A 57,671-nucleotide genomic window follows, 5' to 3' on the forward strand; every position below is an offset into this window, starting at 1 on the left:
TCACGGAGGGTCGCGCGCCGCGGCATCTCGTAGTAGCCCGCCTCGACCGCTAATTCCAACAACTCTCGCTGACGATCCGTCAGCAGCGACGCGAGCCGGCGCATATCCGGACGATACTCGCCAATCCCTTCGAGCGAAATCTGAATGCCGTCGGGGATTTCCGCGATTGCCTCTCGGAATTTCTTGTCCTCTCCGACCATGGTTACCCGAAGCCCACCCTGATCCGTGTACTCCATCGGCCAGTTCACAACGATCTCGTACCGTCGAAATATGCTGAGGAGGTCGGTCATAAGGGCATTCGCTCGAAAATGGAGATAGATGAGCCCTTCCGACGCCTCGGACTTTTCGCACGCCAGTACGTCCGGGTGGGCCTCCAGTAATTCCGCGCCCTCTTCGAAGTCGTCACGAAGTTGATACAGTCCGACGCCGGTTCCGTCGTCTAAGAGATTGATGTAGTGAATCGCTTCGACTTTCACCGCTCGATCGGTAGCGCACGCGCCGTTCGAACAGCGTTCATCGTCGATCTGAGGGATGACGAACGTAATGTATCTCATACTTCGGTTACTCTGTTCAGGAACGAGTCGACCGGATCGTATCCGTCGCCGCCGGTGCCGGGTCGAAGGGAGAATACGCATCGCGCATATATAAACCCGCCTCAGATGTGCGGCGCTATTGGCATGCACGGAGGGACCGTCTCTATCGCCATCTCATGCCGAACAGAGAAGCTGAAAGAGACGACAATCTCGGGAGCCGTACTGACGAATGAACCCGAAATCGATCGGATTGACCGTCCTCGGCGCCGTCGTGGCGCTTCTCGGGGTGTTATGGTTAGTTCAAGGTCTCGGGCTCGTCCAGATAGGTCCGATTCTGTGCGTCGCAGAGTGCGAACCGATAACCGGAAGATCAGTACAGTGGGCGGTCATCGGTACGATAGCCCTGTTCGTGGGAGCCGTCGCCGTCTGGGCGGGGCAGAGACGAATAAACCGATGAGCGTTCCGATCGGAGTCGTGACCACGATCGGACCGCTTCCTCACCGCGTCTATCCCGCGAACCGCAGTCCCGTGACTCCCGCGACGATGGCGGTGAGACAGGCGAGTCGGACCGGCGACGTGGACTCGCCGAACAGGACGATGCCGAGGACGACGGTGCCGACGGCGCCGACGCCGGTCCAGACGGCGTAGGCCGTCCCGACGGGCAACACTTCGACGGCCTTCGCGAGACCGGCCATGCTCACGACGAGGGCGACGACGACCACCGCCGTCGCGCGGAGGTTCGAGAAGCCGTCGGCGTACTCTAGTCCGACCGCCCACACCGTCTCGAAGCAGGCGGCCGCGAGGAGGACGAGCCACGCGGTCTGTTGGTTCACGCGCGTCGCTTCGGGGGACGCCGCCTTGACCGGTGCGGAATCGTCCCGGCGCGCACCGAGGGGTCAGCGAACCCCGCGACCCGCCTCCCAGGCGCGCAGGAGATCCGCGAGCGTCCGGTTCGTCGGCGCGTCGATTCCGTGCCGGTCGGCGCGTGCGACCACCTCGCCGTGGATGGCCTCGACTTCGGTCCGTCGGCCCGAGTCCACGTCCTGCAGCATCGACGACCGGTTGGCGGCGGTGTCCGACACCACCTCGTCCACCGCCGCGCGCGCGCCGCGGTAGGTGAGGCGGACGCCCTCGGCACGGGCGACGCGGACCGCCTCGCGCGCCGCGCGGTGGGCCACCTCCGACGCCGGTCCGTCGGCGAGAGCGCCGTTCTCGACGCGCGCGAGGGCGGTGACGGCGTTGATTCCCGCGTTGACGGCCAACTTCCGCCAGCGACGCCGCGGCATGTCCGTCGCCACGAGGGTCCGCAGGCCCGCGTCGCGGAACGCTTTGCCGACGCGTTCGGCGGCGGGGTCGGTGCCGCCGGCGCGCGCCCCCAAGACCACCCGCCCGACGCCGGTGCACTCGACGCGTCCGGGTTCGCGGAGGCGCGCGCCGTAGGTGGCCGTCCCCGCCAGGACCGTCGCGTCGAGCCTCGACGCGAGCGTCTCCTCGGTCAGGCCGTTCTGCAACGAGAGGACGGCGTCGTACGACCCGGTGGCGAGCGTTTCGGCGGCGGCGGCGGTGTCGAACGACTTCACCGTCACCACCGCCACGTCGGCGGCGCGCCCCTCGCCGTCGGTGACGGCGTCCGGGGCGGTGCGGGCCGTCTCCGCGCCGGTGACGGAGAGGCCGTCGACTCTGACCCGCGAGACGTGCGGGTCGCGCCCGACGAGCGTCACGTCGTGGACGCGTGCCAACAGACCGCCGACGAGCGACCCGAGGCTGCCAGCGCCGAAGACGAGAATCTCCATGCTCGCCTCGACTGCGAGCCTCCGGAAAAAGCAGTCGGATACCGTACGGCCGCGGTCAGTCCTCGGTCCAGTACATCAGGTCCTCTTTCTCCGTCCCGCAGTTGGGGCACTTCGGCGGCAGGTCGTCGTCTAACTCGCCCATCTCGCCGCAGTTCGTGCACCGCCACATCAACTCCGCCTCGCCGAACTCGTGGCCGGAGCGTTCGTGTTCGACGGACATCTTGTCGATTCCCTCCTCCGTCGTGACGAAGAAGCCGTCCGTGTCGAACCCGCGGATGTTTCCGAGGGGGCGTCCGTCTTCCGTGTACACTGTCATTCCGACTTTGGGTGCGGGGCTTTCTTCGGACATAGATGGGGGTTCGCTCGCCAGTCAGATAACTCTCCCCGCCGACACCTTCAGGGGGACGCGCCGCGATACGGGGCGAGAACCGAGAGCGGGGGACGTTCGGTGGCGGAGAACGCGAGATGTCGTACCGCGAGGCGAGCCCTCGCGGAATCTTTTTGGTGCAGATTTTCGCGAGGAGTGCGAGACAACGGAGTCGTCTCGCTTCTTCACGAGTGACCGTCAGTCACCCGTGAAGAGGGTTCCCACAGCGCACCGAAGGCGCGCGAGGAAACCCGACGAAGCAAAACGGTGCTACATGAAGTCCGAAATCTTCGAGGCTTTGTTCTTGTCGTTCTCGAAGACGGATTCGAGGCTCTTCTCTAAGACTTCGAGTCGCTGTTTCGTGTAGTCGCGGCAGCCGAACTCCTCGGCCACCTGAATCGCGGTGTCCATGTACTTGTTCACCGATCCGCGGTGGACGGTCAGGTTGACCCGGCCGCCGCACTCGCGGCAGTCGCCGGTGAGCGGCATCCGGCGGTACTTCTCGCCGCAGTCGAGACACCGCGTCTCCTGCCGGGCGAACGCGCGGAGGTTGCCGATGAGGTCCGGCAGGAAGTGGTACTCGATGACGCGTTCGGCCACGTCGGTTTCGTCCACGGCGCGGAGTTTCCGCGACAGTTCCAACTGCGCGTCCATCTTCTCCATCATCGACCCGAGCGTCTTGTACGCCGAGAGGTCCGGGCCGAGGGCGATGTCGGTGGTGTCGTGGGTGTGCTCGAACCCGCGGTACTCGTCGTCGGTGCCGAGGGTGTCCTCGCCGAGTTTGATGCGGTCCTCCATCTCGCCGGGGTCGGCCATCTCCAACGTCGCCTCGTAGAACTCCCGCGGGTACCGCCGGACGATATCCATGTTGTGCGCCTCGTCGTCTATCTCGGAGGGGTCGATGCGCGAGGACATCACGAGGGGCGCGTCCATCTGGCCCCCGCGCTTGTCGGGGAGGAACTGTTTCGAGAAGTTGAGAAGACCGTCCATCAGGAGCATCACGCAGTCCTCGTCTCCGTCGCACTGACCGACGAAGATGTCGTTCGCCACGAGCGAATGTGTGTCTTCGACGGTGAGACAGTAGGTGTGAGACGTGTCGGACTCGACGTACTCGACGGAGACGACTTCGTCGGTCCAGACGTCGCCTCCGTCACCGAGTAACCGTTGCGTCCGAGCGTCTGTCTCGGAGACGGCGGACCGAAGCGTCTCCTCTTTCCGGTCGAGATGGAAGCCGACACGCTCGGCAAATCGAACGGCGTTTTGAGAGGTTATCTTCAGCACCCACGTCCCGAACTCCGGTACGTCGTCGCCGTAGAACTCCGCTACTGCGCCGGTTTCCGGCGTCCGACGTTCCGTGTACGCCTTCGTGGCGATGCCGAACCGTTTCAACGCCGAGACGAGGTCCGTCTTGAGTTCGTCGCTGACTGTGTGGGCACGGATCTCGATGCGGTCCGTGGAAGCACTCCCGTCGCCGCTGAAGTACGCTGCGAGGAACGCACGGAGCACGCTATCCGAGGACGAGAACACGCAGTCGGGGATTCGCTTCGTCTCCGCACGTGAACCGGCACCGAGAACCTCGTCGAACAGTACGGCGACGAGTCGGCTAGAGACGGTGAGTTTCCACTCGTTCTCGTCGTACGCTTCGACGCCGAGACGGTCGGAGAGCGATTCGGTGATGACCTGACGGGCCGACTCGTCGGGGGTGCAAATCGTCGTCTGATAGTACTGACCGGATTCGCGTCGGGTGAATCCCTCTGCGGCGTAGTATCCGAGGACGGTTCCGAACCCTTCGTCTACCGTCAGATACCGATCGACCTCAGCCATGTCTCGTCTGATGGAGAGAGAAACGTCGTCCGGAACGATTTCGGGGAGTTCGTCGCTATCGAACAACTCACAGAGTACGTTCGTCGGGACGCTATCGCGTGATACCCAGTTGTAGACGGTCGAATCGCTGACGCCGAGGCGGTCAGCGACGGGCTTCAGATAGCCCGATTCGTCCGTGGCCTCGTCGAACAGCGTCCGAAGACCATCGGAGCCGATACCTCGTATCATCAACTCCTCGTTCGGAACCGAGTCGAGTTCGAGGAACGTCTCGAGGAGGTCGTACGAGCGAACTGCGCCGTCGAAGTCGAGCGCCTTCGGGGAGTACAGTTCGTCCCCGTCCGAGAGTTCGTTCGCCGGAACGCGTCCGACATCGCCGCCTTCGGAGCGAAGCATCGAGTGGTCGGGCGTCACCGTCAGTTCGCGGCCGCTCCGCGTCTCGATTCGGATCATGTGGTCCGGCGCGGGATGTTTCGACGCCGCTTCTACGGGTTTCAGAACCTCCTCGCCGGAGTCGTCTATCGACGGGACGAACACGTCGCCGTCGAGTTCCTGCACCAGCGTTCCGAAGTCGTCCGTCTCCGGGTCGGCGAGGCGTGCTTCGACGAACTCCTCGATTCGCTCGTGGTGCCACGCGTCGTCTTCGTCGCGGTACCACACCTTCGTCTCCGGGTGGAAACAGTTCCGACGTTTCGCGGCGTGAAAGTACGGATGAGCGTACCCGACCGCTGCTGACGTAAATCCGACAACTCTGCCGACGACGGCGGCGGAGGTGTGGGGTGCCATCCCGAAGACCAGTTCGCCGATGAGGTCGTCGCGTTCTTCGACCCCGTAGAACGGGTCGAGGCCGTAGAACTGGGTCAGAAGGTCGTCCACGAAGTCGGCCGTCTTCAGCATGTGCTCGGCCGCGCCGTCCGAGAGGACGATGTCTTGGACTTTGAGTTCGACCAGTTGGTCGTCGAACTGGAGGGGTTCGCCGTCGATGTCCGTCTCGTAGCCGAGTTCGCGGAAGTGGTCGGCCGTGACGTCGAGTTCCTCGGGGCGGACGGCGGTGACGGGCAGGTCCGTCATGTCGTAGCGGACGGTGCCGTCCTTGAACGAGGAGACGCCGTTCTTCGCCCGCAGGACGCCCTTCTCGATGGGTTCGGGCGTCTTGTTCGAGGAGGTGAGGCCCTTCACGCCCTTCAGGATGGGGAACGAAGACTCGCGTTCGCCGACGTTCTCCAACGCCTCGCGGAGTTCCGTCGAGAGGTCGATCTGGAACCAGTCGGGGCTCTCGACCTCCCGTTCGCACCGGTCGCAGTAGACGCGCCCCGACTCGTCGGGTTCGCGGACGGTGCCGCACTCCTCGCACTCGTAGTAGGGTTCGGTGTGGGCGTCGCAGTCGGGGCACTTCGATTTGAACGTGTGCGCGCCGCAGTCCGGGCACTCCCTGTCGCCGACGCGGACGTTCACCTCGCCGCGGACGCCCTCGTCGTTTCTGGCGCGGGCGGCCTCGCTCACGTCGCGTTGGTTGCCGCCCATCTCGCCGATGGGAAAGAGGGTGTGGACCGCCGGCGAGAGGTCCCTCGATTCGGACTTCTCCGGGCGGCCCATCCGGTTGCCGATGCGCGTCGGCGCCCGTTCTCGAATCTCGAACGGCGCAACCTCATTGACGGCTTTCACCGCGTTCTCGCCGCCGTCCCACTTTCGGGCCTCCGGCGAGAGGTCGTCCGCCTCCCACGTCCGTTCGAGGCCGGTCGTCAGTCCCAGCGAGCGAACGAGGGGACGCCACTCGGGGACGCGAATCGTCTCGTCGGACTGCGAGTGCTCGACGAGGAGGCGTTCGAGGACGCTCCGGACCGTCTCCGTGCGTTCGAGTTCGAGGACGCCGTCGCCGCCCTCGGGGCCTTCGGGGCGGACGACCACCCCGCCGTCGGGCTTCGCGTCCACGATTTGGCCGTCCGCGGCGGCGTCCGCCAGCGTCTCGAACTCCTCGACGCTCACGTCGTGCCAGAGGTACGTGTAGTCGGGGTGGAGGGGGCAGTCGTACTCGGCGGCCCACTCGAAGGCGTCCTCGGGCGAGGGGTGTTCGAGGTCGACGCTCGGGTCGTCCTCGAACGCCTGCACGGGCGCGCCCGCGGCGTCGAACTCCTGAATCCACCACTCGTAGACGTAGGAGGCGGGCGCGAGGGGGTGGTTGTTCTCGACGAACTCGCCGAAGTTGACGAGGTACTCGCCCAGATCGAGGATCTTCTCGACGCCGTTCCGGACTTCGAGGGCCTCTTCGGGGTCGTCGATGCGCCGCACGTCGCCGTTGGCGAGGCGAACCGTCGGCCCCTCGATGGAGTCGACGGGGACGACGCCGCCGGCCTTCCCGGGCCGTTCGGTCTTTATCTGCGTCCCGGTGGCGAGGAAGTCGTCCACGAGGTGCATCGTCGCGGGGTGGACGCCCGCCGTCGCGAACCCGTGGTTCCGTGATCGGCCGTAGCGGAGTCTGAACCCGCCCTCGGCGCTGGGGTGGCCGAAGACGGGGCGGCCGGCGATGAGGTCACGGAGGTACTTCGTCGCCGGTTCGACGCGGGCGGGACCGGCGGGTTCGGCGGGCGAGTCGTCCGCCTCCTCCCCCGCCGCGCCGTCCTCGCTCTCGTCGGCGGCGTCCTCGTCGGCGTCGGCCGCGTCTTCCGCCTCGTCCGTCCCGCCGTCCTTGCCGATGGTGCCGTCGATGAGGTCCTGCAGCCACGGCCAATCGACCTCGTCGAGTTGGCGGGTGTAGCGCTGAATCTTCGGGGCCTTGAGGGCGATACCCTCGGCCATGACGAGACACATGCCGCCGCGAGCGGAGTTGGTGTCCACGCGCTCTAAGTCGCGGAAGCCGGACACCTCCTCGTCGCCCGTCGCCTCGCCGTCGAGCATGATGGGCATGTGCTCCGCGATGAACTTCGTCTCCTTGTCCTTCGGCGAGTACTGGAGGCCGGTCTCCTTGTCGTAGAGGGCGATCTCCTCGGCGTAGCGCTCGACTTCGATGTCTCTGGCGTTGTACTCCTCGATACCGAGGAGGGAGCGAGCGTAGTCGGCGACGAGAACCGATAGCGCTTGGGCCGTCCCGCCGGCGGAGCGAATCGGGCCGGCGTAGTAGACGTTGACGAACTCGGTGCCGTCGTCGTTCTCCAGGATCTCGACGCGGTCGATGCCCTCGATGGGGGCGGCGACGACGCCCTCGGTGAGGAGGGCGACGGCCGTCCGAACCGCGCCCTCGACTTTGCCCTCGCGGGAGTCGTAGTCGCCGACGCTGCCCTCCACGAAGTCGGTGACGAGTTCGAGGGCGGCCTCCTCGCGGGACATCTGCCCTTCGAGTTCGCGGACGCGTTCCGCGACGCCCGGGATACCGAGGATGTTCTCCACCCGGTCGGCCATGTCCTTGGCGACCGGTATCTCCACGTCCGTCTCGGGGTCGTGCCCCTGCGCCTTCGCCGCGCGCGCGGTGTCGAACGCCTCGTCGAGGCGGTCTTCGATGCGCGCGAAGTACTGTTCGTCCTCTCGTCTCACGGCTTACAACCAGAGGTCGAGGTCGGTCACGTCGTCGTGTTCCCGTTCGAGGGGTTCGTCGAACGCGCGGATGTACATCTCGCCGGCGAAGACGGTGCCGGCGTTGAGGTGGCCCGCGAGCGACTGCCCGCTTCGGCGGGAGAGGACCGCGTGGGTGTGGGCGAACGGTTCGCCGTCGAGGAGGGCGACGTTGCCGACGCAGGCGGCGACTTCGAGGGGTTCGTCGAACGTCACCGAGCGGTACTCCTTCTCGTCTTGGTCGTAGAACCAGACGTCGGCGTCCTGCACCGCGCCCATCGCGTTGAACCACGCCGACTCGATGTCTTCGAGTTCGGCGAACTCCTCTATCTCCTCGCGCCAGTCCGCGCCGTTGTCCAGCGAGACGAGAAACTCGCGGCTGGACTCGACCTCCCGATAGTTCATGGGACCGACAACGGCGGACGCCACCAAAAACCTTCAGTCTCGTCGGGACGTGCGACCCTCGGGAGTCGGCTTCGGAGAAGGGTTCCGGCCCGTCGGCCGGGCCGTCGTGCGTCGTTCGTGGTACGTCGTACGTCGAAGCGGTCGGAACCGATCCGGGGACGTGCCCGCGCCCCCGGACCGACGGGCCCGAGCGTTCAGGCCCACTCCGGAAGCGACGGCGCGTCCTCTACCCGCATCGAAATCCACGCCTCGTCGCGGGAGATGTCCGCGATGATGAACTCCGAACGGGAGGGACTGGAGTCCACCGAGGCCATGACCTCGGCGCGCGTCGCACCGATATTCGCCGTCGCATTCGGCGTCATGTTTGATAGTGTGTAACACTCGTATATAAACCCGTCGGAATGACTGTTCTCTTCGTAGGCTTACTCGGAAATATGTTCCGACATGCGGGGAAAATTCCAGTGATGGTGGTGTATTTCGAGTCTCAGTGGAGGAGAGTTCGACGGACGACCACCGTAGGTCCGGGGAGTTTCCGGGCGCGGGTGCGGGTCGGGGGCGTCGGCGTCGCGTCCGCGGGAAATCGTCGCAGACGTTCGCAGACTACAAGAGGTGGCGGGCAGTATGGCGCGGTATGCACGTAGCCGACGCGATGACCCCCCGAGAGGACGTCGTTACGGTCGAACTCCCGGGGACGCGCGACGACGTTCTTGAGTATCTCCAAGAGCGCGGCTTCTCCTCCGTACCGGTCGTCAAGCGGGACGAGGACAGAGAGGAGTACCGCGGCCTGATATCGCGGGAGGACCTCATCGAACACCCCGACGAGGACCAACTCGCCGTCCTGATGAACGACGTTCCCACGACGACGCGGGACACGTCCGTCGAGGACGTGGCCCGCCTGATGGTCGAGGAGGGGTACCGGCGCATCCCCGTCGTGGACGGGGAACTGGAGGGTATCGTCACCGTCACCGACGTGGTTCGCGCCATCGCCCGCGGCGAAGTCGAGTGCGACGCGACGGCCGACGAGGTGGCCACGAGCGACGTGAACACGACGTGGGTCGAGACGCCGTTGACGGTGGCCGAGCGCGAGATATACTACGCGAACGTCCCCTACGCCGTCGCACTGGGCGAGGAGGGCGGGATGGCCGGCATCCTCACCGAGGTGGACATCATCGAAGTCGCCCGCGTCGTCGAGGGCGAGGACGGCACCGGCGACTCGGTGGCCGGACAGGAGGACGACTGGATGTGGGAGGGAATCCAAGGCGTCGGCAACCGCTACGTGCCGACCCGGAACGTGGAGATTCCCGTCGAACCCGTCTCGGAGTTCATGAGCACCGAGATGGTGACCGTCTCGAAGCGGAAGTCCGCCAAGGAGGCCGCGCAGGCGATGATAACCGAGGACATCGAACAGATTCCGCTCGTCGGCGGTGACCAACTCCTCGGCATCGTCCGCGACATCGACCTGCTGGAGGCGTTGTGAGATGCCGGAGCGAACCGAAGGCGAACGACTCGCGGAACTGGCCAAGCGCCGCGGTTACTTCTTCGGGTCGAACGCCGCCTACGGCGGCGCGGCGGGCTTCTACACGTTCGGTCCGCAGGGCGCGGCCCTGAAGAGCAACGTCGAAGAGGCGTGGCGCGACCGGTTCACGGTCAAGGAGGGGAACCTCGAAATCGAAGCGCCGACCATCATGCCCGAACCGGTCTTCGAGGCGTCGGGTCACCTCGACGGCTTCGACGACATGCTCGTGGAGTGCCCCGAGTGCGGTGAGTCCCACCGCGCGGACCACCTCATCGAGGACGAGACCGACATCGAGGACGCCGAGTCATACCCCGTCGAGGAAGTCGAGTCCCTCATCGCGGACAACGACCTGCGGTGCCCGAACTGCGGCGCGGAACTCGCGGGGGAGTCCGTCGAGGACTTCAATCTCATGTTCGAGACGAACATCGGTCCCGGCTCCTCGACGCCGGGCTACCTCCGCCCGGAGACGGCGCAGGGCATCTTCGTGGAGTTCCCGCGCATCAAGGAGTACGCCCGAAACAGCCTCCCGTTCGGCGTGACCCAGATCGGCCGGGCGTACCGCAACGAGATCTCGCCGCGGAAGAGCATCGTCCGCACCCGCGAGTTCACGCAGGCGGAGTTAGAGCAGTTCGTCGACCCCGAACGCGACGAACCCGACCTCTCGGCCGTCGAGGACGTGGACGTCGTCCTCTACCCCGCCGCGGAACAGCAGAAGGACGACGGCGAGTACGTCGAGACGACCATCGGCGAGGCAGTCGAGGAGGGAATTATCGGCAACGCGTGGGTCGGCTACTTCCTCGGCATCGCCCAAGGCTGGTACGAATGGGTCGGCGTGGACATGGACCGCTTCCGGTTCCGCCAACACCTCACCGGCGAACGCGCCCACTACGCCGCGGACTGCTGGGACGCCGAGAGCGAGGTGGACGGCGACTGGATCGAAATCGCGGGCTTCGCCTACCGCGGCGACTACGACCTCTCGAAGCACGGCGAGTACGGCGACGACGACTTCACCGTCTTCCGCCAGTACGACGAACCGAAGACGGTCGAACGCGCCGTCGTGGAACCCGACATGAGCGTTCTGGGGCCGGAGTTCGGCGGGAAGGCCGCCGACATCGCGGAGGCGTTGGAGACGCTGGCGGAACGGAACCCCGACGCCTTCGACGGCGACGAGGTGACGGTCGAAGTCGGCGGCGAGGAGTTCGCCGTCGAGACGGAGGTGACGAACTTCCGCGTCGAAGAGCAGACCATCGCGGGCAAGCACATCACGCCGCACGTGGTCGAACCGTCGTTCGGCGTCGATAGGACCGTCTACACCCTGCTGGCGCACGCCTACAGCGAGGACGAGGTGGACGGCGAGGAGCGGACGTACCTCTCCTTGGAACCGGGCGTCGCCCCCACCGACGTGGGCGTGTTCCCCCTCGTCAGCAACGTCGACGAACTGATAGCGCGCTCCGAGGACGTGGTCGAGCAACTGCGCGACGCTGGGTTCTCGGTCGTCTACGACGACTCCGGCAGCATCGGGCGGCGCTACCGCCGGCAGGACGAAGTCGGGACGCCGTTCTGCGTGACGGTGGACCGCGACGGCATCGAGGGCAACGGCCCCGACACCGTCACCGTCCGCGCGCGCGACTCCGGGCGGCAGGTTCGCGTTCCCGTCGCCGAACTCGTCGGCCAACTCCGCGCACTCCGCGACGGGGACCGGTCGTTCGACGAGGTGGCCCAGACGTACGAGGAAGTCACCGCGGGCGCGGACGCGTAACGAGCGTGAGTGCTCCCGCCCCCGCCCGTCCGAGCGAGAGCGAGGTGAAGCGCCGCCTCGTCCACGCCTGCGGCGTCGGACTGCCCCTCCCGTACCTGCTGGGCCTCCTGACGTGGCGGCAGCTCGGCTGGATGATGCTCGGCCTCTCCGCCGTCGTCGCCGGACTGGAGGTGATTCGGCTGGTCGTCGGCCTCGACTGGAAGGTGTTCGACGAACTCACCCGCTCCTACGAGGAGACGAACCCCGCGGGGTACGCGCTGTACATCTTCAGCACCACCGCCGTCGCACTCGTGTTTCGACCGGAAATCGCCGTGCCGGGGATGCTGATGCTCGCCATCGGCGACCCGGTGAGCGGTCTGCTCGGACGGACGCGGGAGGCGGGCGAACGGAAGCGCGTCTCGACGCTGGCGGCGATGTTCCTCGTCTGTCTCGGCGTCGGACTGCCGTTTCTCGTCCCCGCGGCGGGACCGGTCGTCGGGAGCGTCGCCGCCGTCGCGGGCGCGTTGGGCGCGACGCTGGCCGACGGGGTGAAGCCCGTCGTCGCGGGCTACGTCGTGGACGACAACCTGTCGATTCCGCCGACGGCCTGTCTCGCCATCGCGGGCGTCCTGTTCGCCGTCGGGTGAGGCGGCGGCGGCGTCCTCGGCGGACGGCCACGGGGTGTTTTTACCGGCCGCGACCTACGTCACGACATGACAGTCTACGAGAGCGACCTGCCCGGCGTGGGGAAGAAACACGAGGTGGACTTAGACGACGGGGGCCGACTCGTCATCGTCACGCACAACACCGGACGGCGCGAGGTGTTCCTGCGGCCGGACCCCGACAGCGACTCCGAGAAACTGTTCGAGTTGTCCGACCAACTGGCGCGGCAGGTCGGCACGTTGCTGGAGGGGGCGTACTTCCAACCCGTCCAGATGCAGGAGATAGAGACGAGACTCGGGGACGGCACCGTGTTGAACTGGGTCGAAGTCGGCGCTGACTCCCCCGTCGCGGGCAAGACGCTGGCGGAGTCGGACTTCCGCAACGAGACGGGCGCGTCCGTCATCGCCGTCGAACGCGACGAGGAGGTGTTCGCCTCGCCCGGCGGCGACACCCGAATCCGGGCGGGCGATACGCTCGTCATCATCGGTCGGAAGGACGCCTGCGAGGAACTCGAGGCGTACGTCGAGGACGAGTGAGCGATGGCGGCGGGGCTTCTGTCGCTGGGCGAGTTGTTCGTCGTCGTCGCCGTCGCGGGCGCCGTTGCACTCCGCTTCGGCCTGTCGGTCATTCCCCTGTACGTCATCGGGGGGGTCCTCGCCGGTCCGTACGTCGCCGGGCGGGCGGGCCTGCCGTACGTCGAGAACGGCGAAGTCGTGACGCTGTTCGCGGAGTTGGGCATCGTCCTCTTGCTCTTCTTCCTCGGCTTGGAGTTCAGCCTCGATAGGCTCCTGCAGTCGAGACGGAACATCACGCGCGCGGGCGCGATAGACATCGCGGTGAACCTCCCCGTCGGGGTGGGCATCGGCCTCCTCCTGGGGTGGTCGGTGGTGGAGTCGCTACTCCTCGGCGGCATCGTCTACGTCTCCTCGTCGGCCATCATCACGAAGACGGTGATAGACCTCGGCTGGATTGCGAACCCCGAATCGGAGCCGATTCTGGGCACCCTCGTCTTCGAGGACTTGGTGATGGCCGCCTACCTCGCTCTCGTCACCTCCTTGGTCGTCGGCGGCGAGGGCCTCGAATCGGTCGCGGAAGGCGTCGCGATAGCGTTCGGCTTCCTCGGCGCGTTGCTCGTCGTCGTGCAGTACGGGACGGCCTTCTTCGCGCGCGTCCTCGACGTGTCGGACCCCGAACCGTTCGTCCTCCGAACGCTCGGCGTCGTCGTCCCCGTCGCGGGCGTCGCCCTCGCCCTCGGCGTCAGCGAGGCCGTCGCGGCGTTCTTCGTCGGGATGGGCTTCTCGACCAGCGGTCACCGCGAGCGAATCGAACGCCAACTGACCCCCGTCAGGGACGTGTTCGCCGCCGTCTTCTTCTTCTGGATAGGCGTCGGCACCGACCCGCGACTGCTGGCCGCCGTCGTCGTCCCGTTGGCCGTCGCCGTCCTCGTGACGACGCCGACGAAGGTGCTGACGGGCTACCTCGGCGGCCGGGTGTACGACCTCACGGCGCGGCGGTCGCTCCGCGTCGGCGTCGGGATGGTCCCGCGCGGGGAGTTCTCCCTCGTCATCGCGGCGTTGGCGGCGGGCGGGTCCACGCGGGTGATGCGGGAGGTCATCCCCGCGTTCGCCGTCGGCTACGTCCTCGTGATGAGCGCGCTCGGAACCGTGCTGATGGAGCGTTCCGACGCCGTGGAGCGTCTGCTGCGCCGCGGCGACTCGGAGGCGAGGTGAGCGTTCGGGCCGCAGACATTTCACGGAGAGCGCCGAACGTGACCCGTGCGCAGTCACCCCCGCGAGGAGCGAACCGTCCTGCTGGGAGGCGGAGCGCTCGGCTTCGGATTCGGGGCGTTGTTCGACGTCCTGCTCTTTCACCTCGTCCTCCAGTGGCACCACCTGCTATCGTCGCTCTATACACCGACGACGCTCTCGGGGTTGCGGACGAACATCTTCTACGACGGGGTGTTCTCGCTCGGCGCACTCGGCGCGATGGCCGTCGGCGCGGCGGTCGTCTGGCGGGCGGTCAACCGCGCCGAGGAACCGTACTCGGGCGTGCGACTCGTCGGGAGCGTCCTCGTCGGCGCGGGCCTGTTCAACGTCTTCGACGGCGTCGTGGACCACTACGTCCTCCACATCCACGAAGTCGTCCACGGCGACCCGTCTTTGAACCCCCACTGGGTGGGCGCGAGTCTCCTCTTGCTGGGCGCCGGAATCTTGGTCCTCACCGAGTCGCGGAGCGCGGACTGATGGAACCGCTCGTGCGCGCGAGGAGAACGCCGGAGAGCGCGGTTCGGCAAGGTTTGCGCCCCCGAAAGCGTTTAATAGGCCGCGTTCGGTTCGAAGTACCAATGACGCGGCTCTCGGACGCCGGACGGTTCGGCACCTCCGGAGCCGCGCGTCTCGGTCGTACGGACGCCGAGGCGACCGTTCTTCTCGCTCCGCCGCGCCCGCAGACCGGCGCGCGACGACGACGACCGGCCCGTTAGGGCCAACTATACTACACTTTCCGGCGGTTTCGACGAAACGAACTCAACAGCCACTAGCGACCCTATAGGCATCTCTACGTGTTTATTCCTCCGGACAGAATCGTGTATTTTATACGGGAGAGGACACGATACGGAGGTACATGACAAGCGTGGCACTCGCGTTCTCCGGCGGACTCGACACGACAGTATGCGTCTCGCTCCTGAAAGAGGAGTACGGCTACGACGAGGTAGTCGGCGTGACGGTGGACGTGGGACAGCCGGAATCGGAGTTCGAGGAGGCGAAGGAGACGGCAGACGCGCACGGACTCGACCTGCACGTCGTCGACGCGAAAGACGAGTTCGCGGAGCTGTGTTTCGACTCGGTTCGCGCGAACGCGACGTACCAGGGCTACCCCCTCGGGACGGCGCTGGCGCGCCCGGTCATCGCCAACGCCATCCTCGACGTGGCGAAGGAGGAGGGCTGCGACGCCCTCGCGCACGGTTGCACCGGGAAGGGCAACGACCAGCTCCGCTTCGAGACGGTCTGGCGCGCCTCCGACCTCGACGTGGTCGCGCCCGTCCGCGAGATGGGCCTGACCCGCGAGTGGGAGAAGCAGTACGCCGACGAGAAGGGCCTCCCGGTCCAGAGCGGTAACGACGGCGTCTGGTCCATCGACACGAACCTCTGGAGTCGCTCCATCGAGGGCGGGGAGCTCGAAGACCCGAGCCACGTCCCGCCGGAGGACATCTACGAGTGGACCGAGACGCCGCAGGGCGAGACGGGCACCGTCGACATCGAGTTCGAGAACGGATACCCCGTCGCCGTGGACGGCGAGGAGATGGACCCCGCCGCGCTCATCGAACACCTCAACGAACTCGCCGGGCAGTACGGCGTCGGCCGCACCGACATGATGGAGGACCGCATGCTCGGTCTGAAGGTGCGCGAGAACTACGAGCACCCGGCGGCGACGACGCTCCTGACGGCGCACGAGGCGCTCGAACAGCTCGTCCTCACGAAGGAGGAGCGCGACTTCAAAGCGCAGGTGGACCAGCAATGGTCCAACAAGGGGTATCAGGGCCTCGTTGACGCGCCCATCGTGAAGGCGCTGGAGGGCTTCATCGCCGAGACGCAGACGAGAGTGACCGGGAAGGTCACCATCAAGTTCGACGGCGGGCGCGCCCGCCCCGTCGCCCGCGAGTCCGACTTCTCGGTGTACTCCGAGGAGGCCGCCTCGTTCAACACGAAGACGGTCGGCGACATCACCCAGGAGGACGCCACCGGCGTCGCCAAGTACCACGGCTTCCAGTCGCGCCTCGCCAACGCCGCCTACGAGAACGCGACGAAGGACAAGCCCGGACTCGCCACCGACGGCGGCGACGACGTCGCCGAGGAAACCTCGGCGGGCGGCCAGACGCAGTCTGGCGACGAGGAATAAACGGATGACGAGCAACGAGGAGTCGAGCGGAGTGGTCCGCCGCGACCGGTTCAGCGGCGGCCCCGCGCGCGAGTTCATGTCGAGCCTCGCGGCCGACGAACGCATCTTCGCGGCCGACGTGGCCGTGGACCGCGCGCACGTGGTGATGCTCGAAGAGCGGGGTATCGTCGAGTCCGCGGTGGCCGCCGACGTCCTCGCCGCCCTCGAAGACGTCGAGGCGGCGGGCCACGGCGCGCTTCCCGACGGCGAAGACGTCCACGAGGCCATCGAGACGGCCGTCATCGAACGCGTCGGCCCCGACGGCGGGAAGATGCACACGGCCCGCAGTCGCAACGACGAGGTGGCCGCCTGCATCCGCTACCGCTTGCGCCGTGACCTCCTCTCGGCCGTCGAATCGACGCTGGCGCTCCGCGAAGCGCTGGTAGAGACGGCCGAGGAACACGTCGAGACGGTGATGCCGGGCTACACGCACCTGCAACCCGCCCAGCCCACCACCGTCGCGCACTTCCTCCTGTCGTACGAGGCGGCGTTCGCCCGCGACACCGCCCGACTCCTCGACGCCTACGACCGGACGAACGTCTCGCCCCTCGGCGCGGCGGCGTTCGCCGGGACGCCGTTCGACGTGGACTGCGAGAGGACGGCGGAACTGCTGGGCTTCGACGGCGTCCTCGGCAACTCGATGGACGCCTCCTCCGCGCGGGACTTCCTCGCGGAGTCGCTGTCGGCGCTCTCGACGCACGCGGTGACGCTCTCCGGCCTCGCGGAGGACCTGGTCATCTTCGCCAACAAGGGGTACGTCGACCTCTCGGACGACTACTCCTCTACGTCCTCCATCATGCCGCAGAAGGTCAACCCCGACACGCTCGAACTCGTCCGCGCCACCGCGGGCGACGCCGTCTCGGGACTCAACGGCCTACTGACGACGCTGAAGGGCCTCCCCCGGGCGTACAACCGCGACCTGCAACGCGCGACGCCGCACGCGTGGCGTGCAGTGGACGACGTGTCGGCCGCGACGGAAGTCGCCGCCGGGGCCGTCGCCACCGCCGAGTGGCCCGAGGAGACCCTCGCGGACGCCGCGAGCGAGGGGTTCTCGACGGCGACGGGCGTCGCGGACGCCCTCGCGATGGCCGGACTGCCGTTCCGCACCGCCCACGAGGTGGTCGCGGAGGCGGCGAACCGCGCCGACGGCGAGACGCCGGATCTCGCAACACTTGACGCGGTCGCAGAGGACGTTTTAGGCGACACCCTGTTCGAATACGTGAGCCGTGAGCACGTCGAACGGACGCTCGACCCCGCCTACAGCGTCGCCAGTCGAGACTCCGCGGGCGGTCCCGCCCCGGAGGCGGTGGCGACGCAACTCGACGACGCGGCGGGGCGCCTCGACGCTCACGGGGAGGGCCACGCCGAACGCACCGCGGCCCTCGAATCGGCAGACGAGAAACTCGCGGCGGAGGTGAACGCCCGTGTCTGAACCCACCACCCGCGCGTCCGTCAGGACGCCCGAACGACGGACCGACCGAGAGCCACTTCGACGAGTGCCGCGACCGCCACGACCGCCGTCCCCTCTCGGGGACGAATAACATATGGAATCTGACACACTTTCCACACGGCCGGTTTGTTCGCCTCTCTGAAGTCGAGAGAGGCTTCTTTGTTCTTTTAATTTCGATGATAAGTTCGATGGGTTTAAGTCTCTGCCTCGCTCAGCCGAAGATACGATGGCAGAAACCATTACCGCCGAAGATCCGCTGACCGGAGAGGAAATCGAACTCCCCGCCGACGTGGAAGTCGGCGAGATCGTGGACAGCCCCGCCACGGGCGCGGAGTTGGAAGTCGTCTCTCTGGACCCCGTGACACTGGAAGAAGCACCCGAGCTCGAAGAGGACTGGGGCGAGTGAGATGAAGGTTGGACTGCTCTACTCCCGGATTCGGAGGGACGAGAAACTCCTGCTCTCGGAACTCCGCGAGCGCGGGCACGAGGTGGCGAAGATAGACGTCCGGAAGGAGCAGTTCAACATCAGCGAACCGCCGGCGGCGTTCGAGGACGTGGACATCGTCGTCGACCGCTGTCTGGCGACCAGCCGGAGTCTGTACATCACGCAGTTCCTCGACGCCTACGACGTGCCCGTCGTCAACAGTTCCGAGACGGCGGACGTCTGCGCCGACAAGGTGAAAAACAGCCTCGCGCTGGAGCAGGCGGGCGTCCCCACGCCGAACACGGAGGTGGCGTTCACCGTCGACTCCGCGATGGAGACCATCGAGAAGTTCGGCTACCCCTGCGTGCTGAAGCCCGTCGTCGGGTCGTGGGGGCGGCTGATGGCGAAGGTGGACTCCGAGTCCGCCGCGGAAGCCATCCTCGAACACAAGGCCACCCTCGGACACTACCAACACAAGGTGTTCTACGTGCAGGAGTTCGTCGAGAAGCCCGGCCGCGACATCCGCGTTCTGGCCGTCGACGGCGAACCCGTGGCCGCGATGACGCGCTCCTCGGACCACTGGCTGACGAACGCCGCGAAGGGCGGCGAAGTCGAGGCCTTCGAGCTGGACGACAGGGCGCTCGAACTGGTCGAACGAGCGAGCGACGCCGTCGGCGGCGGACTGCTCGGCGTCGACCTGATGGAGACGGGAGACGACTACACGGTTCACGAAGTCAACCACACCGTCGAGTTCAAGGCGCTGAACGAGGCCGTGGACGTGGACGTGCCCGCGAGAGTCGTCGATTGGCTGGAAGCGAAGGCCGACGAACACGTCGCGGAGGCCACCGCATGACGGCAGGCGAGACGTACACCGCCGCCGTCGTCGGCGGAAGCGGCTTCACCGGCGGGGAACTGCTCCGTCTGCTCTACCAGCACCCGAACTTCGACGTGGTGCAGGCGACGAGTCGCTCCAAGGAGCGGAAGACCGTCGGCCACGTCCACCCGAACCTCCGCGAGATGGACCTGCGGTTCACCTCGCCCGAGGACCTGCACTCGGTGGACGTGCTGTTCGCGGCAACGCCTCACGGCGTCTCCATGCAGCAGATAGACGAGTTTCGGGACGCCGCGGACACCGTCGTGGACCTCTCGGCGGACTTCCGCCTGAACTCCGAGGAGCAGTACGACGAGTGGTACGACGGGCACGACTGCCCCGAGTACCTCAAGAAATCGGAGTACGCCCTGCCGGAGATAAACCGCGAGAACCTGCCCGGCGCCGACCTCATCGCCTCCGGCGGGTGCAACGCGACGGCGACCATCCTCGGCCTCAAGCCGCTTTTCGACGCCGGACACCTCTCCGGCGACGAGCAGATAGTCGTGGACGTGAAGGTCGGGTCCTCCGAGGGCGGCGCGGGCGGCGGCGACGCCTCCAGCCACCCCGAGCGCTCGGGCATCGTCCGCCCGTACGCGCCCACCGGCCACCGCCACGAGGCCGAGATAGAGCAGTTCCTCGGCGTCTCGGTGTCGTTCACCGTCCACGCCGTGGACATGGTTCGCGGCGCCAGCGCCACCTGCCACGTCTTCCCCGACGCGCCCGTCTCGAAGGGCGATCTCTGGAAGGCCTACAGGGGAAGCTACGCCGACGAACCGTTCATGCGCACCGTCGCCGGGGGCGGCGGCGTCTACCGCTACCCCGAACCGAAGGCCGTCGCCGGGACGAACTACGGCGAAGTCGGCTTCGAGTTGGACCCCGGCAACCGCCGCGTCGTGGTCTTCTCGGCCATCGACAACATGATGAAAGGCTCCGCGGGGCAGGCCGTCCACGCCGCGAACGTCGCCCTCGGAGTAGAGGAGACGGCGGGACTGGAGTTCACCGGCCTCCACCCCGTCGGCGCACCCTGATACCGACCGACCACGCACACGATGCACACCACAGACACCACCGACGCACGCGAAGCGCGCGAGTCGAACGACTCGGAAACGCACCGGATGCTCGCCGACGGCGGAGAGGCCGTCATCGACGACCACGGCGAGGACCCGCCGAGCGACGACCCGCCGGTCGTCGTGAAGATAGGCGGCGCGCGCGCCGTGGACCCGGCCGGCGCGGTGCAGGACGTCGCGCACCTCGTCGCCAACGGCCGCGAGGTGGTCGTCGTCCACGGCGGTTCGACCGCCGTAGACGAGACGCTCGAAGAACTCGGCGAGGAACCGACCTACGTCGAGACGCCGGGCGGCGTGGTCGGGCGCTTCACCGACGAGCGCACGATGGAGGTGTTCTCGATGGTGATGCCCGGGAAACTCAACACGGACATCGTCGCCACCCTGCGGGAGGCCGGCGTGGACGCCCTCGGCCTCTCGGGCGTCGACGGGGGTCTCCTCACGGGGCCCCGCAAGTCCGCCGTCCGCGTTATCGAGGACGGCAAGAAGAAGATAAAGCGCGGCGACCACTCGGGGAAGATAACCGACGTGAACGCGTCGCTCCTGACGACGCTCCTCGGAGACGGCTACGTCCCCGTCGTCACCGTCCCGATGCTCGCGGACGACGGCGTTCCCGTCAACGCGGACGCAGACCGCGCCGCGGCGGCCGTCGCGGGCGCACTCGGCGCGCAACTGGTCGTCCTCACGGACGTCTCGGGCGTCTACGAGGACCCCGACGACGACTCGACGCTCATCGAGTCCGTCAGGACCGCCGCCGAGTTCGAGGCGTTGGAGGACGCCGCGGAGGGGTTCATGACGAAGAAGGTCATGGCCGCGAAGGAGGCGCTCTCCGGCGGCGCGACGGAGGTCATCGTCGCCGACGCGAACAACCGCGACCCCATCGTGGAAGCGCTCTCGGGCGGCGGGACGCACGTGTACGAGTCGGCGCTGGACGAGACGGGCGAGGACGAGGAGGTGACCGCCGAATGAGCGGCTTCGTCTTCTCGGAGAAGCCCATCGAAATCGAGTCGGGCGAGGGCGCGTACCTGTACGGCCCCGACGGCACCGAGTACCTCGACTTCGGCGCGTCGTACGCCGTCGCCGCCCTCGGCCACTCCCACCCCGCCGTCACCGAGGCGATACGGGAGCAGGCGGCCAAACTGACGTACGTGCAGGCGTCGTACCCCGTCGCCGCCCGGACCGAACTGTACGAGAAGTTGGCGACGCTCGCGCCGGGCGACCTCTCGAACGTCTGGCTCTGTAACTCCGGCACCGAAGCGAACGAGGCGGCGATGAAGTTCGCTCGCTCGGCGACCGGACGCTCGAAGATCATCGCCACGAAGCGCGCGTTCCACGGCCGGACGATGGGCTCTCTGGCGATGACGTGGAAGGACGAGTACAAGGAGTCGTTCGAACCGCTGGCGGGCGACGTGGAGTTCGTCACCTACGGCGACGCCGCGGAACTGCGCGGGGCCGTGGACGAGGAGACGGCGGCCGTGTTCCTCGAACCCGTGCAGGGCGAGGGCGGCATCCACCCCGCGACGGCGGAGTACCTCGAAGTCGCCCGCGAGGCGACCGAAGACGCCGGCGCGGCCCTCGTCTTCGACGAGATTCAGACGGGCGTCGGCCGGACGGGCACGCTCTGGGCGTGCGAACAGGTCGGCGTCGTTCCCGACGCGATAACGTCGGCGAAGGGCATCGCCAACGGCCTCCCCCTCGGCGCGACGATGGTCAAAGACTGGATAGCCGAAGAACCCGGGAACCACGGGTCGACGTTCAGCGGCGGCCCCGTCGTCTGCGCCGCGGCGAACGCGACGCTCGACACTATCGTCGAGGAGGACGTGCCCGGCCACGCCGCCGAGGTGGGCGAGTACCTCCGCTCGGAGATAAAACGCGTCGCAGAGGAGGAGGACCTGCCGGTGCGGGAGGTTCGTGGCGAGGGCCTGATGATAGGCATCCAAGTGAAGCGCGGCGCGAACCGCGTGCTGAAGAACCTCGCGCTGAAGGAGCAGATTCTCGCGCTCCCCGCCGGTCGGACCGTCGTGCGCCTCCTCCCGCCGTTGACGATAGACGAATCCCACGCCGACCGGTTCGTCGAGTCGTTCGCGGAGGTGCTGAGATGAGCGCCGAACTCGACCACGACGCGTTCGACGTGCAGGAAGGCCTGACGGAGGGGCTGACCGAGGCGCAGACGCTGCTCGCGGACCTCGTCTCCATCCCCTCGCCGTCGGGCGACGAGGCGGCCGCCGCCGAACGCCTGAAGGCCTACTTCGAGGAACACGGCCGCGAGGTGTGGATAGACGAGGTGGGCAACGTGCGCGCGCCCGCCGACGACTCGGTGCTCCTGACCTCGCACATCGACACCGTGCCGGGCGACGTGCCCGTGAAAGTCGAGGACGGCGTCCTCTGGGGGCGCGGAAGCGTGGACGCGACCGGCCCCCTCGCGGCGATGGCCGTCGCCGCCGTCCGGACGGGCGTCTCCTTCGTCGGCGTCGTCGGCGAGGAGACGGACTCCCGCGGCGCGTGGCACCTCGCGGAGAACCGCGCGGAACCCGACGCCGTCGTCAACGGCGAACCCTCCGGGTGGGACGGAATCACGCTGGGTTACCGCGGGTTCCTCTCGGGGACGTACGTCTCCACGAGCGAACTCGGCCACTCCTCCCGGCCGGAGAACAACGCCATCCAGTCGGCCGTCAACTGGTGGTCCCGCGTCGCGGACTTCTTCGACGAGGACGAGTCCGACGGCGTCTTCGACACCGTCACGACGAAGCCCGTCACGTTCGACGGCGGCCCCACGGAGGACGGCCTCGCGGTGGAGGCGACGGTGGACGTGCAGTTCCGCGTCCCCCCGCGCCTCACCATCGACGACGTGCGCGAAGTCGCCGAGGGCGAACTCACCCGCGGGAGCGTCCACTGGGAGAAGCCCATCCCGCCCGTGATGACGAGTCCCCGAACCGAGGTGGCGCGGGCGTTCCGCGTCGCCGTCCGGCAGGCGGAGGGCGAACCCCGCCTGCTTCGGAAGACCGGAACCAGCGACATGAACATCTTCGCCGGCGTCTGGGACTGCCCCATGGCGACGTACGGCCCCGGCGACTCGGACTTAGATCACTCGCCGAACGAACACGTAGACCTCGCGGAGTACGACAGTTCCATCGAGGTGCTGACGGACGTCTGCGAGACGCTCACCGACTAACTGGAGACTATCCGGATGCTCGAAACCGACCACTTCCTCGACATCGACGACGTCACGACCGACGAACTGCAGACGATACTCGACCGCGCCGCGGCGATAAAGAGCGGCGCGGACGACGCTCGACTCCCCGAGCGAACGATGGGGATGCTGTTCGAGAAGCCGAGCACCCGGACGCGAATCTCCTTCGAGACGGGCATGACCCAACTCGGCGGCCACGCCGTCTTCCTCGGCCCCGACGACATCCAACTGGGTCACGGCGAACCCCTCTCGGATACCTCGCGCGTCCTCTCTCGGTACGTGGACGTGGTGATGGCGCGCCTGTTCTCCCACGACGACCTCGTGGAGATAGCCGACTACGCCGACGTGCCCGTCGTCAACGGCCTCACCGACGACGCGCACCCCTGCCAGACGCTCGCGGACCTCCTGACCATCAAGGAACAGTTCGGCGGGTTCGACGGCGTGCGGGCGGCGTGGGTCGGCGACGGCAACAACGTCGGCCAGTCGTTCGTCGTCGGCGCGGCGATGGCCGGCCTCGACCTGACGGTGGCGACGCCGCCCGACTACGGGATGTCCGACGAGTGCGTCGAACAGGCCGCCGAGTTGGGCCACGAACCGACGATCGTGGACGCGCCGGAGGAGGCCGTCTCTGACGCCGACGTCGTCTACACCGACGTGTGGATTTCGATGGGACAGGAGTCCGAACGCCACGAGAAACTGCAGGCGTTCGAGGGGTATCAGGTGAACGAGGACCTCCTCTCCGGCACGGACGCGAAGGTGATGCACTGCCTGCCCGCCCACCGCGGCGAGGAGATAAGCCACGACGTTCTCGAATCCGACCGCGCCCTCGTGTGGGACCAAGCGGAGAACCGCCTGCACGCCCAGAAGGGGCTGTTGGTGGAGTTGCTGGAGTAACTCGGGGGCGGACGGAGCCGGCGGTACCGGCCCCTTTCGTCGTCTCTTAACCGGCGGCGGGCGTTCGGAGCGGTAGAGGCCGGATGTGCGGTCTCAGCAGGGTTTCACCGGATGAGATGGAGATACCAGGAGACGGTTCTGACGCTCTGTACGGTCGCGTTCTTCGTGACGATGGTCGGTCGGTTGGCGATAAGCCCCCTCATCCCCGACATCGCCGCCGAGTTGGACATCTCGAACTCCCTCATCGGCGGTGCGTTGACGGCGATGTGGGTCGCGTACGCGTTCGTCCAGTTTCCGAGCGGCGTCCTCGCGGACCGGTTCGGCGAACGCGTCGTCGTCCTCGCCTCGGTGGCCGGAACGGGCCTCACGACGCTCCTGATAGCCGTCGCACCCGGATTCGCGGTGTTCCTCCTCGGGACGGTCCTGCTGGGGGCCGCGGCGGGCCTGCACTACAGCGTCGCCACCGCCCTCATCACCCGGACGTACGACGACATCGGGAAGGCCATCGGCCTGCACAACTCCGGCGGCCCCCTCGCGGGACTGGTGACGCCCGTCGCCGTCACGTGGGTCGCCGTCGCCTACGGGTGGCGGACGGCCGTCGGACTCGTCGCGGCCCTCGCCGCGCCCGTCGCCGCCCTCTTCTGGTGGCGGATTCGCCCGACCGAACCGCGGCGACCCGGCCAGCGGATGCGAGAGCGGTTCGACCTCGGGCCGATAACGACGCTGCTCTCCCGGCCGAGCATCGCCTTCACGAGCGTCGTCGCCGCACTCGCGGACTTCACGTGGCAGGCGTTGGCGTCCTTCCTCCCGACGTTCTTCGTCCAGTACCGCGGCTACTCGCAGACGCTCGCCGGAACGCTGTTCGCGGGCTACTTCGTCGCGCAGGGGGTGCTACAGGTCGGCGTCGGCGACGCGGCGGACCGGTTCGGCCGCGACGGGGCGGCGGGGACGTGCATGGTCGCGAGCATCGCCGGCCTCGCCGTCCTCGTCGCCGGGCCCGGCCTGCCGTGGACGTGGACCGGCATCGGACTGCTCGGACTGGGGATGGGGTGGGGCGCGGCAGTGTTCCCCCGCTTCATGGACAACCTCTCCGCGGCCGAGCAGAGTTCCGGGTTCGGCCTGATTCGGACGACGTACATGGTCGTCGCCGCGTCGGGGTCAGTCGTCGTCGGCGTCCTCGCGGACGCCTTCGGGTGGGCCGTCTCCTTCGGCTTCCTGATGGCGCTTCTCGCCGTCGCCGGCGGGTTACTCGCCGGGAACAGAGTTCTCGGACTCGGCTACTGAGGCGACTCGCTACTCGTCAGCATCGTCGTTGTTCGTCTCCTCGACGTCGTCGTTGTTCGTCTCCTCGACGTCGTCGCTGTTCGTCTCCTCGACGTCGTCGCTGTTCGACTCCTCGGCGTCCTCGTGGTTCGACTCCCTGGCGAGTTGAATCGCACGAGAGACGACGTACAGGAGGACGACGCCCGCGCCGACGGCGAGGACGAACTGGCCGAGTACCGCGAGCAGAGGCCCGATAAGCGAACTGGTGACGGCGAACGCGGCGGCGAACGGGACGAGTGCCACGCCGGCGAGAAGCACCATCAGTTCGGCGATGGGGCGCGCTTCGTAGTACAGTCGCTCTAAGTCGATATCGCCGGTTTCCGGGTCGATGAGCGGATTGGAAGGCGTCATCTGTCAGCCGGTTCCGACGGCGTCGATATCAATCGAGCGGAACGTGCCGCGGCGGAGAGTTCGAGTGCGCCTGCGGCGCAGAACGACGCCGAGGGAGGGAGTTCACGCCACCTCGATGGCCTCGCCGCCGAGGCGTTCCTTCACGGACTGGACGAAATCGGAGCGCGTCGCCTCGAAGTTCGCCCGTGAGGGGTCCGCGATCCAGAAGCGGGCTTCGAGTTCGACGGCGGCGTCGCCGAGTTCGGTGACGATGACGGTCGGTTCGGGGTCGGTCAGAATATCGTCGTTCTTCGCCGCCTCTTCAAGGACGACGGCGCGGACGCGGGAGACGTCCTCGTCGTAGCCGATACCGAACGTGACGCGTTGGCGGAGAGTGTCGTAGGCGACGGGGTTCGTCACGGCGTTGCCCGCGAGTTCCGAGTTAGGGACGGTGACGCGTTCGTTGTCGAACGTCCGGATGCGGGAGACGCGCAGGTCGATGTCCTCGACGCGGCCCGCCCGTTCGTTCCACTCCACCCAGTCGCCCACCTCGAACGGTTCGTCCTTCAGGATGAACACGCCCGCGACGAAGTTGCTCAACAGATCCTGCGCGGCGAACCCGAGGGCCAGAGAGAGCGCACCGGCGACGGTGCCGAACGCGGCGATGACGCTGCCGAACCCGGCGACGGTGAACGCGAGCGCCAACGCGAGGACGAAGACGAGCGCGTGCGTCACGTCCGTCGAGAGGCTCTGCACCGTCGCGTCGAACCCGCGCTCTCGCACCAGTCGCCCCACCAACGGGACGACGAGCAGTCGGCCGAGCGACCACACGAGGAGCAACGCGAGGACGAAGGCGGCGACGCGTCCGACGAGCATTCCGTACGACCGGAGCAGTTCCTCCGCGTACGGCGGAATCAGGCCGCCCTGTGCGACGGGCGGGAACGCGGCGAGGGAGAACGGCATTCGCACGCCGGTACGCCTGTCCGCCTGTTCGGGATTTTGGCTCCGTCGCGTACTGTCCCTATTACATGACAGTCCGGCTCGGAATCGTATTCCCCCAACCGGGACGTTATAACCGATGACGGGCAAAGGACGGACGTGGCAGAGACGAGCGGGCACATGCGGTTCTTCCCGTACGAGCGGCCGTATCCGAATCAGCGCGAGGCGATGTCGAGCATCGCCGAGGCGCTAGACGAGGAGCGAGACGTGCTCATCGAGGGTGCGCCGGGGACGGGCAAGACGCTCTCGGCGTTGGTTCCGGCGTTGGAGTACGCCCAAAGAGAGGACAAGACGGTGGTCATCACGACGAACGTCCACCAGCAGATGCGCCAGTTCGTCGAGGACGCGCGGGCCATCACCCGCGAGGAACCCATCCGCGCCGTCGTCTTCAAGGGGAAGTCGTCGATGTGTCACATCGACGTGGAGTACCAGGAGTGTCAGACGCTCCGCGACACGACGCGCAGTCTGGTCGAGAAGGAACAGGACCGCGCGGAGCTATCGGAGCAGGCGAACGCCCTCGTCGAACGGATGCGGGAGGGCGAACGGGGCGCGGGCGACGCCCGAACCGCCGTGACGGACGAACTCGACGAGTTGGAGGACGAACTCGAAGCACTCCGCGAGGGGAACATCTGCGAGTTCTACCACAACAACCTCACCGAGAACACCGACGAGTTCTTCCAGTGGTTGTTCGACGACGTGCGGACGCCCGACGACATCTACGAGTACGCCGACCAGCGGAAACTCTGCGGCTACGAACTGCTGAAGGAGGGGATGGAGGAGGTGGACTTGGTCGTCTGCAACTACCACCACCTCTTGGACCCGAACATCCGCGAGCAGTTCTTCCGGTGGTTGAACCGTGACCCCGAGGACGTCATCACCGTCTTCGACGAGGCGCACAACATCGAGTCGGCCGCCCGCGACCACGCGAGTCGGAGCCTCACCGAGAACACGCTCGAACAGGCGCTGAGCGAACTCGAAGACGCCGACGACTCCCGCACCGAGTCGGCGCGGAACGTCCTCTCGGCGTTCCTCGGTGCGCTTCGGGAGACGTACGACGACGCCCTCGGCTTCGGCGAACGCGAACAGGTCGGCGACGACTGGCACGACCTCTCTATCGCCAACCGCGACAGACGCGACGAGTTGACGCTGACGTTCCTCGACCGCTACGAGGGCCGCGGCATCGACGCGGAGGTGGACCTCGCCCTCCAGTTGGGCAAGCGCCTCGACAGGGAGTACGAGGAGGCGTACAAGGACGGCGAGACGACGACCCGAAAGGAGTGCCAGACGCTGCAGGCCGCGGAGTTCGTCGCGACGTGGATGGCCGACGGCGCGAAACTCGGCCAGCACCCGATGTGTTCGGTCCGGCGCGACGGCGGCACCGAGGAGATATACGGCCGGGCGGAACTGTACACCTGCATCCCCCGCGAGGTGACCGAGACGCTGTTCGAGGAGGTGCACGCGAGCATCCTGATGAGCGCGACGCTCCGCCCGTTCGACGTGGCGGAGGACGTTCTCGGCCTCTCGGATCCGAAGACGATGGCCTACGGGTTGGAGTACCCCGAGGAGAACCGCCGGACGCTGGCCGTCGAGACGCCCGCCCTGTTCAAGAGCGAACGGGAGGAACCGCGGACGCAGGAGAGGCTGACGGACGTTCTCGCGGACGCCTCCCGGTTCACGCCGGGGAACACGCTCGTGTTCTTCCCGTCGTACTCGGAGGCCGAACGCTACCACGAACGGCTCACGGAACGCACGGACGTGACCGATAGGCTCCTCTTAGACGAGGCGGGCACGCCCACCGAGGAACTGCGGCAGAAGTTCGTCGCGCGCGACGGGGCGGTCCTCCTCACCTCCCTGTGGGGAACGCTCGCGGAGGGCGTGAGTTTCGACGGCGACGACGCGCGAACCGTCGTCGTCGTCGGCGTCCCCTACCCCCACCTCTCGGAACGGATGGAGGCGATACAGGACGCCTACGACAGGGCGTACGGCGACAGGCGGAAGGCGGGGTGGCGCTACGCCGTCGAGATTCCGACGATCCGGAAGACCCGGCAGGCCCTCGGGCGCGTCATCCGGTCGCCGGAGGACTTCGGCGTGCGCGTCGTCGCGGACAAGCGCTACACGCGGGCGAGTTCCGAGATGGGCAAGTACGGCGTCCGTTCGACGTTCCCGCCGGAGGAGCGCGCGGAACTGGTGGACGTCGCGCCGGAGAAACTCAAGTTCGCGATGCTGAACTTCTACGCCGACCACGACGCCTACGACGGCGCGCCGCCGACGCCCTGACACCGAGCCGCGTCGGGAGGGGTGTCGAGTGCTAACTACTACCATTTCGAACGGCTGATACGCGTTCGGCCCAACACGGACACGATGAGCACCCAGCCTCCCGGGCCGAAGGGCGTGCCGGTGTTCGGCAGCAGTCGCCACTACGCGAGGGACCCCTTCACCTTCCTGACGAGCGTGGCCGAGGCGTACGGCGACGTGATACACTTCGGACTCGGACCCATCGACACCTACATGCTCACCAACCCCGCCGATATCGAGCGAGTGTTGGTGACCGAGGACGCGAAGTTCCACAAGCCGGACTTCCAAGACGACGCCATCGGAACGCTCCTCGGAGACGGTCTGCTCTTGAGCGAGGGCGAGACGTGGCGCAGACAGCGCGAACTCGCCAAGCCGGCGTTCGACCCGCGGCGCATCGCGTCGCTGTCGGGCGTGATGACCGACCACGCGACGGCGATGGTCGAGGAGTGGGAGGACGGCGACGTGCGCGACGTGCAGTTGGAGATGGCGCGCGTCACGGTGAAGATTATCGTCGACGCGATGTTCGGGACGAGCATCGACGACGACCGGACGCGGGCGGTCCAGGAGAACCTCGAACCGTTGGGCAAGCGCTTCGAACCCGACCCGTTCCGCTTTCTCGTCCCCGACTGGGCCCCGACGAGGGAGAACCGCGAGTACAAGCGGTCCCTGCGGGTTCTCGAAGGCATCATCGACGAGATAGTGGCCGGGCGGAAGGGGACCGAAGGCGACCCGTCCGCGGCACCCGCCCCGGCGGGCGGAGAGGAGGGGCCGCCGATGGACCTCCTGTCGGTCCTCCTGCGGGCGCAGAAGCGGGGCGAACAGACCGACGAGCAACTCCGCGACGAGATGATGACGATGCTGTTGGCGGGCCACGACACGACGGCGCTGACCCTGACGTACGCGTGGTACCTGCTGTCGCAGCACCCCGAGGCGGAGGCGAAGGTGCACGCGGAACTGGAAGCGGTGTGCGGCGGCGAGACGCCGACGACGGCAGACGTGCGGCGGTTCGACTACATCGAACGGGTGTTACAGGAGGCAATGCGCCTCTACCCGCCGGTGTACGTCATCTTCCGCGAACCGCAGGTGGACGTGCGCCTCGGGGGCTATCGGGTGCCCGCGGGGTCGGCGGTGATGCTCCCGCAGTGGGTCGTCCACCGGTCGCCGCGGTGGTACGACTCGCCCGAAACGTTCGACCCCGACAGGTGGCTCCCCGAACGGCGCGCGAAGCGCCCGCGCTTCTCGTACTTCCCGTTCGGCGGCGGACCGCGCCACTGCATCGGCAAGCAGTTCTCGATGCTCGAAGCGCAGTTGATACTCGGCACCGTCGCACAGCAGTACGACCTGGAGTACGTCCGCGAGGAACCGTTCGACCTGCGCGGGTCGCTGACGATGCACCCCGAGGAACCGATGGGGATGCGACTGCGGGCGCGCGACTAACGCCGAAGCGGCAACCGCGCCGCCGCCTCGCGGTAGCGGGCGTCCCAGACGGCGAGTTCGTTCACCGTCCACCGCACGTCGTCTATCTCCCTCGCGGCCAACGCCTCGGCGTCGGCTATCCGCCCGCCGCGGGCAAGCGTCACGTGCGGCGTGTAGTCGTCGCCCTCCATCTCTTCGACGACGCCGAACTCCCGGCAGAGGTCGTAATGTAGGTCGTAGAGGCCGGAGCTCTCGATTCGGAGGTAGACGACCGGCCCCTCGCCCCGGGTGGGCCGTTCGAAGAAGTCGATGCCGTCCGTCCGCGCATCGAACGGCGGTCGCCCCGCGAGGGCGTCGCGGAGGCGTTCCCGGACGTGCGGAAGCGAGTCCTCCCCCTCCAGTCGCTTAACGACGAGCGTGTGTCGTTCGCGGACCCTCTCGAACGGAGAGAGGAGCGGAAACAGGTCCTCGGCGAGTCGTTCGACGCTCCCCGGCGCGAGGACGTTCAGGCTGAACACGTCGGAGACGTGACCCCGACGTGTGAAGAACGCGTCGGGACACGTCAGTCGAACAGGTAGCCCCCGGCGGCGGCGGCGTGGTGTTCGACCCCGACGGCGACGGCCGAGGGGTCGGCGTCGGGGGGAAGCGCGGTCGTACAGACGGCGGCGACGGAGACGGCGTCGGCCGGCCGGCCCCGCCAGCCGACGGTGTAGCCGTCCTCCTCTCACCCGTCTCCGGCAGCGAGTCCCACGTCTTCGGGGCCTTCGGTCGGACCGTTCCGGTGTCGAGGGACGCGTCCGCGGAGACGACGACGCCGGACAGGACGAGAACGAACGCGAACCGAACGCCGAGAGTCCGGCCGTCCACGGGACATGCTTAATGTTGCTGGACGATAACGTTTCTCTATGGCCAGCGTCTTCCGCGCACTGGGACGGCTTTCGGCCCGCGGGCCGCCGGACTGGTTGGTGACCGGTCTGCTCGCCGCCGTCGCCGTCGCCGTCGCCCTCCTCGTCCTCCCTCCCGACCCGATAGTCGTGGTCGGCGCAGTGGTTCTGGCGCTCGCCGTCGCCACCCTCTACAGCGCCGTCGAGTTCGTCCAAGCGTACGAGCGTCGGGCGCTGACCGTCTTCGGTCGGTACCGCGAACTGCTCGAACCGGGGTTGAACGTCGTCCCGCCGTTCGTCTCGAAAACGTACGCCTTCGACATGCGGACGCAGACGCTCGACGTGCCGCCGCAGGAGGCCATCACGGAGGACAACTCGCCGGTCACCGCCGACGCCGTCGTCTACATCAGGGTGATGGACGCCAAGCGGGCGTTCCTCGAAGTGGACAACTACGAGCGGGCGGTGTCGAACCTCGCGCAGACGACGCTCCGGGCCGTCATCGGCGACATGGAGCTCGACGAGACGCTGTCGCGGCGCGAGGAGATAAACCGCAGGATCCGAATCGAACTCGACGAACCCACAGACGAGTGGGGCGTCCGCGTCGAGAGCGTCGAAGTCCGCGAGGTGAAGCCCTCGCGGGAGGTCCAGAGCGCGATGGAACAGCAGGCGGGGGCCGAACGCCGCCGCCGCGCGATGATTCTCGAAGCGCAGGGGGAGCGTCGCTCCGCCGTCGAACGCGCGGAGGGGGAGAAGCAGTCGAACATCATCCGCGCGCAGGGGGAGAAGCAGAGCCAGATCCTCGAAGCGCAGGGCGACGCCATCTCGACGGTCCTCCGCGCGCGGTCCGCGGAGTCGATGGGCGAACGCGCCATCGTCGAGCGAGGGATGGAGAGCCTCGCCCGCATCGGCGAGTCGCCCTCGACGACGTACGTCCTCCCGCAGGAACTCACCTCGCTTCTCGGCCGCTACGGCCGGCAACTCACCGGCGGCGACGTCCAGGAGTCGGCGGGGTTAGAGAGCCGCGACTTCGACGCCGAGACGCAGGAACTCCTCGGACTGAACGACGTCGAGGAGATACTGGCGGGGACGAACGGCGAACTCGGTAACGGCGACGAGAACATCGCCGGGCGGTCGGCCGCCACGGAGAGCGAGTACGAGGAGCGCTGACTCACTCGCGCGCGCCGGTCCGCGACACCGACGAGACGGCCGCGAGGTCCAACACCTCCTCTGCGAACCGTTCGACGGTGGCCCAGTCGGTGTACTCGTAGTCCCGCCGCGGGTCCGCGTCGCCGCCCATCTTCGAGACGATCTTCCGCATGACGAACCGCTTGAGGAAGCCGTACTCGCTGTACTTCAACGCGCCGCCGACCGTCGCCGTTCGGTCGGGCGACCACCGCGCGTCGGCGGTGAACCGTTCGACGTACTCCTCGGCCTTCTCTCGAATCTCCGGGTCGTCGCTGGCCGCCGAGAGACTCACCGAGAAGAACCCCGTGGGGACCGACCGAAGCGCGGCCCGATAGTTCCCGACGAACTCGGAGACGGATTTCTGGTGGGATCCGCCGTGTACCGACCCGCCGACGAAGACGGCGTCGAACGACGCGGGGTCCATCTCCGCGTGCGGGGAGTCGAGGTTCACGAGCGTCGTCTCCGCGCCGCGCCGGTCGGCGACGACGGCGATTCGCTCTGCGACCGCCCGCGTCTGTCCTTCGCTCGTGGCGTACGCGACGAGTACCGTCCGGGAGTCGGTCGTGGGAGCGGAGGCGTCCATGTCGGGAGCAACGCGGCGGATCCTCAAGGCTCTACGGCGACGCTCCGCTTCGAGAGAGAGTCAGTACTTCGGGCGGGAACGACCGCGAGTCACTCGGAGAGCGTTCGCCTAACGAGCGACCGTTCGTTCTCGTAGGTGAGACAGTCAGCCGACGACGACGGCGAGAGCCACGTCCGGTCGTCTACCTCCTCGCCGGGGGTGAAGCGGTGCGCCTTGACCAGCGACATCCGCCAGACGAAGACGCCCTTCGGTCCCTGTTCGCCGGCGTCGTACTGATAGCGGCCGGCGAACGGGCCGCACTCGACCGAACACTGCGTCTCCTCGCACACCTCCCGGACGGCCGCCTCGACCAGCGACTCGCCCGGTTCGACCCGCCCCTTCGGGAGCACCCAGTCGTCGTACCGGGGTCGGTGGACGAGACAGAGGCGGCCGTCCGCCCGGCGGAGCAACCCGCCGGCGGCGAAGGTGACCACGGTCAGAACTCGTCCGGCGGCGCGAGTCCGTCGGCGGCGTCGCTCTCGGGGGCAACTCCCTCCTCCTCGTCTAAGTCGAACTCCTCGCGCAGTTTCCGGATCCTGTCGCGGATGTCGGCGGCGAGTTCGAATTCGAGGTTGTCGGCGGCCTCCTGCATCCGGTCTTGGAGGTAGGCGACCTGTTCTCTCGCTTCCTCCTCGTCTTCGGGGGCGTCGCCCGTCGCCTTCGAGGTGTCCGTCTTGCTGCCGGGGAGGTTCGCCTCGCCGACGGCCTTCTGGATGGTCGTCGGTTCGTAGCCGTGTTCCTCGTTGAACTCCTGTTGAATCTCGCGGCGGCGTTGCGTCTCCTCGATGGCGTTCTCCATCGAATCGGTGCGCTCGTCGGCGTACAGGATCACCTCGCCCTCGACGTTGCGGGCGGCGCGACCCATCGTCTGAATCAGCGTCGTCTCCGACCGGAGGAAGCCCTCCTGGTCGGCGTCGAGGATGGCGACCAGAGACACCTCGGGGATGTCGAGACCCTCCCGGAGGAGGTTGATGCCGACCAGCACGTCGATGTTGCCGAGGCGCAGGTCGCGGATGAGTTCGTGCCGTTCGAGCGTGTCCGTCTCGTCGTGCATGTAGGCGACGGAGACGCCCGACTCCTCAAGGTACTCGGTGAGGTCCTCGGCCATCCGCTTCGTGAGGGTGGTGACGAGGGTTCGCTCGTCGCGTTCGATTCGCTCGTCGATGCGGGCCATCAGGTCGTCCACCTGGCCGGTGGCGTCCTCGACTTCGACCTTCGGGTCCACGAGGTGCGTCGGGCGGACGATCTGCTCCGCAATCTGCTCGGACTGTTCGCGTTCGTAGTCGCCGGGCGTCGCACTCACGAACAGTTTCTTCGCCGTCTTCTCCTCGAACTCCTCGAACGTCAGCGGGCGGTTGTCGTACGCCGTCGGCAGGCGGAAGCCGTTCTCCACGAGGGAGTCCTTCCGCGATTTGTCGCCCGCGAACTGGCCCTTGATCTGGGGGAGCGTCTGGTGGGACTCGTCGACGACGGTGAGGAAGTCGTCGGGGAAGTAATCCAGCAGGGTGTACGGCGGGTCGCCCGAGTCGCGGTCGGACATGTGGACGGAGTAGTTCTCGATGCCCGAACAGTAGCCCGTCTCCCTGAGCATCTCGATGTCGAAGGTGGTTCGCTCCTCGATTCGCTGGGCGGCCACGAGGTCACCCTGTCGCTCGAAGTAGCGGACGCGTTGCTCCTTCAGTTCCTCTATCTCCGAGATGGCCTGTTCCAACTTGTCCTCGGGGATGGAGTAGTGCTCCGCCGGGTGGACGAGGACGGCGGGTTCGTTCGACACCACCTCCCCCTGCAGGGGGTCGAGCTTCATCATGCGGTCTATCCCGTCGCCCCAGAACTCGATGCGGACGGCGTAGCGACCGTACATCGGGAACACCTCGACGGTGTCGCCGCGGACGCGGAACGTCCCCTGCTGGAAGTCCACGTCGTTTCGCTCGTAGTTGAGGTCCACGAGTCGGCCCAGCAGTTCGTCCCGGTCGATGTGGTCGCCGACTTCGAGGCGAAGGGCCATGTCGGTGTAGTTCTTCGGGTCGCCGAGGCCGTAGATGGCGGAGACGGAGGCGACGACGATGACGTCGTCGCGGGTGAGGAGCGAACGCGTCGCCGAGTGCCGCAGGCGGTCTATCTCCTCGTTTATCGACATGTCCTTGTCGATGTAAGTGTCCGTCTGCTCCATGTACGCCTCGGGTTGGTAGTAGTCGTAGTAGGAGACGAAGTACTCCACCGCGTTGTCGGGGAAGAGGTTCCGGAACTCCTCGTACAGTTGGGCGGCGAGCGTCTTGTTGTGGGCGATGACGAGCGTCGGCTTCTGAATCTCCTCTATCAGCCACGAGACGGTGTTGGTCTTGCCGGACCCGGTGACGCCGAGGAGCGTCTGGGTGTCCATCCCCTGTTCGTAGCCGCGAGCTAGCTTCTCTATGGCCTCCGGTTGGTCACCGGCGGGGTCGAACGGGGCGTCCACGCGGAAGTCGCGGTCCGCCGCCGGGCGGTCGGGAGAGAGCGGTCCCTTCTCCGAACCGGACGTGTCGCTCATTGCTCGCGGGTACGTGTCCGACGTACTTGAGGGGGACGGTCACCGGGTTTCGGCGGGGGACGAGTCCGAGGGCGACCCGTCGCAGGCGTCCGCAAACCCGGCCGTCGGAGGAACTATTTTGCGATGGGGAGGGAAACGACGACGCATGGCGCACGAAGAACTCCAGACCGCGAGCGACGAACTCCGGGCGGCCGCCGAGGCGGCGTCCGGCGACCTCCAGTCGCGCCTCTACGATCAGTCGAACCAGTTGGCCGACCTCGCCGCCGCCGAACGCGGCCCGGACCACGGCCGACTCGCCCGGCACATGAACGCACTCACCGAGATCGCCGAGGAGACGGACGGAGAAGTGAAAGAACGCGTGGAGTCGGCGTACGACCACGTGAAGGAGTACCGGTCCGGCGTCTCGGGAGTCTGATCCGCGTCCGACGATCGTCAGACGTTCTCTCCCCCGAAACCCCTCCGTTTCAGGTGGAGATTGAGAACTGTTCGCACCGAGTGAGAACGGAGCAGAGGCGTTGCGGTGGCGGACACCGAGCCGTACCGGGAGCGAACGGAGTGAGCGACCGGCGGCTTTTGGTCCAGCTTTTTTGCGAGGAGCGGTGTGCCAGAGGCGCACCCGACGACGCGAAAAGGTGGCTAGCAGACGTTCTTCGGTTTCACGCCCATCGACTCCAGCGTCTCCACGTACTCGTCGTACGCGCCGTCGACGACGGCGTCGGCGGCGTCGCGGGCGATGTCCCAGTCGTCGTCGCCCTCGCACGTCTCGTCTAACGCCGCCGCGACTCGGTCGCGGGCGTCCTCGACGTCGCCGCGCAGGTCGCGGAAGTCCGAGGCGGTCCGGGGGTCGGCGTCGCCGACGAAGAAGCCGACCATCTGCTCGACGTGTTTCTGCGCGACGAGGTAGCGCGCGAGGAGGCCGCCGAGGCGGGGGAGGGTGTCCTCGAACTCGGCGAGTCGAGCGTCCGTCTCGGGCGTCTCGCCGCGTTCATGGTCGTCGGGGGCGACCGACTCGGCGTGGTCGCGGGCCGTCTCCGCGAGTTCCTCGTAGAGCGAGGCGGCCTCGTCGTCGTCCTCGTCCGCCGCCCAGTCGTCGAGGACCGACGCGAGGGAGAGCGCATCGTCCGCGGCGGCGGCGCGGACGGGGCCGGCGTCCATCTCGCCCCCGGTGAGGGCGTACAGCGCCTTCGAGGAGCCGAGTCGGGAGAAAGGCGTCTCGTGGTCGTCGCGGAGTTCGTCGGCGAGGTCCTGACCGTTCATACCCCGTCGTACGGCGTATCGGGCTTTGTAACCATCGACATGGGGGAACGCGGCGGGGGCGAGGCGGCGCGGGCGTCGGATCCGAAGCGAACCCCTCGAACGGGATTGAGACGGGCTGTCACGGGCTCGTTGCCCTTATCTGCGTCTGGCCCCGAATGAACTCGATGCCGCCGTCCTCCCACGTCCCCTTACGCCCGGACGTCGAACCACCGCGGTCGTCTCTCCCCGGAACGACGACGCCCTCCTCCCCACCGCGACTGCCCGACACACATGAGCATGACACCCCTACCCCGTAGTTCGCAGGAACGACTGGACCTCGGAAGCGGTATCGAAGCGCTTCAGTCGAGTCCCGAGTTCCGCGGACCCGTCGAACCGTTCGAAGGCCAGTACTGCAACGACCACCTCGCGCTCATCTACGAGAGCAAAGCCGAGCAGTACGCCGCCGTGGTCCCGTACCTCCGCCACGGAATCGAACGCGGCGAGCGGTGCATGTGCGTCATCGACGAGAGCTCCGAGGCGGAGATGCTCGCGGCCATGCGCGGGGCGGGAATCGACGCGGACGCGGCCGTCGAATCGGGACAGCTGACGTTCCACACCGTCGAGGAGACGTACCTCCGGAACGGGACGTTCGAGCCCGACGAGATGGTGGCGTTCTACGGCGAGATGATCGACGAGGCGACGGCGGAGTACCCGGCGCTTCGGATATCCGCCGAGATATCGTGGCTCGCCGACGGCGAGACGGCGTTCGAGACGTTCATGGAGTACGAGTCGAAGGTGAACGATCTCTTCGACGACGAGGACTGCATCGCGCTCTGTCAGTACGACCGCACCTCGTTCCCGCCGGAGACCGTCCGGGACATCATTCGGACGCACCCCCACCTCATCTACGACGGGACGGTCTGTCACAACTTCTATCACGTCCCCCCGGAGGACTTCTTCGACTCCGACGACGCGGATCGAGAAGTCGAGCGGATGATAGGGACGCTGTTGGACCGCACCGAGACCAAAGTCGCGCTGCAGAGCCGCGAGCGGTTCCTGCGGGGGATGTACGACGCCACCGCGGACCCGTCGCTGTCGTTCGGAGCGAAAGTCGAACGACTGCTCGAACTCGGCCGGGCGTGGTTCGACCTCGAAATCGGCTACTTCGCCCTCACCGACGAGGACACCGACGAGTTCGAGGTGGTCGAAGCCGTCGGCGCGCACGAGAAGATTCGGCCGGGGGCGGTCGGCGACCTCTCCGTGTCGTACTGTCAGCGCGTACTGGAGTCGGAGGGGCCGGTGAGCGTCCTCGACGCCGCCGACGAGGGGTGGAAGGGCGACCCCGCTTACGACACGTACGGTCTCGAATCCTACATCGGAACGTCGCTCGTGGTCGGCGGCAAGCAGTACGGGACGCTCTGCTTCGGGGCCAAATCGTTGCGCGGGCAGTCGTTCACGCGGTCGGAGTACACCTTCCTCGAGCTGATGAGCCAGTGGGTCAGCTACGAGCTCGAACGGAAGGAGCGCGAACGCTACCAGCGGAAACTGTACGAGATAACGTCGAACCCCGACCAGCCGTTCGAGGAGAAGATAGAGCGCCTGCTGGAGTTGGGCCGCGAGCGGTTCGGACTCGAACACGGGCTCTTCGGCCACTACGCCGACGGCCGCGCCGAGATAGAGGCGACGGTCGGGCCCGCCGACGGGGGACTGAAACCGGGCGCGTCCGGGGTCGAACCGAAGCCCGGGCAGTTCTGTCGGAGAGTCGTCGAGGCAGACGGGCCGGTGGGCGCGCCCGACGTGCGGGAACTCGGCTGGGACGACGACCCGGTGTACCGGGAGTTGGGTTTCGAGTCGTACTTCGGCGTCAAAGTCACCACCGGAAACGAGCTGTACGGGACGCTCGCGTTCTGCGACACGTCGACGCGCGACGAACCGTTCACCGACGCCGAACGGACGTTCTTAGAGCTGATGGGGCAGTGGGTCAGCTACGAACTGGAACAGCGACGGCGGGAGGAGCAGTTGGCCGCCCTCAACGAGATGAGCCGCGACCTGATGAACGCCGAGACGGTGTCGGAGATAGCGGAGACGACCGTCGAACACGTCGACGAGTCGCTCCGCCTTCCGCTGTCGGCGGTGGCGCTGTACGACGGGGAGAGCGGTCGGCTCTCGCCCGCGGCGCAGACGCCGCGCGCGGAGGACGAACTGCCGACAGCGACGCTGTGTGACGCCGCCTCCGGCCCGGTGTGGGAGGCGTTCGTCGCCGGCGAGATGCGCACGATAGACGTCGGCGACGACGGCCTGCCGGCGAACGACCTGACGCAGGTTCTGGCCGTCCCGCTCGACCGACAGGGCGTGTTCCTCACCGCGACGGCCTCCCCCGAGAAGTTCGACTCGCTGGAACGCGACTTCGTGGAGACGACGGCCGCGACGATCGAGTCGGCCTGCACCCGCGCCGACCGCGAGCAACTGTTGCACGAGCGCGAGGAGACGCTGGAGGACCAAAACGAGACGCTGGAGCGTCTCAACCGCATCAACACGACCATCCGGAACATCGACCGAGCGCTGGTCCAGTCTTCGACCCGCGAGGAGATAGAGGAAGTCGTCTGCGAGCAGTTGGCCGACGTCGGCCCCTACGAACTCGCGTGGGTCGGCGAGCACAACACGATGAGCGACGTGATCGAACCGCGCACGTGGGCGGGCGACGAGAACGGGTACCTCGAGGACCAACGGATAACCGCCGACGACACTCCTGAAGGGCGCGGGCCGGCGGGGCGGGCCGTCGAGACGCGCGACCCGCAGGTCGTCAACGATATCCTGAGCGACAAGTCGTTCGCGCCGTGGCGGCAGTCGGCGCTCAACCGGGGCTACCACGCCTGCATCGCGCTGCCGTTGGCCTACAAGGACACGCTCTACGGCATCCTCACCGTGTACGCGGGCCAACCGGGCGTGTTCGACTCCTTAGAGCGGGCGGTGCTGACCGAACTGAGCGACACCATCGCCTACGCCATCAACGCCGTCGAGAGCAAGAAGGCGTTGGTGACCGACGAGGTGACGGAGCTCGAGTTCACGGTCGAGGACATCGGCTGTGGGGTCACGGAGTTCGTCGAGCAGGCGGACTGCACGCTGTCGCTGGAGAACCTCGTCGCCCGGAGCGACGGCGGCCTCCGCGCGTTCTTCTCCACGCGCGGGACGACGGCCGAGGAGATTCGCACGTTCGCGCCGAACTTCCCCACCACCGACCTCACCGTCGTCTCGGAGTTCACCGAGGGCGACGAACGGGTGTGTCTGGTGGACGTCACCCTCACCGAGGACTCCCTCGCCGGAACCGTCGTCCAACACGGGGGGAGGCTCCGTCGCCTCGACGCCACGGACGGGGACGCGAAGGTGACGGTGGCGCTGGCGTCGGACGCCGCGGTCAGGGAGTTCGTGGAGATGTTCCGGACGAGGTACCCGAACTCGACGCTGCACGCCCAACACACCCGCCGACAGGTCCAGCGCACGTCCGCGGAGTTCCAGTCCGAGGTGGTCGAAGAGCTCACCCCCCGGCAGTTGGAGGTGCTTCAGACGGCCTACTTCAGCGGCTACTTCGAGAAACCGCGCACCCGCACCGGCACCGAAATCGCCTCGTCGCTCGACATCTCGCAACCGACGCTGAACACGCACCTCCGCGCGGCCCAGCGCAAACTGTACCGTCAACTCTTCGAAGAGGGACTGATACAGGCCTGATTCCGGTCGGCGGGTCGCACCCGAACGTCTTATCCGGTCTCCCGACGCAGTGAGAGTACCGCGACGACGCTCGACGGACGACTTTTCGCCGCTTTCTCGGGTCCGAACGCCGCTAGTCTAGATAGATAGCCCCCACATTTCGGGGTGGCTTTCCATCTAGCTGTAAGCGCTATTCCGGAAGCGGCCTTCGAGTAGAGTGAATGAGTCAGTGCACGCGCGACGGTAGTACGTATTCTCTCGGTCAGGACGAACCCCTCAGTCTCACCGTCGTGAGGACGGTCGCCGACGCGGAGGGCGTCGAACCGACGGCCCTGCGTCCCCTCTACTCCGCCGTCGACCCGGACGCGTTAGACTCGCTCTTCGAGTCGGGGGCCGGAGACGGACTGGGGTTCGCCGGGGAGGTTCAGTTCCAGTACCACGGGTACGACGTCTGTATCCACAGTGACGGTCGAGTGACGCTCACCCGCGCGTAAGCGAAATCTACTGTTCTTCGGTCTGCGGTCTCTCCGGGCGAAGTCGAAGAGAGGGTACTCGGGGGGCGGAACCGTCGAGAGACGGAACTATCGGGGGAGCGAGCGCCGACGCTCCGGGTGCGGCGGAACCATCTGTGTAAAAACGGAGAGAGTCGAAGTGCGCTTCGGCGTCGGTTACTCGTCGCCGGAGCCCTGTTCGATGGGCGCGCCGACGAGGTTGCCCCACTCGGTCCAGGAACCGTCGTAGTTGACGGTGTTCTCGTAGCCGAGCAGTTCGTGAAGCGCGAACCACGCGATGGAGGAGCGTTCGCCGATGCGGCAGTACGCGACGGTCGTCTCGTCGCCGTCGATGCCCTGGTCGGCGTACAGTTCACGGAGTTCCTCGGGCGATTTGAACGTGCCGTCGTCGTTGACCGTCGCGGCCCACGAGATGTTGCTCGCGCCGGGGATGTGGCCGCCGCGCTGGGCCGTCTCCTGCAGTCCCGGGGGCGCGAGGATCTCGCCGGAGAACTCCTCGGGCGAACGAACGTCCACGAGGGGCAGGCCCTTGTTCACCGCGTTCTCGACGTCGTCGCGGTAGGCGCGGATGCCCTCGAAGGGACCCTTCGCCGTGTAATCGACGGAGTCGAAGTCGGGTCCCTCGTCCGTGAGGGGGTAGTCGTTCTCGACCCAGTAGTCGCGGCCCCCGTCGAGGAGCTTCACGTCGTCGTGGCCGTAGTACTTGAACTGCCAGTACGTGTAAGCGGCGAACCAGTTCGAGTTGTCGCCGTAGAGGACCACCGTCGAGTCCTCGGAGATGCCGTGAGAACCGAGGAGTTCCTCGAAGTCGTCCTTCGAGAGGATGTCGCGGGTGGTCTGGTCCTGCAGTTGCGTCTCCCAGTTGAAGCCGACCGCGCCGGGAGCGTGACCCTCGTCGTACGCCTCCGTGTCCACGTCGACTTCTACGAGGCGATACTCGGGGTCGTCGCTCTGGAACTCGTCGAGGTGCTCCTCGACCCAGTCCGCCGAGACGAGAACGTCCTTCGCGTAGCCGTCGTCTGTCATACGTACACGCCTACGTACTCGATTGGCTTAATCCCCACAGCCACGGCGTGTACTGCCCACCATCGTGCCAACAGGAACTTATTGCCGATTTATTCGTCGCTGGTGGCACGGAGTGACCGCGGAACAGTCACAGGGACGAACAGGTCCCCAACTACCGGCAATATCATCGACTTTCTCTGACAGTTGGCCACGTCGTCCCGAACGGGCGAGTCTAAGGAGGCGGCGCGGCAACGGGACGGTATGAGCGAGAACGTCGTCGTGTCCCCCGAGTGGCTCGACGAACGACTGGACGAGGTTCGGGTGATAGACGTGCGCGACGCGTGGGAGTTCGACGGCATCGGGCACGTCCCCGGCGCGGTGAACGTGCCGTTCGACTCCTTCCGGAGTCCGGAGGGCGACGAGGGGATGCTCCCGGGCGCGGAGACGTGGGAGGAGCTACTGAGCGAGGCGGGCGTGGAGGCGGACGGCGATATCGTCGCCTACGACGACACCCACGGGGTCTTCGCCGCGCGCTTTCTCGTCACCGCGGAACTGTACGGGCACCCGCCCGAGCGTCTGCACCTCCTCGACGGCGACTACAGTTCGTGGAACCGCGAACGCGAGACGACGAGCGACGGAACCGAGGTGACGGAGACGGAGTACGTTGTCAGAGAGCCCGAATCCACCCCGTTGGTCGATTACGAGTTCGTCTCGGACGCCCTCGACGACGAGGACACCGTCGTCGTGGACACGCGCGAGGAGTGGGAGTACGACGAGGCGCACCTCCCCGGCGCGGTGAATCTCGACTGGCGCGAACTCGTGGACGACGAGACGCGGGGGCTGAAACCCCGCGAGGAGCTCGAAGCGACCCTCGAATCGAACGGCATCGAACGCGGGCGGCCGATTGTCCTCTACTGCAACACCGCCCGGCGGATCAGCCACACGTACGTCGTCCTCCGGTACCTCGGCTACGAGAACGTCGCGTTCTACGAGGGGAGCCTCACCGAGTGGGAGGAGCGCGACGGCCCCCTCGTCAGCGCCGACGACTGAGAGGGGTCACTCGGGGTCGGTTCGCGGCGTCTCCTCGGGCGAGTCGCCCGCCGCGGGCGGTTCGTCCTCCGCGGATGGTTCCTTTTCCGTGACGGACTCGCTCTCTGCGGCGGATTCGTCCCCCTCGGCGGACTCACCCTCCGCTTCGGGTTCCGTCTCCGCTACCGCCCCCTCGTTCAGTTCCTCCGAGAGGAGCGTCGCCGACTCGACGACGAGTCCGACGACGAGGGGGCCGGCGACGATACCGATGGGGCCGAGGGTGAGCAGACCGCCGAAGAACCCGACGAAGTAGAGGCTGCCGGGGATGTCCGCCGTCCGGCGCGCGAGGCGCGGGCGGATGAGAACGTCGGGAAGCCAGCCGATGACGAACCCGCCGCCGAGGACGACGAGGAGGGCTTGGACCGTCTGGCCGACGGCGAGGTGGTACGCGCCGAGGCCCGCCAGCAGGAAACTCGGGCCGACGATGGGGACGAACTGGAGGACGGCGGCGGCGGTGGCGAGCGTCACGGCGTACTGGTAGCCGAGGAGGTAGAACACCGGAAGCGCGAGGACGAACGTTCCGGCGGCGGTGGCCGCCTGCAGGACGTAGATGGCGAGGAGCGTCTCGCGGGCGCGGCCGTTGAGCGACTGGGCCACGCCGCGGTACGACGGCGGGACGACGGCCAGCGCCGCGCTCCGAGCCTCCTCCTCGTAGAACAGCAGCGAGAACACGAGGAGCGTAAAGAGCGTCGCCTTCAGCAGGAGTACCGGCGCGGCGGCGGCGGACTGCCGTGCGACGGTCTGTAGCCACACCGAGACGAGCGTTATCAGTTGGTCGAGCGTCGCCTCGTAGACGAAGCCGAACAGTTCGACGTGGATTACCTCGGGGACGAGTTCGAACAGCGCCAACAGTTCGTCGAGTCGGAGGACGACGGCGACGGCCAACGGGGAGAGGACGGCGACGGTGGCGAGGAAGGCGAACGCCGTCGCCGCCGCACTCGCCCACCGCCGGGAGAGTCCCCGGGCGACGAGTCGGCGGCGAACCGGCGAGAGGAGGTACGCGACGGTGATAGCGAAGAAGACGGTCCCGACGACCTGCCAGAGGAGAACGCCCGCCACGACGGCGAAAAGCACGAACAGACCGCCCAAGACGTAGCGACGGTTTCGAGACACGACGGCAGATTAGCGAGGGAGCACAAAACCGTTCCCCTGACAGGTTCGCCGAGCGTCGCCGCCGCGAAACCCGAGGTCAAGGGTGTTAAATATCACTCGGTACAATTACTCGGTAATGAAACGACGAACCTTTCTCCGGGCGGCGGGCGTCGGCGGCGTCGCGGGACTCGCGGGATGCTCCGGCGGCGGCGGAGACGCCACGGAGACGACGGGCGGCGGCGGCGGATCCACCGGGACGACCGGAACGACGACAGGCACCGCGGGCGAGGGGGCGTCGGAGCTCGTCGTCGCGACGTACGGTGCGTTCGTGGACTCCCCGAGTACGAGTCCGGGCGCGTGGCTGAAAGAGACGTTCGAGTCCGAGAACGACGCGACGATACGCTACGAGACGCCGGACTCGGGCGTCAACCACTACATCGAGCGAGCGATGCGCGGCGAGGACATCGCGGCGGACGTGTACGTCGGCCTCGACGTGAACATGCTCATCCGCCTCGACGAGAAACTCGACAAACCGCTCTTTGCGTCCGCGGACGGCCTCTCCCGTCGCGACGACGTGAAGGAGTCGCTAGAGTTCGACCCGCAGGGCCGGGCCGTCCCGTACGACACCGGGTACATCTCGCTGGTGTACGACGAGACGCAGGAAGACGGCGGGTTCGCCGCGCCGAAGACGTTCGACGGCCTCCTGCGCGAGGAGTTCTCCGGCGACCTGTTGACGCAGAACCCCACCTCGAGTGCGACGGGGCAGGCGTTCCTCCTGCACACGGTGAAGGCGAAGGGCGAGGACGGCTACCTCGACTACTGGAAGCAGTTGAAGCGGAACGACGTGCGCGTCCTCGGCGACTGGGAGTCGTCGTACGCCGCCTACTCGAACGGCGAAGCGCCGATGGTCGTCTCCTACTCGACGGACCAAGTGTACGCCAACGAGTCGGGCGAGGACCTCTCGAAGCACCAGATTCGGTTCCTGAACGACCAGGGCTACGCGAACCCCGAGGGGATGGCGTTGTTCGACGGGACGGACCGCTCGGAACTGGCGCGCACGTTCATGGACTTCGTGCTCCGACCGGAGGTGCAGTCGGAGATCGCGGTGCGGAACGTCCAGTTCCCCGCGACGACCACCGCGGAACTGCCCGAGGAGTTCGCCAAGTACGCGAAGGAACCGCCCGAGGCGGTGACCTTTTCGTACGACCAACTGAAAGGCAACCTCAGTGAGTGGACGGACGCGTGGGCCCAACAGTTCGCGAGCAAGTGACGTGGGCCTCCTCGGCGCGGCGGTTCGGTGGGCCGAGCGACGCGCACTCGCCCTCGTAGCCGCCGCCACGGCGTTCGTCCTCCTCGTCGTCTTCTACTACCCGGTGGCGACGGTGTTCGCCGACGCCGTCCTCGTCGAGGGACGACTCTCGGCGGAACCCCTCCTCGAAATCCTCACCTCCGAGTTCTACCTGCGCGACATCATCTGGTTCACCGCCTATCAGGCGTTTCTCTCGACCGTCGCCGCCGTCGCCCTCGGCCTGCCGGGCGCGTGGATTCTCTCGCGCTTCGAGTTTCCCGGCCGCGAGACGCTCCGCTCTTTGACCATCCTCCCGTTCGTCATGCCCTCGATAATGGTCGCCATCGGCTTCGTGGCGACGTTCGGGCGGAACGGGACGCTCAACGGCTTCCTCGGACTCCTCAGACTCCCGCGGGTGAACCTGCTGTACACGCTCCCCGCGATACTCGTCGCGCACGCGTTCTACAACGCGCCCCTTGTCGCCCGCGTCGTCACGTCGGCGTGGGAGAGCGTGGACGCCTCCGCCGTCGAGACGGCGCGCAGTCTCGGCGCGTCGCCCTCGCGGGCGTTCCGCGACGTGGTTCTCCCGCAGTTGCTCCCGGCCGTCGCCGTGGGCGCGACGCTGACGTTCATCTTCACGTTCGCCTCCTTCCCCATCGTCCTCGCCCTCGGCGGGTTCCAACTGGCGACGGTGGAGGTGTTCATCTACTCGCAGGTGCGGAATCTGGAGTACGGCCGGGCGGCGTCGCTCGCGGCGATAGAGACGGCGATTTCGCTCGGCCTGACGTACGTCTACCTCCGGTACGAGGGGCGACAACGCGGGGCGGGACAGGGCGCGCGTCCGCTTCCGCGCCGACGCCTCCGACCGCCGAACCGGTCGCTCCGAGAACTCCTCCCCCGCGTCGGCGTCGCGGCGTACGCCGTCGTCGTCCTCGCGGTGTTTCTCGTCCCCGTCGCGTCGATGGTGTACGGGAGCGTCACCGGCCCGCAGGGCGGACTGACGCTGGACAACTACCTGTTTTTGCTCGAACGCCAGCGTACGGGGGCGTCGTTTCAGGTGCGGCCGCTCCCGGCCGTCCGCAACTCGCTCGTCTTCGGCGTCGCCACCCTCGCTGCCGCCCTGCCGATGGGCGTCGTGGTGGCGGTGCTGACGACGCGGCGGTTCCGCGGCCGGAAGGTGGTGGACGCCCTCGCGATGGCACCGCTCGCGGTGTCCGGCATCGTCGTCGGACTCGGACTGCTCCGCGGACTCGTCTTCGGCGTCGAGGCGTTCGGCACCGAGGTGCAGGTGACGGGCGCGGTGGCCATCGTCGCCGCCCACGCCGTCGTCGCGTACCCGTTCGTGACGCGCACCGTCGCGCCCCTCTTGGGGAACCTCGACCCCAGGCTCGTCGAGTCCGCGCGCAGTCTCGGCGCGTCGCGGGCGCGGGCCCTCCTCGACGTGGAACTTCCGCTGGTCGCTTCGGGCGTCGTCGCGGGCGCGGCGTTCGCCTTCGCCATCAGCGTCGGGGAGTTCGACTCCACGGTCATCCTCGCGGAGGGGTCCGCCAGTTACACGATGCCCGTCGCCGTCGAACGGTACCTCGGGCGGCGACTCGGCCCCGCGACGGCGATGGGGTGCATCCTGCTCCTCGTGACGAGCCTCAGTTTCGTCGTGATAGAGCGGTTCGGCGGGCGGTACCGCGGCGGAGGGGGACTGTAGATGCCGGAATCTCACGGAGACGGTGACTAAGATGCGACTCGAACTCGACGACGTGCGAAAGGAGTACGGCGCGACGACTGCGCTCTCGGACGTGAGCCTCGCTATCGAGGACGGCGAGTTCTTCACCCTCGTCGGCCCCTCGGGGTGCGGGAAGACGACGACGCTCCGCCTCGTGGCGGGCTTCGAGGAACCCACCGCGGGGTCGGTTCGATTCGACGGCCGGGAGATGCGCGGCGTGCCCCCGGAGGAACGCGGCGTCGGCGTCGTGTTCCAGAACTACGCGCTCTTCCCGCACATGACCGTCGGCGAGAACGTCGCCTACGGCCTCCGCTTCGCGGACGCGCCGAGGGGAGTCTCCGACGAGGAACGCGTCGCGGAGTTGCTGGAGTTGGTCGGCCTGCCTGAGTCGGCGGACAGAGACCCCACGGAACTCTCCGGCGGCCAACAGCAGCGAATCGCCCTCGCGCGTGCACTCGCGCCGGGGCCGAACCTCCTCCTCTTGGACGAACCGATGAGCGCCCTCGACGCCCAACTGCGCGAACGACTGCGCGCGACGGTCAAGGAGATACAGTCGGAACTCGAAATCACGACGCTGTACGTCACGCACGACCAGGAGGAGGCGTTGGCCGTCTCCGACCGAATCGCGGTGATGAACGGCGGCCGGGTCGAACAGGTCGGCGCGCCGCGGGCGGTGTACCGCCGGCCGCGGACTCGGTTCGTCGCGGAGTTCGTCGGCGACAACAACGTGTTCGTCGGACGGGCCGAAGAATCAACATCTCCACACGAAACGAAGGGGTCGGGCGTGGGTGCGGATGGCACGGCTGACGCGGCGGGCGAGTCCTCGGTTCTCGTCGCCGTCGGCGGACGGAGATTCCTCGTCCGGACCGACCGAGACGTCGAGGCGGGCGAGGCGGTGACGTTCTGCGTCCGCCCCGAACGGATGCGCGTCCTCGCAGGCAGGTCCGGCGACGCGGCGGACTCGGACGGGGGAACCGGCGCGCCGAGAGCCGAGACGGCGGACGGCGGCGGACCGATCAACCGACTCCGGGGGCGCGTCGCGGACGCGGAGTTCCTCGGCGAGACGACTCGCGTCCGGGTGGACTGCGACGGACACCGGATAACGCTCCGGACGGCGGACCCCCTCGACGGCGTCGTGGAAGTCGGGTTCAACGCGGCGGACGCCCGCGTCGTCGAAGCGGGTGAGTGAGGAGACGGCGGGCGTTCAGGGGGCGACGCCGACCGTGAGAAGCGTCCCGTACGTCCGGTAGCGTTCGACCATGTCCTCGCGGGACTCCCAGTCGTCGGTGGGGAACGCGTCCGCGGGCGGAATCTCTGTCTCCCGGTCCGGGACGTTGTCCTGTTCCGCGACGTGGAGGCCGGCGTCGCGGAACGCCTCGCGGTACTCCGCGGCGGACCACCGGGTCATCTCCACGGAGATGAACTCCTGCCACTCGCGGGAGTGGACGTTCTCCTCGTAGTAGTTCACGGCGCAGAAGAACGTGCCGCCGGGGCGGAGGACGCGGGCGACTTCTTCGAGGGTGTGGTGGGGGTCCGCGGCGTAGTAGAACGCCTCCATGCTCCAGACGTGGTCCACGCTGTCGTCGGCGAACGGGAGTTCGTCGAAATCGCCGACGAGGAATCCGACCGAACCGTCGTCGGTGTACGACTGCGCGTTCCGCGCCATCTCCGGCGACCCGTCGAGGCCGTACACCCGGCCCGCCCCCTTCGTCTCGCGGAGGGCGCGCCCGACGTACCCGCTTCCGCACCCCAAGTCGAGAACCACGTCGCCCTCCTCGACGGGCATCCGCGCGAGGGCGTGCTTCGCGGTGTGCCAGTGGCGGTCCTCCATCCCCTTGTCGCGGCCGTCGGCCGCCCACTCGTCGAACTCCTCTCGAACGCTCATACCGGAGGGAGGGGGCCGCCGCGACTAAATCTCCCGGATTCCGGCCGACGGCGTGGCGCGTCCTTTATCAGTCGTTACCCCAACACGCGGAACATGGGACGCGGACGCCGGTACGCACTCTCGGACTCGGCGCAACAGGTAGTCGGCGGCTTCCTCCTGGCCGGACCGTTCGTCGTGACGGAGGAGGTGTGGAGTCTCGCGCGCGAGATGTCCGGAGCGCAGGCCCTCCTGACGGTCGTCATCGTGTTCTCCGTCGGGTACGGTGCGCTGTACAAAGCCGACGACGGGAGGGACCCAGACAGGGAAGACGACGTGGGTGGGATTCCCGTCCGGTTCATCTCCCTCATCCTCGTCTCGTACCTCTCGGTGTTCCTCCTCGCCGTCTCGTTCAACGCGCCGGGGACGTTCCTGAGCGATTTGGCGAGCGACGGGGGACTCGTCGCACTCGGCGTCGCGTTGGAGTGGGACGTCATCTCGGTGACGCTGAAGGCGATCAGCATCGGGTCGGTGTTCAGCGTCATCGGCGCTGCGACGGCCGACACGCTGTTTTGAGCGAGCGACCGGCGAGGCGATTCGAGGGAAAAACGACACGGGAGCGTCGGAGACGGTCGATTTGTCGCACCCGCATAATTAAGTTCGCTCGCTCGCAGGCTTGCGTATGGATTACACCCTCGCCATCGAGAACACGCCGGAGACAATCTCCGGCGGGACGGGAATCCTACTCCTGCACCCGAGCATCGGCGAGACGGACCGCATCGACACGGACTTTCTGAAGACCGACACCGATCACTTCCTCGTCGTCTCCACGCGCACGACGGCGCGGGAGGTCGAACAGAAGCTCGAACACTACGACGTCGACGAGTCCCGCGCGGTCATCCTCGACACCCTGTCGGTCGAACGGGGGTACTCCCGGCGCGGGAGCGACAACGTCCACTACGTCTCCTCGCCCGACGACCTGGACGGCATCGTCACGCAGACGCGTCGGTTCCTCGAATCCCACGAGGGCAAGGTGCGCGTGAGCGTCGATTCGGTGACGGAGATGGCGTACTACGCCGACGTGGACCGGGCGCTCGACGCGACGGCCGAACTCCTCGAACTCCTCGAAGAACACGACGCCGTCGGCCTGTTCCACCTCTCGAACGAGGTGCACGACGAGGAGACGGTCGGACGGTTCCGCGAACTGTTCGACGGCGTCATCGAACTCTCCGTGGACGGAACGGTCACCGGCGACTTCTGAATCGACTCCGGTGGACCGACCGCGAGTCGACCCCGCGAAGAAGACGCGCTACTCCTCCGACGACGTCGACTCCGAGTCGTCCGCCGACCCCTCCGTCGCCGAACGCTCGTCGAGTCGTTCGAACGTCTTCCGCGCCCACCGAACGCCGTAGGACGCGCCGTACTCCACGTACGCCTGCGTGTCGAGGGCCGCGAAGGGCGCGGGCAGCTCGCGGCCGTGTTTGACGGCCGAACACGCGAACTCCGTGGCGTCGGCGAAGGACGTCCGCCCGCGCGCGACTTCCCGCGGCAGGTTCGTCAGTCGCCCCTCCAGTCGCGCCCCCGCGTCGGTCCACGCGTCGTGCAGTCGGGGGTGTGCGTCGGCCCACGACTCGAACGTCGGGCGCGTCTGCAGGCCCAACCACGCCTCGTAGAGGGCCGTCGCTATCTGGTACACCTCGTTCGGCGGGAGGGGAACCGCTTCGTCGAGTTCGCGGTACTGCTCCCCGAAGAACGGCAGAAAGTGTTCGGGTGCCCCCGTCCCGAGTTGGACGAACGCCTCCGCCAGGAGGAAATCAAGGAACTCCTCGGGCGTCCCCTCGGCGCGCGCCTTCGCGAACACCGCCGGCGGGACGGTCTGTCGCGTCCAGACGACGGTGCCGTCGCCCGGCATGCCGATGGTGAAGTCGGTGTCCGCGTAGCGAACGAGCAGTTGCGGCGAGTCGTCGGGAAGCCACGCGGTGGGGTACGTCGCCGGGTCCAGAGAGTCGGCTAACAGGCCGAGGTCCTCCGCCGCGGCGGGCGGTATCGTCTCGAAGTCCGCCGCCACGTCGAGGACGAGGCTGTCGGGTGCGTGCTCGTCTCGGACGGCGGCGACGTCGTCGGGGAGTTCGCGCGTCTCGAACATCTGTTCGGTGTACGGGTTCGAGACCCTTCAGCCGAACGCGATGACTGCGATGAGCGCGATGGAGAGGACGGCCGAGACGCCGACGGTTCCGAGGACGAGTTTGGTCGCCTTACTCATGGTATCACCCATTTCGCCGCGGTGCTTAAAGCCTTCAATATCGACGGAACGCGCCGGAATCACAACCCCGCCGTTTCATCTCGACCGCGGTCCGCCGAACGTCGGCGGGACGAGTTAGAGAGAAGTGAGAGCGGATCGGCGAGAGAGAGCGAGTCGGCGAGAAGAGGGAGCGACCGGCCGCCGGTTCACTCGTCGGGTTCGCCGTCCCACGAGTCGGGGACTTCGATGACGTAGCGTCCGTCCTCGCGGAGCGAGATGATGTACTCGGTGCGGTCGTACAGTTCCATCAGGTTCAGTTCGTACTCGCCGGGCGCGACGATTTTGATGCTCTCGAACTGGCTGTTCAGTTCCTCCCGCAGTTCGTCGAGTTCCGGTCGCTCGTCGCTCTGCGGTTCGATGACGGTGCCGTCGGCGTCGGTCGGCGGCCCGTCCGCCTCCTCGACCGCCGCGCGGTCGGCCGCCGCGGCTATCTCGTCCGGGGAGACGACCGCGCTTCTGGCACTCGCCTGCGCGGAGTCCTCCCGGTCCGATTCGGGTTCGCCGCGCGCGGGCGCGTCCTCCGGCGTCTTCGGACGCCCCTGCTCCTGCGCCTGCGGACTCCGTTCGGCGGGGGTCCGCGGCGAATCGCCCGCCTCGGGCGACTCGGACTCGGACTTGGCGCTCGAAGCCGAGGCGGAGGCCGAAGCCGACTCCTCTTCCTGCGATGGATCGGTGCCGCGGGAGTTCACCCAGTCGCGGACCGACTTCCCCGCGCGGTTCGCGCGGCCCGAGAGGCCGCCTCCGCCCTCCGCCGCGTCGGGCGAGGCGTCGCGGGTCGCTTCGTCCGGCGCGTTCGACGCCGGTCGGTCGTCGTCCTCGACGTCGGCGGCGCGTTCGGCGGTGCGCGCCCACGTCGGAGACTTCGCGTCCTCGGACTGCGTCCGACGACCCGCCGACGTCTCCGAGGCGGAGCCGCCGGTTTCGGGTCCGGCCGACTGCGAATCGGTCGAAGCGGTGTCGCTTCGGCGAGTCGAGTCGGCGTCGGACTGCGCCCGGTCGGCCGCCGGACTTCGTTCGGCGTCGGTCGGTGTCGAGGTGGAACTCGGGGAGGAACGGTCCGTCCCCTCGGTTCGCGTCGAGGACGCCGCACCGTCGGTGGACCCCGCGCTGCCGGACGGACGGAACTGGAACTTGTTCCCGCCGCAGTTGGGGCACCCCGAGAGCATCTCCTTTGAGCCGTCGGGGAACACCTTACCGCAGTTCGTACATTGGTGGGGCATCTGTGTGGTCGGTGAGTGTGTGTGAGTGGTGTGCCGGTCTCTCGCTCCGCGTTCGCGCGCGCGACGGGCGTCCGTCGGTCGCCCGGTTCGAGTCGTCTCGAACGCGGGGGCGCGTGTCGCGTGCGTGCGCGCGTTCGGTCAGCGTCGGGAGACGAGCGCGCTGATGAGGTTCTCGTCTTTGTGAAGCGTCTCTATCTGGTTCGCCGGTCCGATGACGGTGAGCTTCTTCGTCTCTTCGGACCCCATCAGCCGGCCGAGGAACCCTTGGCTCCCCGCCTTCGACTGCGGATACGTCTCTATCTCGATACCGTTGAACTCGTCGGGGCTGATCTCCCTCATCGTCACCTCGATGAGTTTCGACTCCTCGTCCGGCGACAGTCCCTCTTCGAGGATGACGATGTTGCCGTCGCGGACGCCGTCGAGGATGAGCCTGATCTTCTCCATGCTGGTCAGGTCCTCCATGCGGGCGCCGCTTATGAGGTCGATTTGAACTCCGTCCGTGTTGCCGGGTGTGACTTCAGGCATGATACTCACCCGAAGTACTCCGCTATCTTGTCGTACACTTCGTCCATATTGTTTCCTTCCAGCGCCGAGAGCGGAACGGTCTCATGTTGTGGGAACGCGTTCGCGATGCGCTGGACGTTCGAGTCGTCGAGGTCGGTCTTGTTCGCGAAGATGAGCACCGGCAGGTCCTGACTCTCGATGATCCCGATGAGCATCGTGTTCACTTGCGTGAACGGGTCTTCCGTGCTGTCGAGGACGTAGACGACGCCGTCGACGTCTTCGCGCAGCCAGTGCATCGCCTCGGCGACACCCTCTGTCGCCTCTCGGGAGCGACGCACGGCGTCGTCCTTCTCCATGTCGTGGTCGAGGAACTCCTTGTAGTCCACCTTCGTGGTGACGCCCGGAGTGTCGACGATGTCGATTGTGACTTTCTTGCCGTTACGCTCGATTTCCACGTTCTCCTTCCGGCGCGCGCGGCGCGTCTCGTGAGGGATGTGGCTCTCGGGCCCGATGGCATCACCGGTCCAGTCGCGTGCAATACGGTTCGCAAGGGTCGTTTTTCCGGCGTTCGGCGGTCCGTAAATGCCGATCCGTCTCGGCTCTGCGTCCGAGAACATCCGGTCGACGACCCGTGAGATACTGTCTCTTAAATCTGTGAGCAGACCCATCCTAGCCTCCCGCACCTCCCGACTCCGTCGTGGAGGGGCGTATGGAGGTACCACATTTCCGGGCCCACTTAAACACTACGTCAGACGACAGTCATTTTCACACCTCATTTATCCGAATTGAAATAGGTTTAACACGCCGTTAGGCCCCCGTACTCAACCGTTCGGCGCGAAGCGGTATCGTTCGCCGTCCGACCGGTCACCCCGTCGCGGCCGCATCGAAGAACGGCGCCCGCGCGAACCGAACTCCTTCGGTACCTTCGGACCCGCAGGGAACTTCCGAACCATCCGAGCACCTCCCGACGCCCCGGTTTCGGGTGGAGAGTAGTCGGGGGCGTTTCTCCGGAGACGCGCCGACACGTTCCTCGGCGGCGGAACGACTCTCTCGGCCGAAGGACGAGACTAACTGACACCTAAATCGGGATAGTCACCGCGCGCGTGAGTGAGGTCAGCGACGGACGGTCGGATCGACCGGCGGTCTCCTGTCTCGAATCCGCTACCGTCTCCTCGCGTTCCCCCTTCGTTTCCATTCGAACTATCGCGTGTTCTCCCGTACGCGGGCCGCGGGAGACGAAGCAGCGACGAGGACGGACGAATGCGAGAGACAGGGGAGGTACGAAAAACGGACGAGAAGTACGAAAGACGGAGTACGAGAGACGTGAGTGCGGGAAGGAAGCGTTGTGGGTCGAGAACAGAGACGCCGAGGGCGGCGGAGACGCAGAGGACGGAAGGACAGACAGGGTGAGGGTGAGTAAGACGGAGGCAGGACACGAAAGGCGAGACGGGTCGGACCGAGAGACGGGGAACGCGGACGAGGCGGAGGGCGAATTCGGGACGGACGGCGGAACACCCCCACCCCTTCGTTTCGGGTGGAAACCCTCCCGAGGGTGGGGGTGGGTTGCCGAGTCAGCGGCTAGCCTAGTTAATACAACCAACACCCAACTCAATATAATGTCTCTTACTGTTCTACGGATATGGTTGCATCCCCACCGTGATAAAACTACCCGGTTCGAAAGACGGCTTTGCACCCCACCCACCCTTTCGGCGGTTCCACCCGAAACGAAGGGGTGTGGGGGTGCTCCCCTCCGTTTCGTGTCGAACCCGATCCGCACCCTCGACGGAGCGCGCCAATAGAGAACACCCTACACAGTCCGCGACGAAACCGCGAATTCGAGGCCGAAAACGGCCGGTAAGCGCTTTCGGCTTCGAGTCGAACGCCGGCGATTTCCAGTCGAAACGAAGGGGGTTCGGCGTGCGAACGCGCCGTTCGAATCCGTCCGCGTTCCGAACTCGACTGTCGCCGCCACCTCCGCGAGTGGAAACGGAGGTGGGGACGAGACCGACGAGGCGGCGCAGAGTCGAAACGATGCCCTCGGACGAGAAAGAGTCGCGCGGGGAACGACAGACGTGAGGAGGAGACGGCGAGGCACCGCCGGCATCCGCGGCGGTTCGACCGCACTCGAAGCAACGAGCGGACTCAGGGGGTCGATCGGTTTCCGACTCTCTCCGTTCTCACCGGGAGTCGCGGCACTCACCACGATACACCCGAAAATTCCCTTCGGGCGAACAGTCGAACGACGGTACCGGTGCGCGTCTCGTACGGTTCAACGTTGATGCCGATAGACAATTTTTTGTACCACCTGTTCGTCTGGTTCGTCTGCATCATCTGGACGTGCCGTCTTCGGTGCGACGGCGGAGTATCGGTGTCCTACACCGTCTTCCGCCGACTGTGCGCCGTCTGCGGCCCGTTTTCCACTCGAAATCGGGGGGTATGCACCTATGGACGAAGACACTCCGCGCGACGGGGACGCAGACGAGGACGGTACAGAGCGCGGCGGACAGGAACCACCGCATAGTGACGCACGGAACAACGATACACCGGATAGCGACGCATCGGACGACGAACAGCGCAGCGACGCAGCGAACGCCGACGACCGGAACGACGACGACCGGAACGACGACGAGACGGTCGAACGGACCGACGACGCCGACGCGCGCCGCGCGTCGGCCTCCCGGACGCAGTCCGACGCGGCCGAACGGCGGTCCGACGACCGCCGGCCGGAGTCCGGAGACGGCCCCGCCGCGACCGAAGACGACCCGGTCACGGCCGAGGACATCGACATTCGAGAGAGCATCGGCCCCTCCGCGGCGTCCGACGGAACGGACGGGGAGGCGCCGGACGTGAGCCTCGACGAAGTCGTCCTCGACGACGACGACGACGGCGACAGTCGCGGCCTGTTCGACGACTTGCTGTCGGGCGAACCCATCTTCGAGAACAAGGAGGTTCTCCGCCCGTCGTACACGCCGCACGAACTCCCCCACCGGACCGAGCAGATAAACCAGATGGCGACGATTCTCGTCTCCGCCCTCCGGGGCGAGACGCCGTCGAACATCCTCATTTACGGGAAGACGGGGACCGGGAAGACGGCGAGCGCGAAGTTCGTCAGCCAGGAACTGGAGTCGACCTCCCAGAAGTACGACGTCCCCTGCGAGGTGGAGTACATCAACTGCGAGGTGACCGACACGCAGTATCGGGTCCTCGCGCAGCTCGCCAACAAGTTCATCGAGAAGAACGAGGCGTACATCGAACGCGAACTCGACCGCCTGCGCGACTTGCGCGCCCGCGCCGCGGAGTCGGTGAACGAACTGACCGACACCGAGTTCGACTCCGTCGCCGCCGTCGAACAGCGGATTTCGCGGCTCGAAGAGGACTTAGAGGAGATGGAGGCCGTCCCGATGACCGGGTGGCCGACCGACCGCGTGTACACGACGTTCTTCGACGCGGTGGACTACAACGAACGCGTCGTCGTCATCATGCTCGACGAGATAGACAAACTCGTCGAGAAATCGGGCGACGACACCCTCTACAACCTCTCGCGGATGAACTCCGAACTCGACAACTCCCGCATCTCCATCATGGGAATCTCGAACGACCTGAAGTTCACCGACTTCCTCGACCCCCGGGTCAAATCCTCCCTCGGCGAGGAGGAGATCGTGTTCCCGCCGTACGACGCGAACCAACTCCGCGACATCCTCCAACACCGCTCGGACGTAGCGTTCAAAGACGGCGCACTCACCGACGACGTCATCCCCCTCTGTGCCGCCTTCGCCGCGCAGGAACACGGCGACGCGCGACGCGCACTCGACCTCCTGCGGACCGCGGGCGAACTGGCGGAACGCGGGCAGTCCGACACCGTCGAGGAGGCCCACGTCCGGCAGGCCCAAGACAAGATAGAACTCGACCGCGTGGTCGAAGTCGTCCGGACCCTCCCCACCCAGTCGAAGATCGTCCTCTTTGCGACCATCCTCTTGGAGAAGAACGGCGTCCGCAACATCAACACCGGCGAGGTGTTCAACATCTACAAGCGCCTCTGCGAGGAGATAGACGCCGACGTCCTCACCCAACGGCGCGTGACCGACCTCATCTCGGAACTCGACATGCTCGGCATCGTCAACGCCGTCGTCGTCTCGAAGGGGCGCTACGGCCGCACGAAGGAGATTTCGCTGTCGGTTCCCATCGACGAGACCGAGGCGGTCCTCCTCTCGGACTCCCGACTCGGCGACATCGAGAACGCGCAACCGTTCGTCCAGGCCCGCTTCGACAACTGACCGTCCGTTTCACTGACCTGCTGTCCGACTGACCGTCGGTTCGACTCGAACCGACGCGCCACCGACTGCGA

The 57,671-nt window shown here is 67.0% G+C and carries 51 protein-coding genes (1 of these 51 cut by a window edge); 29 read left to right on the top strand and 22 right to left on the bottom strand.

Annotated elements, in window-relative coordinates:
• From ACFQEV_RS18965 to ACFQEV_RS18995, 7 genes are all read right to left on the bottom strand, one after another.
• Positions 1–554 carry the 5' portion of a helix-turn-helix domain-containing protein gene (locus ACFQEV_RS18965; RefSeq protein WP_379699423.1) on the bottom strand. Its footprint begins 88 nt before the window's first position, so only the first 554 of its 642 coding nucleotides appear in the window; the start codon lies at positions 552–554; its stop codon lies beyond the left edge, outside the window.
• A gap of 485 nt (positions 555–1,039) precedes the next feature.
• Positions 1,040–1,366 (bottom strand): DMT family transporter, encoded by a 327-nt coding sequence (locus ACFQEV_RS18970; protein ID WP_379699426.1) that lies wholly within the window; start codon positions 1,364–1,366, stop codon positions 1,040–1,042.
• Between the two features lie 63 nt (positions 1,367–1,429).
• Positions 1,430–2,326, bottom strand: coding sequence for a ketopantoate reductase family protein (locus ACFQEV_RS18975; protein ID WP_379699429.1), 897 nt, complete (start codon positions 2,324–2,326; stop codon positions 1,430–1,432).
• 55 nt (positions 2,327–2,381) lie between these two features.
• The gene (locus ACFQEV_RS18980) at positions 2,382–2,675 is read right to left on the bottom strand and encodes a DUF7130 family rubredoxin-like protein (RefSeq protein WP_379699431.1); all 294 of its coding nucleotides are present in this window, start codon (positions 2,673–2,675) and stop codon (positions 2,382–2,384) included.
• Between the two features lie 288 nt (positions 2,676–2,963).
• Positions 2,964–8,042, bottom strand: coding sequence for a DNA polymerase II large subunit (locus ACFQEV_RS18985; protein WP_379699434.1), 5,079 nt, complete (start codon positions 8,040–8,042; stop codon positions 2,964–2,966).
• 3 nt (positions 8,043–8,045) lie between these two features.
• A complete protein-coding gene (locus ACFQEV_RS18990; protein WP_379699437.1) occupies positions 8,046–8,465 on the bottom strand; it encodes a PPC domain-containing DNA-binding protein in 420 nt (139 codons plus the stop codon).
• 194 nt (positions 8,466–8,659) lie between these two features.
• A complete protein-coding gene (locus tag ACFQEV_RS18995) occupies positions 8,660–8,827 on the bottom strand; it encodes a DUF7556 family protein (RefSeq protein WP_175454459.1) in 168 nt (55 codons plus the stop codon).
• Between the two features lie 269 nt (positions 8,828–9,096).
• Here ACFQEV_RS18995 and ACFQEV_RS19000 point away from each other — a divergent pair, with 269 nt between their 5' ends.
• From ACFQEV_RS19000 to ACFQEV_RS19075, 16 genes are all read left to right on the top strand, one after another.
• Positions 9,097–9,942 (top strand): CBS domain-containing protein, encoded by an 846-nt coding sequence (locus ACFQEV_RS19000; protein WP_379699439.1) that lies wholly within the window; start codon positions 9,097–9,099, stop codon positions 9,940–9,942.
• A 1-nt stretch (position 9,943) separates the two neighbouring features.
• Entirely contained in the window at positions 9,944–11,740 is a 1,797-nt protein-coding gene (gene glyS, locus ACFQEV_RS19005) for a glycine--tRNA ligase (protein WP_379699442.1), read from the top strand.
• An 80-nt stretch (positions 11,741–11,820) separates the two neighbouring features.
• The gene (locus ACFQEV_RS19010; protein ID WP_379699955.1) at positions 11,821–12,366 is read left to right on the top strand and encodes a dolichol kinase; all 546 of its coding nucleotides are present in this window, start codon (positions 11,821–11,823) and stop codon (positions 12,364–12,366) included.
• Between the two features lie 66 nt (positions 12,367–12,432).
• Entirely contained in the window at positions 12,433–12,918 is a 486-nt protein-coding gene (locus ACFQEV_RS19015; protein WP_379699445.1) for a cation:proton antiporter regulatory subunit, read from the top strand.
• Between the two features lie 3 nt (positions 12,919–12,921).
• Entirely contained in the window at positions 12,922–14,112 is a 1,191-nt protein-coding gene (locus ACFQEV_RS19020; RefSeq protein ID WP_379699447.1) for a cation:proton antiporter, read from the top strand.
• Between the two features lie 45 nt (positions 14,113–14,157).
• Entirely contained in the window at positions 14,158–14,625 is a 468-nt protein-coding gene (locus tag ACFQEV_RS19025) for a DUF2243 domain-containing protein (RefSeq protein WP_379699449.1), read from the top strand.
• 379 nt (positions 14,626–15,004) lie between these two features.
• Positions 15,005–16,279 carry an argininosuccinate synthase gene (locus tag ACFQEV_RS19030; RefSeq protein ID WP_379699452.1) on the top strand — a complete coding sequence of 425 codons (1,275 nt, stop codon included), beginning with the start codon at positions 15,005–15,007 and terminating at the stop codon, positions 16,277–16,279.
• Positions 16,280–16,283: 4 nt separating this feature from the next.
• The gene (argH, locus tag ACFQEV_RS19035) at positions 16,284–17,750 is read left to right on the top strand and encodes an argininosuccinate lyase (RefSeq protein WP_379699455.1); all 1,467 of its coding nucleotides are present in this window, start codon (positions 16,284–16,286) and stop codon (positions 17,748–17,750) included.
• Positions 17,751–17,994: 244 nt separating this feature from the next.
• A complete protein-coding gene (gene lysW, locus ACFQEV_RS19040) occupies positions 17,995–18,174 on the top strand; it encodes a lysine biosynthesis protein LysW (protein WP_379699458.1) in 180 nt (59 codons plus the stop codon).
• Position 18,175: 1 nt separating this feature from the next.
• Entirely contained in the window at positions 18,176–19,045 is an 870-nt protein-coding gene (gene lysX, locus ACFQEV_RS19045) for a lysine biosynthesis protein LysX (RefSeq protein WP_379699461.1), read from the top strand.
• The gene (gene argC, locus ACFQEV_RS19050; protein ID WP_379699464.1) at positions 19,042–20,091 is read left to right on the top strand and encodes an N-acetyl-gamma-glutamyl-phosphate reductase; all 1,050 of its coding nucleotides are present in this window, start codon (positions 19,042–19,044) and stop codon (positions 20,089–20,091) included. The genes lysX and argC overlap by 4 nt, the downstream gene beginning before the upstream one ends.
• A gap of 87 nt (positions 20,092–20,178) precedes the next feature.
• On the top strand, positions 20,179–21,096 hold the full coding sequence (locus tag ACFQEV_RS19055) for an acetylglutamate/acetylaminoadipate kinase (protein WP_379699958.1): 918 nt from the start codon (positions 20,179–20,181) through the stop codon (positions 21,094–21,096).
• Complete coding sequence (locus tag ACFQEV_RS19060; protein WP_379699466.1) at positions 21,093–22,229, top strand: aspartate aminotransferase family protein; 1,137 nt, start codon at positions 21,093–21,095, stop codon at positions 22,227–22,229. Before ACFQEV_RS19055 ends, ACFQEV_RS19060 begins: the two co-directional genes overlap by 4 nt.
• Complete coding sequence (locus ACFQEV_RS19065) at positions 22,226–23,299, top strand: [LysW]-lysine hydrolase (protein ID WP_379699469.1); 1,074 nt, start codon at positions 22,226–22,228, stop codon at positions 23,297–23,299. Before ACFQEV_RS19060 ends, ACFQEV_RS19065 begins: the two co-directional genes overlap by 4 nt.
• A 15-nt stretch (positions 23,300–23,314) precedes the next feature.
• Positions 23,315–24,211 (top strand): ornithine carbamoyltransferase, encoded by an 897-nt coding sequence (gene argF / locus ACFQEV_RS19070; protein ID WP_379699473.1) that lies wholly within the window; start codon positions 23,315–23,317, stop codon positions 24,209–24,211.
• Between the two features lie 111 nt (positions 24,212–24,322).
• On the top strand, positions 24,323–25,495 hold the full coding sequence (locus tag ACFQEV_RS19075) for an MFS transporter (RefSeq protein WP_379699476.1): 1,173 nt from the start codon (positions 24,323–24,325) through the stop codon (positions 25,493–25,495).
• A 9-nt stretch (positions 25,496–25,504) separates the two neighbouring features.
• Here ACFQEV_RS19075 and ACFQEV_RS19080 read toward each other — a convergent pair whose 3' ends face one another.
• Both ACFQEV_RS19080 and ACFQEV_RS19085 read right to left on the bottom strand, forming a co-directional pair.
• Complete coding sequence (locus ACFQEV_RS19080; RefSeq protein WP_379699478.1) at positions 25,505–25,885, bottom strand: hypothetical protein; 381 nt, start codon at positions 25,883–25,885, stop codon at positions 25,505–25,507.
• Positions 25,886–25,987: 102 nt separating this feature from the next.
• Entirely contained in the window at positions 25,988–26,827 is an 840-nt protein-coding gene (locus ACFQEV_RS19085) for a mechanosensitive ion channel family protein (protein ID WP_379699480.1), read from the bottom strand.
• 156 nt (positions 26,828–26,983) lie between these two features.
• On the opposite strand from ACFQEV_RS19085, the gene ACFQEV_RS19090 reads away from it, so the two are divergent.
• Complete coding sequence (locus ACFQEV_RS19090) at positions 26,984–29,140, top strand: ATP-dependent DNA helicase (protein WP_379699960.1); 2,157 nt, start codon at positions 26,984–26,986, stop codon at positions 29,138–29,140.
• Positions 29,141–29,224: 84 nt separating this feature from the next.
• Positions 29,225–30,595 (top strand): cytochrome P450, encoded by a 1,371-nt coding sequence (locus tag ACFQEV_RS19095; RefSeq protein WP_379699483.1) that lies wholly within the window; start codon positions 29,225–29,227, stop codon positions 30,593–30,595.
• Here ACFQEV_RS19095 and ACFQEV_RS19100 read toward each other — a convergent pair.
• A complete protein-coding gene (locus ACFQEV_RS19100) occupies positions 30,592–31,092 on the bottom strand; it encodes a 2'-5' RNA ligase family protein (protein ID WP_379699485.1) in 501 nt (166 codons plus the stop codon). The genes ACFQEV_RS19095 and ACFQEV_RS19100 overlap by 4 nt on opposite strands.
• Positions 31,093–31,479: 387 nt before the next feature.
• Between ACFQEV_RS19100 and ACFQEV_RS19105 the strand changes: the two genes are divergently transcribed.
• Positions 31,480–32,625 (top strand): SPFH domain-containing protein, encoded by a 1,146-nt coding sequence (locus ACFQEV_RS19105; RefSeq protein ID WP_379699488.1) that lies wholly within the window; start codon positions 31,480–31,482, stop codon positions 32,623–32,625.
• A 1-nt stretch (position 32,626) separates the two neighbouring features.
• On the opposite strand, the gene ACFQEV_RS19110 is transcribed toward ACFQEV_RS19105, so the two are convergent.
• The 3 genes from ACFQEV_RS19110 to uvrB form a co-directional block, all read right to left on the bottom strand.
• Positions 32,627–33,226 carry a flavodoxin domain-containing protein gene (locus ACFQEV_RS19110; RefSeq protein WP_379699491.1) on the bottom strand — a complete coding sequence of 200 codons (600 nt, stop codon included), beginning with the start codon at positions 33,224–33,226 and terminating at the stop codon, positions 32,627–32,629.
• Positions 33,227–33,315: 89 nt separating this feature from the next.
• Positions 33,316–33,699, bottom strand: coding sequence for an NUDIX hydrolase (locus tag ACFQEV_RS19115; RefSeq protein WP_379699494.1), 384 nt, complete (start codon positions 33,697–33,699; stop codon positions 33,316–33,318).
• Between the two features lie 2 nt (positions 33,700–33,701).
• Complete coding sequence (uvrB, locus tag ACFQEV_RS19120; RefSeq protein WP_379699496.1) at positions 33,702–35,792, bottom strand: excinuclease ABC subunit UvrB; 2,091 nt, start codon at positions 35,790–35,792, stop codon at positions 33,702–33,704.
• Positions 35,793–35,937: 145 nt separating this feature from the next.
• Between uvrB and ACFQEV_RS19125 the strand changes: the two genes are divergently transcribed.
• Positions 35,938–36,207, top strand: a complete 270-nt coding sequence (locus ACFQEV_RS19125) for a DUF7553 family protein (protein ID WP_379699498.1) — start codon at positions 35,938–35,940, stop codon at positions 36,205–36,207.
• A gap of 221 nt (positions 36,208–36,428) precedes the next feature.
• Here ACFQEV_RS19125 and ACFQEV_RS19130 read toward each other — a convergent pair whose 3' ends face one another.
• Positions 36,429–37,049, bottom strand: coding sequence for a transcription antitermination protein (locus tag ACFQEV_RS19130; RefSeq protein ID WP_379699500.1), 621 nt, complete (start codon positions 37,047–37,049; stop codon positions 36,429–36,431).
• Positions 37,050–37,325: 276 nt separating this feature from the next.
• On the opposite strand from ACFQEV_RS19130, the gene ACFQEV_RS19135 reads away from it, so the two are divergent.
• Both ACFQEV_RS19135 and ACFQEV_RS19140 read left to right on the top strand, forming a co-directional pair.
• Complete coding sequence (locus tag ACFQEV_RS19135; protein ID WP_379699502.1) at positions 37,326–40,754, top strand: MEDS domain-containing protein; 3,429 nt, start codon at positions 37,326–37,328, stop codon at positions 40,752–40,754.
• Between the two features lie 200 nt (positions 40,755–40,954).
• A complete protein-coding gene (locus tag ACFQEV_RS19140) occupies positions 40,955–41,227 on the top strand; it encodes a HalOD1 output domain-containing protein (protein WP_379699505.1) in 273 nt (90 codons plus the stop codon).
• A gap of 174 nt (positions 41,228–41,401) precedes the next feature.
• Here the strand turns inward: ACFQEV_RS19140 and ACFQEV_RS19145 are convergent, their stop codons facing one another.
• Positions 41,402–42,271, bottom strand: a complete 870-nt coding sequence (locus tag ACFQEV_RS19145) for a sulfurtransferase (protein ID WP_379699507.1) — start codon at positions 42,269–42,271, stop codon at positions 41,402–41,404.
• 240 nt (positions 42,272–42,511) lie between these two features.
• Here ACFQEV_RS19145 and ACFQEV_RS19150 point away from each other — a divergent pair, with 240 nt between their 5' ends.
• Positions 42,512–43,300: a sulfurtransferase gene (locus ACFQEV_RS19150; RefSeq protein ID WP_379699509.1), complete on the top strand. Its 789-nt coding sequence runs from the start codon at positions 42,512–42,514 to the stop codon at positions 43,298–43,300.
• Between the two features lie 6 nt (positions 43,301–43,306).
• Here the strand turns inward: ACFQEV_RS19150 and ACFQEV_RS19155 are convergent, their stop codons facing one another.
• On the bottom strand, positions 43,307–44,452 hold the full coding sequence (locus tag ACFQEV_RS19155; protein WP_379699511.1) for an AI-2E family transporter: 1,146 nt from the start codon (positions 44,450–44,452) through the stop codon (positions 43,307–43,309).
• Positions 44,453–44,567: 115 nt separating this feature from the next.
• Between ACFQEV_RS19155 and ACFQEV_RS19160 the strand changes: the two genes are divergently transcribed.
• Genes ACFQEV_RS19160 through ACFQEV_RS19170 form a run of 3 tightly spaced genes read left to right on the top strand, consistent with a single transcriptional unit; the run spans position 44,568 to position 48,628 of the window.
• Entirely contained in the window at positions 44,568–45,701 is a 1,134-nt protein-coding gene (locus ACFQEV_RS19160) for a thiamine ABC transporter substrate-binding protein (RefSeq protein WP_379699514.1), read from the top strand.
• A 1-nt stretch (position 45,702) separates the two neighbouring features.
• Positions 45,703–47,421: an ABC transporter permease gene (locus tag ACFQEV_RS19165; protein WP_379699517.1), complete on the top strand. Its 1,719-nt coding sequence runs from the start codon at positions 45,703–45,705 to the stop codon at positions 47,419–47,421.
• 31 nt (positions 47,422–47,452) lie between these two features.
• Positions 47,453–48,628: an ABC transporter ATP-binding protein gene (locus tag ACFQEV_RS19170; RefSeq protein WP_379699519.1), complete on the top strand. Its 1,176-nt coding sequence runs from the start codon at positions 47,453–47,455 to the stop codon at positions 48,626–48,628.
• A 15-nt stretch (positions 48,629–48,643) separates the two neighbouring features.
• On the opposite strand, the gene ACFQEV_RS19175 is transcribed toward ACFQEV_RS19170, so the two are convergent.
• Positions 48,644–49,324 (bottom strand): class I SAM-dependent methyltransferase, encoded by a 681-nt coding sequence (locus ACFQEV_RS19175; RefSeq protein WP_379699521.1) that lies wholly within the window; start codon positions 49,322–49,324, stop codon positions 48,644–48,646.
• A gap of 93 nt (positions 49,325–49,417) precedes the next feature.
• Here ACFQEV_RS19175 and ACFQEV_RS19180 point away from each other — a divergent pair, with 93 nt between their 5' ends.
• Together ACFQEV_RS19180 and ACFQEV_RS19185 are read left to right on the top strand one after the other, a co-directional pair.
• Positions 49,418–49,876 (top strand): DUF2391 domain-containing protein, encoded by a 459-nt coding sequence (locus tag ACFQEV_RS19180; protein WP_379699524.1) that lies wholly within the window; start codon positions 49,418–49,420, stop codon positions 49,874–49,876.
• Between the two features lie 106 nt (positions 49,877–49,982).
• Positions 49,983–50,561 (top strand): DUF7090 family protein, encoded by a 579-nt coding sequence (locus ACFQEV_RS19185; protein WP_379699526.1) that lies wholly within the window; start codon positions 49,983–49,985, stop codon positions 50,559–50,561.
• Positions 50,562–50,609: 48 nt separating this feature from the next.
• Here the strand turns inward: ACFQEV_RS19185 and ACFQEV_RS19190 are convergent, their stop codons facing one another.
• The 5 genes from ACFQEV_RS19190 to ACFQEV_RS19205 all read right to left on the bottom strand — a co-directional run bounded on the left by ACFQEV_RS19190 (position 50,610) and on the right by ACFQEV_RS19205 (position 53,994).
• On the bottom strand, positions 50,610–51,446 hold the full coding sequence (locus tag ACFQEV_RS19190; protein ID WP_379699528.1) for a DUF7089 family protein: 837 nt from the start codon (positions 51,444–51,446) through the stop codon (positions 50,610–50,612).
• A 27-nt stretch (positions 51,447–51,473) separates the two neighbouring features.
• On the bottom strand, positions 51,474–51,563 hold the full coding sequence (locus tag ACFQEV_RS19950; protein WP_449404959.1) for a hypothetical protein: 90 nt from the start codon (positions 51,561–51,563) through the stop codon (positions 51,474–51,476).
• Positions 51,564–51,748: 185 nt separating this feature from the next.
• Positions 51,749–52,822, bottom strand: a complete 1,074-nt coding sequence (locus ACFQEV_RS19195) for an OapC/ArvC family zinc-ribbon domain-containing protein (RefSeq protein ID WP_379699531.1) — start codon at positions 52,820–52,822, stop codon at positions 51,749–51,751.
• A 138-nt stretch (positions 52,823–52,960) separates the two neighbouring features.
• A complete protein-coding gene (locus ACFQEV_RS19200; RefSeq protein WP_379699533.1) occupies positions 52,961–53,347 on the bottom strand; it encodes a DUF2073 domain-containing protein in 387 nt (128 codons plus the stop codon).
• Positions 53,348–53,352: 5 nt separating this feature from the next.
• Positions 53,353–53,994, bottom strand: coding sequence for an Era-like GTP-binding protein (locus ACFQEV_RS19205; protein ID WP_379699536.1), 642 nt, complete (start codon positions 53,992–53,994; stop codon positions 53,353–53,355).
• A 1,776-nt stretch (positions 53,995–55,770) separates the two neighbouring features.
• Here ACFQEV_RS19205 and ACFQEV_RS19210 point away from each other — a divergent pair.
• Positions 55,771–57,600, top strand: coding sequence for a Cdc6/Cdc18 family protein (locus tag ACFQEV_RS19210; RefSeq protein ID WP_379699539.1), 1,830 nt, complete (start codon positions 55,771–55,773; stop codon positions 57,598–57,600).
• Positions 57,601–57,671: the final 71 nt, after the last annotated feature.

Source organism: Halopelagius fulvigenes, from assembly GCF_042662625.1.
Classification (GTDB): domain Archaea; phylum Halobacteriota; class Halobacteria; order Halobacteriales; family Haloferacaceae; genus Halopelagius; species Halopelagius fulvigenes.

Coding starts and splice junctions, on each gene's coding strand:
- ACFQEV_RS18975 (WP_379699429.1), bottom strand. CDS start 2,326: ATGGAGATTCTCGTCTTCGGCGCTGGCAGCCTCGGGTCGCTCGTCGGC.
- ACFQEV_RS18980 (WP_379699431.1), bottom strand. CDS start 2,675: ATGTCCGAAGAAAGCCCCGCACCCAAAGTCGGAATGACAGTGTACACG.
- ACFQEV_RS18990 (WP_379699437.1), bottom strand. CDS start 8,465: ATGAACTATCGGGAGGTCGAGTCCAGCCGCGAGTTTCTCGTCTCGCTG.
- ACFQEV_RS18995 (WP_175454459.1), bottom strand. CDS start 8,827: ATGACGCCGAATGCGACGGCGAATATCGGTGCGACGCGCGCCGAGGTC.
- ACFQEV_RS19000 (WP_379699439.1), top strand. CDS start 9,097: ATGCACGTAGCCGACGCGATGACCCCCCGAGAGGACGTCGTTACGGTC.
- glyS (WP_379699442.1), top strand. CDS start 9,944: ATGCCGGAGCGAACCGAAGGCGAACGACTCGCGGAACTGGCCAAGCGC.
- ACFQEV_RS19015 (WP_379699445.1), top strand. CDS start 12,433: ATGACAGTCTACGAGAGCGACCTGCCCGGCGTGGGGAAGAAACACGAG.
- ACFQEV_RS19020 (WP_379699447.1), top strand. CDS start 12,922: ATGGCGGCGGGGCTTCTGTCGCTGGGCGAGTTGTTCGTCGTCGTCGCC.
- ACFQEV_RS19030 (WP_379699452.1), top strand. CDS start 15,005: ATGACAAGCGTGGCACTCGCGTTCTCCGGCGGACTCGACACGACAGTA.
- argH (WP_379699455.1), top strand. CDS start 16,284: ATGACGAGCAACGAGGAGTCGAGCGGAGTGGTCCGCCGCGACCGGTTC.
- lysW (WP_379699458.1), top strand. CDS start 17,995: ATGGCAGAAACCATTACCGCCGAAGATCCGCTGACCGGAGAGGAAATC.
- lysX (WP_379699461.1), top strand. CDS start 18,176: ATGAAGGTTGGACTGCTCTACTCCCGGATTCGGAGGGACGAGAAACTC.
- argC (WP_379699464.1), top strand. CDS start 19,042: ATGACGGCAGGCGAGACGTACACCGCCGCCGTCGTCGGCGGAAGCGGC.
- ACFQEV_RS19055 (WP_379699958.1), top strand. CDS start 20,179: ATGCTCGCCGACGGCGGAGAGGCCGTCATCGACGACCACGGCGAGGAC.
- ACFQEV_RS19060 (WP_379699466.1), top strand. CDS start 21,093: ATGAGCGGCTTCGTCTTCTCGGAGAAGCCCATCGAAATCGAGTCGGGC.
- ACFQEV_RS19065 (WP_379699469.1), top strand. CDS start 22,226: ATGAGCGCCGAACTCGACCACGACGCGTTCGACGTGCAGGAAGGCCTG.
- argF (WP_379699473.1), top strand. CDS start 23,315: ATGCTCGAAACCGACCACTTCCTCGACATCGACGACGTCACGACCGAC.
- ACFQEV_RS19075 (WP_379699476.1), top strand. CDS start 24,323: ATGAGATGGAGATACCAGGAGACGGTTCTGACGCTCTGTACGGTCGCG.
- ACFQEV_RS19080 (WP_379699478.1), bottom strand. CDS start 25,885: ATGACGCCTTCCAATCCGCTCATCGACCCGGAAACCGGCGATATCGAC.
- ACFQEV_RS19085 (WP_379699480.1), bottom strand. CDS start 26,827: ATGCCGTTCTCCCTCGCCGCGTTCCCGCCCGTCGCACAGGGCGGCCTG.
- ACFQEV_RS19090 (WP_379699960.1), top strand. CDS start 26,984: ATGCGGTTCTTCCCGTACGAGCGGCCGTATCCGAATCAGCGCGAGGCG.
- ACFQEV_RS19095 (WP_379699483.1), top strand. CDS start 29,225: ATGAGCACCCAGCCTCCCGGGCCGAAGGGCGTGCCGGTGTTCGGCAGC.
- ACFQEV_RS19105 (WP_379699488.1), top strand. CDS start 31,480: ATGGCCAGCGTCTTCCGCGCACTGGGACGGCTTTCGGCCCGCGGGCCG.
- ACFQEV_RS19110 (WP_379699491.1), bottom strand. CDS start 33,226: ATGGACGCCTCCGCTCCCACGACCGACTCCCGGACGGTACTCGTCGCG.
- uvrB (WP_379699496.1), bottom strand. CDS start 35,792: ATGAGCGACACGTCCGGTTCGGAGAAGGGACCGCTCTCTCCCGACCGC.
- ACFQEV_RS19125 (WP_379699498.1), top strand. CDS start 35,938: ATGGCGCACGAAGAACTCCAGACCGCGAGCGACGAACTCCGGGCGGCC.
- ACFQEV_RS19130 (WP_379699500.1), bottom strand. CDS start 37,049: ATGAACGGTCAGGACCTCGCCGACGAACTCCGCGACGACCACGAGACG.
- ACFQEV_RS19135 (WP_379699502.1), top strand. CDS start 37,326: ATGACACCCCTACCCCGTAGTTCGCAGGAACGACTGGACCTCGGAAGC.
- ACFQEV_RS19140 (WP_379699505.1), top strand. CDS start 40,955: ATGAGTCAGTGCACGCGCGACGGTAGTACGTATTCTCTCGGTCAGGAC.
- ACFQEV_RS19145 (WP_379699507.1), bottom strand. CDS start 42,271: ATGACAGACGACGGCTACGCGAAGGACGTTCTCGTCTCGGCGGACTGG.
- ACFQEV_RS19150 (WP_379699509.1), top strand. CDS start 42,512: ATGAGCGAGAACGTCGTCGTGTCCCCCGAGTGGCTCGACGAACGACTG.
- ACFQEV_RS19160 (WP_379699514.1), top strand. CDS start 44,568: ATGAAACGACGAACCTTTCTCCGGGCGGCGGGCGTCGGCGGCGTCGCG.
- ACFQEV_RS19170 (WP_379699519.1), top strand. CDS start 47,453: ATGCGACTCGAACTCGACGACGTGCGAAAGGAGTACGGCGCGACGACT.
- ACFQEV_RS19175 (WP_379699521.1), bottom strand. CDS start 49,324: ATGAGCGTTCGAGAGGAGTTCGACGAGTGGGCGGCCGACGGCCGCGAC.
- ACFQEV_RS19180 (WP_379699524.1), top strand. CDS start 49,418: ATGGGACGCGGACGCCGGTACGCACTCTCGGACTCGGCGCAACAGGTA.
- ACFQEV_RS19185 (WP_379699526.1), top strand. CDS start 49,983: ATGGATTACACCCTCGCCATCGAGAACACGCCGGAGACAATCTCCGGC.
- ACFQEV_RS19190 (WP_379699528.1), bottom strand. CDS start 51,446: ATGTTCGAGACGCGCGAACTCCCCGACGACGTCGCCGCCGTCCGAGAC.
- ACFQEV_RS19950 (WP_449404959.1), bottom strand. CDS start 51,563: ATGAGTAAGGCGACCAAACTCGTCCTCGGAACCGTCGGCGTCTCGGCC.
- ACFQEV_RS19195 (WP_379699531.1), bottom strand. CDS start 52,822: ATGCCCCACCAATGTACGAACTGCGGTAAGGTGTTCCCCGACGGCTCA.
- ACFQEV_RS19200 (WP_379699533.1), bottom strand. CDS start 53,347: ATGCCTGAAGTCACACCCGGCAACACGGACGGAGTTCAAATCGACCTC.
- ACFQEV_RS19205 (WP_379699536.1), bottom strand. CDS start 53,994: ATGGGTCTGCTCACAGATTTAAGAGACAGTATCTCACGGGTCGTCGAC.
- ACFQEV_RS19210 (WP_379699539.1), top strand. CDS start 55,771: ATGGACGAAGACACTCCGCGCGACGGGGACGCAGACGAGGACGGTACA.